The following is a 49,106-nucleotide window of genomic DNA, read 5'->3' as shown; positions in this document are numbered from 1 at the left end:
AGTCACAAATGTCTGCGTTGCGCGGGGTGCCTCTTCACCTCTCCTCGCCTGCGGGGAGAGGTCGGATCGCCCTTGCGATCCGGGTGAGGGGGTACCGCTCTCTCGACAGTCCCTGCTCGGAGAGAGGCCCCTCACCCCAACCCTCTCCCCGTAAGAACGGGGAGAGGGGGAAGAAAGCATCACAGCCCCAGCACCGCCTTGGCGATGATGTTGCGCTGGATCTCATTGGAGCCGCCGTAGATCGAGACCTTGCGGTTGTTGAAGTAGCTCGGCGCGATCTGGGCGGTCCACTCCATGGCTTCGTTGGAGCCGTCGTCGCCGTGCACGTCGTAAGGCGCGGCGAACGGACCGATCACTTCCATCAAGAGCTCGGTGGTGGTCTGCTGGATCTCGGAGCCCTTGATCTTCAGCACCGAGGAGGCCGGATTGGGCTTGCCCTTGCCGTGCTTGCCCTCGTCGGCGACGACGCGGAGCTGCGTCAGCTCGAGCGCCTTCAGCTCGATCTCGCAAGCCGCGAGCTTGTCGCGGAACGCGGCGTCCTGGATGATCGGCTTGCCGCCGGATTCGACCTTGGAGGCGAGGTCGCGGATGCGACGCAGCCGCTCCTTGGAGACGCCGACCCGGGCAATGCCGGTGCGCTCATTGCCGAGCAGGAACTTTGCGTAATCCCAGCCCTTGTTCTCCTCGCCGATCAGGTTTTCGTAGGGAACTTCGACGTCGTCGAAGAACACTTCGTTGACCTCGACGCCGCCGTCGATGGTCTGGATCGGGCGCACCGTGACGCCCTTCGACTTCATGCTGAAGACGATGAAGGAGATGCCCATCTGTTTCTTCGCAGACGGGTCAGTGCGGCAGAGGCAGAAGATCATGTCGGCGTGCTGGGCCAACGTGGTCCAGGTCTTCTGGCCGTTGATGATCCACTTGTCACCCTTGCGCTCGGCCTTGGTCTTGAGCGAGGCGAGATCCGAGCCGGAGCCGGGCTCGGAGAAGCCCTGGCACCACCAGTCGTCGACATTGGCGATGCGCGGCAGGTACTGCTTCTTCTGCTCTTCGTTGCCGAAGGTGTAGATCACCGGGCCGACCATGCTGACGCCGAAGGCGAGCGGCTGCGGCGCCGGATAGGACTGCAGCTCCTCGTTGAAGATGTAGTGCTGCACGGAGGTCCACCCCGTTCCGCCATATTGCTTGGGCCAGTGGCTGACGCCCCAGCCCTTCTTGTTGAGGATGCGCCACCACGTCACCATCTCGTCCTTCGAGAGGTGGCGGCCTTCGACCAGCTTGCGCCGCGTATCCGGCGGCACGTTGTCGCGGAAGAATGCCCGCACTTCCTCGCGAAACGCCTGCTCTTCCTTCGTGAATGCGAGATCCATCGGATCCTCCTGTTTCCTCGTCGTCCCGGCGAAGGCCGGGACCCATAACCACAAATCTTCATTGTCCTGCACAGGCCATTATCGCCTGTGCCCCACACTCCTGCGGAGTATGGGTCCCGGCCTTCGCCGGGACGACGGCTACTGCAACACCTCGAACAACCCCGCCGCGCCCATGCCGCCGCCGACGCACATGGTGACGACCGCGTACTTGGCCTTGCGGCGGCGGCCTTCGATCAGGGCGTGGCCGGTCAGCCGCGCGCCCGACATGCCGTAGGGATGGCCGACCGCGATCGCGCCGCCGTCGACGTTGATCTTGTCGGGGTCGATGCCGAGCTTGTCGCGGCAATACAGCACCTGCACGGCGAAGGCTTCGTTGAGCTCCCAGAGGTCGATGTCGTCGACGGTGAGGCCGTGACGCTTGAGCAGGCGCGGCACCGCGAACGCCGGGCCGATGCCCATCTCGTCCGGCTCGCAGCCGGCGGAGACGAAGCCGCGGAAGATGCCGAGCGGCTTCAGCCCGCGCCTGGAAGCTTCCTTGTCGCTCATGATCACGGAGGCGCTGGCGCCGTCGGAGAGCTGGCTGGCATTGCCGGCGGTGATCGAAAAACCCTCGCCGCGCACCGGCTTGAGGCCGGCGAGGCCTTCGGCGGTGGTCTCGGGGCGCGGGCCTTCGTCCTGCGACAAGGTCACGTCCTTGAAGGAGACTGCGCCGGTGGCCTTGTCGGTCACCGCCATCTGGGTCGTGATCGGCGCCAGCTCGTCCTTGAACTTGCCGCCCTGCTGGGCGGCGGCGGTGCGGCGCTGGCTCTCCAGCGAATATTCGTCCTGCTTCTCGCGCGAGATGCCATAGCGCTTGGCGACGATTTCGGCGGTGTCGATCATGGGCATGTAGACCTCGCCCTTGATCTTGAGCAGCGCCGGGTCCTGGGCGTGGAAACCGTTCATCTTGTCGTTCTGCACGAGGCTGATCGACTCGCCGCCGCCGCCGACTGCGATCTCGACGCCGTCGAAGATCACCGAGCGCGCGGCGAGCGCGATGGCTTGCAAGCCCGAGGCGCATTGCCGGTCGATGGTGGTGCCGGCGACGGTGACGGGAAGGCCGGCGCGAAGCAGCGCCTTGCGCGCGATGTTGCCGCCGGTCGAACCCTGCTGGAGGGCTGCGCCCATCACGACGTCCTCGACCTCCTTCGGATCGACCTTGGCGCGCGCGACGGCCTCGCCGATGGCGTGGCCGAGCAGGGTTGCGCCCTCGGTGTTGTTCAGCATGCCGCGATAGGCCTTGCCGATCGGCGTGCGTGCGGTGGAAACGATGACGGCGTCGGTCACGAGCGACCTCCTGATACGGTTTTGGTGGATTGTGACGATTTCTGCTGCTGGCGCAATTCGTGGCGCGACAGTTTTCCGACCGGCGTGCGCGGCAGGTCGTCGACGAACTCGACCTCCGCCGGCAATTCGTGCTTGCCGAGCTTGCCGGCGAGCCGCGTGCGCAGCTCGTCGAGGGAGAACGGTTTTGCATCCGGCCTGAGCTTGATGAAGGCTTTTGCGGCCTCGCCGCGGTACGGGTCGGGGATGCCGAGCACGATCACTTCGTGCACGCCTGATATGGTGTAGATCGCCTGCTCGATCATCTGCGGATAGACGTTGAAGCCGCCGGAGATGATCATGTCCTTCTTGCGGTCGACCAGGAAGAAATAGCCGTCGGTATCGACATAGCCGATGTCGCCGGTGAGGAAGCGGCCGTCGATGAAAGCCTCCGCGGATCCCCCGGGCTTGTTCCAATAGCCCCTGGTGACGTTCGGACCCTTGATGCGGATCTCGCCGACTTCGCCGGGCGGCAGCACGCGTGTCGGGTCCTCCAGCGCGACGACGTCGAGCTCGATGCCGGGCAGCATCAGGCCGATCGAGCCGGGCTTGTCCGGACCCGTCGGCGGATGGCCGGTGCCGGGCGAGCAGGTCTCGGTCATGCCCCAGCCACTGCGGAGCTTCTTGCCGACCTTGCGTTCGAAGAAGTTTGCGATCTCCACCGGCAGCGGCGCGCCGCCGGAGCCGATGGTGGCCAGCGAGGAGAAGTCGCGCTTGTCGAGATCGGGAAGCGCCGCGATCGCGATCCACATCGTCGGCACGCCCGGGAAATAAGTGGCGCGCTTCACTTCGATGTCGCGCATCACCGCTTCGACATCAAAGCGCTGGTGGAGCGAGATCAGATTGCCGCGGCTGAGCGAGGACAACAGCACCACGGTGAGCGCATAGATGTGGAACAGCGGCAGCACGCAGATCACGCGCTCGACGACGTCGCCGCGCGCGGCACGCGTCGGCTTGCCCCAGACGTCGTAGATCGACACCGCCGATGTGAGATTGCCGTGCGTCAGCATGGCACCCTTGGGCAGGCCGGTGGTGCCGCCGGTATATTGCAGCAGCGCGACGTCGTCCGCCGAGACTTCCGGCCATCGCGCCGGGGCGGCGGCGCCCTCGACGAAGGCCTTGAAGGTGACGATGCGGGGATCGTTCGGAATCGCGGCCTGYGGCGTGCCGACCTTGCCCCAATTGTCGTCCTCGCAGACGACAAGGCGGTCGATCAGGCCCTTGTCCAGGAATTTCAGCGCGGTCGGCAGCAGCGCCGCGAGGTTGGACGTGACCAGCACCCGCGAGCCGGAGTCGGAGACCTTGTGGGTCAGCGCGATCTCGCCGTCGAGCGGCGACAGATGGGCAACGCGGCTGCCTGCCTTCAGCGCGCCGAAGAAATTGACGGGATGATCCGGCGTGTTGCCGAGGAACAGCGCGATCGACGCGCCCTTGCCATAGCCGGCGCGCAGGAAAGCCGCCGCAGCACGCTCGGCCATCGCGGCGAGCTCGGTGTAGCTGATCGGACGGTCGCGGAATTCCAGCGCGGTGCGCGGGCCGTAATCGGCGGCGGCTTTCGACAGCAGGTCAGGCAGCGTGCCCTGGACGATGGTGTCGTCCCAACGCACGCCCTCGGGATAGAACTGTTCGCCGGGATGGGTCATCGCTTCCTTAAACCACACGGACGTCATTCCGGGGCGCCCGGAGGGCGAACCCGGAATCTCGAGATTCTCAGGTGCGCAACTGCGCACCATAGTTCGATGCTACGCATCGCCCCGGAATGACGCGAACCGCCATCACGCCGCCTTCGACGCCGCCGCCAGGGACGCGAAGGTCTTGCCCTCCGCCGCGAGCTTCTTCAGCAGCGGCGCGGGCTCGAGGCTGGGGTCGTTGGTCTCCTTGGCGTAGAACGCCAGGCGGTCGGCGATGTGCTTGAGGCCGACGGTGTCGGCCCAGAACATCGGGCCGCCACGGTAGATCGGCCAGCCATAGCCGTAGAGCCAGACCACGTCGATGTCGGAGGGGCGCGCCGCGATGCCTTCTTCGAGGATCTTCGCGCCCTCGTTGATCATCGGATACATCATGCGCTCGAGGATCTCCTCGTCGCTGACGACGCGCTTCTTGCGGCCGAGACGGGCAAGCGTCTCGTCGATCAGCTTCTCGACTTCGGGATCGGGCAGCGCCGCGCGGGAGCCGGCTTCGTATTTGTAATAGCCCTTGCCGGTCTTCTGGCCAAAGCGGCCGGCTTCGCACAGCGCGTCCGCGATTTCCGACTTGATGCCGCGGTCTTTCCGCGAACGCCAGCCGATATCGAGGCCGGCGAGGTCGCCCATCGCGAACGGTCCCATCGGCATGCCGAATTTTGTTACGACGGCATCGACCTGCTGCGGCAGGGCGCCTTCGAACAACAGCTTTTCGGACTGCTTGCCGCGCTGCGCCAGCATGCGATTGCCGACAAAACCGTCGCAGACGCCGACCACGGCCGGCACCTTCGCGATTTTTCGCGCGATGGTCACGGCAGTCACCAGCGCATCCGGCGCGGTCTTGTCGGCGCGCACGATCTCGCACAGCTTCATGACGTTGGCCGGCGAGAAGAAGTGCATGCCCAGGACGTCCTGCGGACGCTTGGTCGCCTTCGCGATCTCGTCGATGTTGAGATAGGAGGTGTTGGAGGCGAGCACCGCGCCCGGCTTAACGTACTGGTCGAGCTTGCCGAACACTTCCTTCTTCACCGCCATGGTCTCGAACACGGCTTCGATGACGAGGTCGGCATCGCCGACGTTCTCGATGCCGACGACGCCGTTGATCAGCGCCATGCGCTTGGCGGGCGCATCAGCGGGAATGCCGCCCCGCGCGGCAGTTGCTTCCCAGTTCTTCTGCATGATGCCCATGCCGCGCTTGAGCTGCTCCTCGCCGGTCTCGATCAGGGTGACGGGAACGCCGGCATTGGCAAAGGACATCGCGATGCCGCCGCCCATGGTGCCGGCGCCGAGAATGGCAACACGGTTGACGGGGCGCGACTTGGTGCCTTCAGGGACGCCGGCGATCTTGCTGGCCTCGCGCTCGGCGAAGAAGGCATAGCGCTGCGCCTTGGACTGGTCGCTGGCGACGAGCTTGAGGAAGCCCTCGCGCTCCTTCTTCAGGCCTTCGTCGAACGGCAGGTCGATGGCGTAGCCGACGGCATCGGCCGCCGCGAACGGCGCTTCCAGGCCGCGCGACTTCTTGGTCATGGCAGCGACCGCATTGGTGAAGATCGAGCGGTCGGCCTTGGCTGCGGCGATCTTGGAATCGTCGTCGCGCAGGCGACGTAGCGGACGCTTCTCGGCCAGCAATTTGCGGACGAAAGCCTCGCCGCCGGAGGCCGGGCCTTCGACGATCTCCTCGATCAGGCCGTTCTTGAGCGCCTCGGTCGCCCCGATCGGATCGCCGCCGACGATCATCTTGACCGCGAGCTCCGGCCCGACCGCGCGCGGCAGGCGCTGGGTGCCGCCGGCGCCCGGCAGCAGGCCGAGCTTGACCTCGGGCAGGCCGAGCTTGGCCTCCTTGACCGCTACGCGGAAATGACAGGCCAGCGCGACCTCGAGGCCGCCGCCAAGCGCGGTGCCGTGGATCGCGGCAACGACCGGCTTCGGTGAATTCTCGATCTCGGAGAGCACGTCGTTGAGGGCGGGCGGCTTCGGCGGCTTGCCGAATTCGGTGATGTCGGCACCGGCAATGAAGGTGCGGCCGGCGCAGGTCAGCACGATGCCCTTGATCGCGGGATCCGCAACCGCGGCCTTGATGCACTCGAGAATACCGCCGCGGACTGCGGCGCTCAGCGCATTGACCGGAGGGCTGTTGACCGTGACGATCCCGATTTCGTCATGACGCTCAAGCTTGACCACTTCGCTCACGGTGTCCCTCCTTGGTGGGGATTTACTTTTATTCGATTTCGCACTGCGGAATTTAATTCCGCATCTTGACGGCAGGGTTATTTTGAAGCACGGACGTTGTCAACGACTCCGCGCAAGAAGCAGATCAGGGATGAAGCGTACAGGAAAGAAGACTGCGACCGATCGGAATTTCGTCGTCGCGCTTTCCCGCGGACTTGATGTATTGCGCGCATTCCAGCCCAGCGACGGTCTTCTCGGCAATCAGGAGATCGCGGCCCGCACCAACCTGCCCAAGCCGACCGTCTCGCGGTTGACCTATACGTTGACGAAGCTCGGTTATCTTACACCGGTTCCCCGGTTCGAGAAGTATCAGCTCGCGCCGGCCGCGATGGCGCTTGGTTACGCGGCGCTGGCCAATCTCGGTGTTCGGCATTTGTCCGAGCCGTTTCGCGAGGAACTGATGCGCGCGACGGGAGGCGCGGTCGCCGTCGGCGGCCGCGACCGTCACAGCATGATCTATTTCGGCCAGAGCCGCGGTAGCGAGACGGTCGGCGTTCAACTGGACGTCGGCTCGCGCGTGCCGATTGCAACCAGCGCGATGGGGCGCGCCTATTTCTGGGCGCTCGACGAAGACGATCGCGCAGAATTGTCGCGTGTCCTGCGCGAACATTACGGCAGCCGCTGGCCCAAGATGCGCGACGGACTGGAACGTTCCGGCGAGACCGTCGCGAAACACGGTTTTGCGATTTCGGTCGGCGACTGGCACGACGATATCGGCGCCGCCGGAGTAGCACTCAAGCTGAACGACGGAACCGGGCCCTATGCTTTCAACTGCGGTGCGCCCGCATTCCGTTTCACGGAAGAGCGCTTGATCAACGACATTGGACCGCGTCTGCTGGCGATGGTAAGGAACATCGAAGCGGCACTCGGGGGTCTGATGCCGCATTCAAAAAAACAAGACAGCAAAAAGCTGAAATCAGGAGGAAAAGTTGCGCGTGTGGTCGAGGGGATCAGATAGCCTTCGTCATTGCAGGGAGCGGTTCGCATCGCTCCTCCGCTCACTGAACAAGTTGGGCGAGACGAGATGACGCAGGCACAGCTCGCGCAGGGGACATCGCCCCTGCTCGCGGTTCGCGACGTCAGCGTCGTGTTCGGCGGCATCATTGCGCTCAACGGCGTGTCCTTTGACATGCACAAGGGCCAGATCCTGGGATTGATCGGCCCCAACGGCGCCGGCAAGACCACGCTCTTCAATTGCCTGTCCCGGCTCTACCAGCCGTCGTCCGGCGACATCCTGATGGAAGGCGTGAGCATCCTGTCGCGGCCGCCGCACCGGATCGCCGAGATCGGGATCGGCCGCACCTTCCAGAACGTGGCGCTGTTTCCGAACCTCTCGGTGATGGACAACGTCCGCGTTGGCGCCCATTCCAAGACCTCCAGCGACATCATCAGCGACTCGCTTCGGCTTGCGTGGGTCCGGCGCAGCGAGGCCAGCGTCAACAACAAGGTCCACGAGATCCTCGCCTATCTCAAGCTCGAGGACGTCGCCCACACCGTCGTCTCCGGCCTGCCCTTCGGCACGCAGAAGCGCGTCGAGCTGGCGCGGGCGCTCGCGGCGGACCCGAAGATCCTGCTGCTCGACGAGCCGGCCGGCGGCCTCAACCACGAGGAAGTCTACGTGCTCGGCGACCTCATCCGCCGCATCCGCGACGAGCGCCACATGACCGTGCTGCTGGTCGAGCACCACATGGGCCTGGTGATGTCGATCGCCGACCACGTCGTCGCATTGAATTTCGGCAAGAAGCTCGCGGAAGGCACGCCCGCGCAGGTGCAGGTGGACCCCGACGTCATCAAGGCCTATCTCGGGAGCAAGGACCAATGACGACGCTGCTCAACGTCAAGGACCTGCGCGCCTATTACGGCCAGGTCCAGGCGCTCCACGGCCTGTCCTTCTCGCTCAACGAGGGCTCGCTGACGACGCTGCTCGGGGCCAACGGCGCCGGCAAGACCACGACGCTGCGCGCGATCTGCAACATGGTGCGCTCCACCGGCGGAATCGAGTTCGACGGCAAGCCGCTGAACAACCGCTCCACCGAAAGCATCGTGCGGTTCGGCATCGCCCATGTTCCGCAGGGCCGCGGCACCTTCACCACCATGACGGTGGAGGAAAACCTCCAGCTCGGCGCCATCACCCGCAAGGACAATGCCGGCATCATCTCCGACATCGAGCGGATGTATGCGCATTTCCCGGTGTTGAAGCAGCGGCACACCCAGCAGGCCGGCACGCTGTCCGGCGGCGAGCAGCAGATGCTCGCGGTCGCCCGCGCGCTGATGCTGCGGCCGCGGCTGATGCTGCTCGACGAACCCTCGTTCGGGCTGGCGCCGCTGGTGGTGCGCGACCTGTTCGGCATCCTCGGCAAGATCAACCGCGAGGACAAGGTATCGATCCTGGTGGTCGAGCAGAACGCGCAGCTCGCGCTCGAGCTCGCCGACCAGGCCTATGTGATCGAGACCGGACGCATCGTGATGTCGGGCAACGCCAAGGACATCGCGAACAACGAAGAAATCCGCAAATCCTATCTGGGTTACTGAGGAGCCGGCACGATGGAGCTTTTCACCAACCAGGTCCTGGCGGGGATTGCCACCGGCGCGATCTACGCCTGCATGGCGCTCGCCGTGGTCATGATCTACCAGGCGATCGACCATCTCAACTTCGCGCAGGGCGAGATGGCGATGTTCTCGACCTTCATCTCCTGGCAGCTGATGCAGTGGGGCATACCCTATTGGGCCGCCTTCGTGATCACGCTGGCCTTGTCCTTTGTCGGCGGCATCGCCATCGAGCGCATCCTGTTCAAGCCGCTCGCGAAGGCGCCGGTGCTGACCAACGTCGCCGGCTTCATCGCGCTGTTTGCGATCATCAACTCATCGGCCGGCCTGATCTGGGACTTCACCATCAAGCAGTATCCGACCCCGTTCGGCTCCTCGCCGTTCCTCGGCAGCCAGCTGATCTCGACCCACCAGGCCGGGATGATCGGCGTCACCGTGCTGCTGCTGATCGGTCTCTACTTCTTCTTCCAGTACACCAAGATCGGCCTCGCCATGCGGGCCGCCGCCTCGGTGCCTGAATCGGCTCGCCTCGTCGGCATCAACACCTCCTGGATGATTGCGCTGGGCTGGGGCATGGCGTCGGCGATCGGCGCGATCGCCGGCATGCTGATCGCCCCGGTCGTGTTCCTCGAGCCCAACATGATGGGCGGCGTGCTGATCTACGGCTTTGCAGCAGCCGTGCTCGGCGGCCTGACCAGCCCGTTCGGCGCCGTGGTCGGCGGCTTCCTGGTCGGCGTCTTCGAGAATCTCGCCGGCACCTACATCCCCGGCGTCGGCAACGAGCTGAAGCTTCCGATCGCGCTCGCGCTGATCATCTCCGTCCTGGTCGTCAAACCCGCTGGTCTGTTCGGCCGGCACATCGTCAAGCGAGTTTGATCATGAGCGCTGTAGAAGAAGTCGTTGAAGGCCACCAGGCGGTCGAGGCCGTTCCGAAGCGGGCCATGACCCTGGGCACCGGCACCTCGGTTGTGGTGCTGCTGCTGCTCCTGGCCGTGCCGCTGTTCGCCAAGAACTTCATCATCTTCCAGCTGACCCAGTTGCTGTATCTCGGGCTCGCCGTACTGGCGTTGAACATCCTGACCGGTGGCAGCGGCCAGTTCTCGCTCGGCCAGAGCGCGTTCTACGCCGTTGGCGCCTATGTCACCGCGGTCATGATGGAGGCGTTCAACATCAATTACGTGCTCTGCCTGCCGGTCGCGGGCGCGCTCTGCTTCGGCTTCGGTTTCTTGTTCGGCCAGCCGGCGTTGCGGCTATCCGGCGTGTACCTTGCGCTCGCAACTTTCGCGCTCGCCACCGCCATGCCGCAGCTCCTGAAGCTGAACTTCCTCGAGCACTGGACCGGCGGCGTGCAGGGCCTCGTTGTGACCAAGCCCGACGCGCCATTCGGCCTGCCGATGTCGCAAGACATGTGGCTCTACTATTTCACGCTCGCGATCGTGCTTGCGATCTACATCTTCTCGGTGAACCTGCTGCGCTCCCGCTCGGGCCGCGCCTTCATGGCAATCCGCGACAACGAGATCGCGGCCTCTTCGATGGGCGTCAATGTCGCGCTCTACAAGACGCTCGCCTTCGGCGTCTCCGCCGGCATCACCGGCGTCGCCGGCGGCCTCAGTGCAATCGCGGTGCAATTCGTGGCACCGGACAGCTTCACCATTACACTCTCGATCCAGCTGTTCCTCGGCATGGTCGTCGGCGGCGTCGGCTGGCTGCCCGGCTCGATCGTCGGCGCCGCCTTCATCATCTTCGTGCCGAACATCGCCGAGGGCATCTCCAAGGGCCTCTCCGGCGCGGTGTTCGGCGTGCTCCTGTTCCTCGTCATCTACCTCGTGCCGCATGGCGCAAGGCAGGTCGCGATCATGGGCCAGCAGCTCCTCGGCAAGCTCAGAAAGAACTAACTCTCACCAACACTGTCATCGACGAAGGAGACCGAATTGCTTTTTGGAAGAACACTGCGAGCCGCCGCGCTGGTCACGGCAACGGCGGCCATCACTTTCAACTCCGGCGCGGCATTTGCTCAAAAGAAATACGACACCGGCGCGACCGACACCGAGATCAAGATCGGCAACATCATGCCGTACAGCGGTCCGGCGTCGGCCTATGGCATCATCGGCAAGACCGAGGAAGCCTATTTCAAGATGATCAACGACAAGGGCGGCATCAACGGCCGCAAGATCAACTTCGTCACCTATGACGACGGCTATTCGCCGCCCAAGGCGGTCGAGCAGGTCCGCAAGCTGGTCGAGAGCGACGAGGTTCTCGCCGTGTTCAACCCGCTTGGCACGCCCTCCAACAGCGCGATCCAGAAATACCTCAACGCCAAGAAGATCCCGCAGCTGTTCGTCGCGACCGGCGCCACCAAGTGGAACGACCCGAAGAACTTCCCCTGGACCATCGGCTGGCAGCCCTCCTACCAGAGCGAAGCGCAGATCTACGCGAAATGGCTGATGAAGGAGAAGCCCGACGCCAAGGTCGCGATCCTCTATCAGAACGACGATTTCGGCAAAGACTACCTCAAGGGCACCAAGGACGGCCTCGGCGCCAAGGCTTCTTCCATGATCATCATGGAGGAGAGCTATGAGGTGTCCGAGCCGTCGATCGACGGCCACATCGTCAAGATCAAGGCCGCCAATCCCGACGTGCTGCTGATCTATGCGACGCCGAAGTTCGCAGCCCAGACCATCAAGAAGACCGCCGAGCTCAGCTGGAAGCCGCTCCAGATCCTCACCAACGTGTCGATCTCGGTCGGCAGCGTGATGAAGCCGGCCGGCTTCGAGAACGCGCAGGGCGTGCTGTCGGCGGCCTATGCCAAGGACTCCACCGATCCGCAGTGGAACAACGACCCCGGCATGAAGCGGTGGAACGAGTTCGTCGACAAGTACATGCCGGGCGCGGACAAGTCCGACACCAGCATGGTCTACGGCTATGGCGCCGCCTCGACGCTCGCCAAGGTGCTGGAAATGTCCGGTGACGATCTCACCCGCGCCAACCTCATGAAGYAGGCGGCGTCCTTGAAGGATTTTGCACCGGACACCCTGCTGCCCGGCGTCAAGATCAACACCGGCGCCACCGACTTCGCCCCGATCGCGCAGCTCCAGATGCAGCGCTTCAAGGGCGAGAAGTGGGAACTGTTCGGCGAGATCATCAGCGGCGACGTCGCCTCCGAGTGACCCGTTGACGTATTAGTCCAGGCCTAATTCAAGCCGGCAGGCCCCCGCGAGCGATCGCGGGGGCTTTTTGTTGACGTCGGGCGTCAATCTTGTTCAATGCGGCGCCCATCCAATTCGGGGTAGGAGATAAATGGCTGCCGTTCGTTCAGAGGTTGCGGTCCTTTCGGCCGTGCTCGCGTTGTGCACTGCGATGAGCAGCCCGGCTCTTGCGCAGAAGAAATACGACAGCGGCGCTTCCGATACCGAGATCAAGATCGGCAACATCATGCCCTATAGCGGCCCGGCCTCCGCCTATGCCGCGATCGGCAAGACCGAGGAGGCCTACTTCAACAAGATCAATGCCGAGGGCGGCATCAACGGCCGCAAGATCAGGTTCATCTCCTATGACGACGGCTATTCGCCGCCGAAGACGGTGGAGCAGGCGCGCAAGCTGGTCGAGAGCGACGAGGTGCTGCTGATCTTCGGCTCGCTCGGCACCTCCACCAACGGCGCCATCCGCAAATACATGAACGAGAAGAAGGTGCCGCAATTGTTCGTGGCRAGCGGCGCCTCGAAGTGGAACGATCCCAAGCAATATCCTTGGACCATGGGCTGGCAGCCGAGCTACGTCAGCGAGGCGCGGATCTATGCCAAGTACATCATGAAGGAGAAGCCGGACGCCAGGATCGCCGTGCTCTACCAGAACGACGATTTCGGCAAGGACTATCTGAAGGGATTGAAGGACGGCCTCGGCGCCAGGGCGTCGATGATCGTGCTCGCGGACAGCTACGAGACCTCGGAGCCGGCGGTCGACGAGCACGTCGTGAAGCTGAAGGCCGCCGGCGCCGACGTCCTCATCAGCATCACCACCCCGAAATTCGCGGCGCAGGCGATCAAGAAGGCTGCCGAGATCAACTGGCATCCGATGCACATCATCTCCAACGTCTCGGCCTCGGTCAGCGGCGTGATCGAGCCGGCGGGCCTCGAGATCTCGCAGGGCATCCTGTCGGCGAGCTACATCAAGGACGGCTCCGACCCGCAATGGAATGCCGATGCCGGCATGAAGAAGTTCTACAATTTCCTCGCCCAGTATGATCCCAAGGCCAACAAGCTCGATGCCGGCGTGGTGTTCGGCTATGCCGCCGCGCAGACCATGGTGAAGGTGCTGCAGATGTGCGGCGACGACCTCACCCGCGAGAACGTCATGAGGCAGGCGGCAAGTCTCAAGGATTTCGCGCCCGATACGCTCTTGCCCGGCATCAGGATCAACACCGCGCCGGACAATTTTGCTCCGATCGAGCAGCTCCAGATGATGCGGTTCAAGGGCAGAAAATGGGAGCCGTTCGGCGACATCATCTCGAGCGAGATAGGTCATTGAGCTGACTCAACTAAAAATCGACACTCGCTCGTTAAGCAACTCAAGACAGTCGCGCTGTCTCGCAGTCGCACACCAAGGCTGCGGTCTCCAGGCCGGTTAATGGCTACTAAAGGAGCAGCCCCTGCGACGCCGTCGCAGGGGCTTTCTGTTGAAGGCGCAGGACAAATCGTATTCAATTGCGGGCAGCGTCGCCAAAAACAATCAAGACAAGAAAAGGGGCGCACACACCAAGAAAATAGGGAGATAGGAATGCCCGCTGTCACCGGCAAACTTGCGGCCGCGTCACTGGCGCTTGCGCTCATTGCGGCCTCGGCCACCACTGCATCGGCCCAGAAGAAATACGATACCGGCGCGACCGATACCGAGATCAAGATCGGCAACATCATGCCCTACAGCGGACCGGCCTCCGCCTACGGCATCATCGGGCGGACCGAAGCCGCCTATTTCAAGAAGATCAACGACGAAGGCGGCATCAACGGCCGCAAGATCAATTACATCAGCTATGACGATGCCTATTCGCCGCCGAAGACGGTGGAGCAGGCGCGCAAGCTGGTCGAGAGCGACGAGGTGCTGTTCATCTTCAACTCGCTCGGCACGCCGCCGAACTCGGCGATCCACAAATACATGAACTCGAAGAAGGTGCCGCAGCTGTTCGTCGCCACCGGCGCCACCAAGTGGAACGATCCGCAGGCCTTCCCGTGGACCATGGGCTGGCAGCCCAACTACCAGAGCGAGACGCAGATCTACGCGAAGTGGCTCCTGAAGAACAAGCCGGACGCTAAGATCGCGGTGCTGTTCCAGAACGACGATTACGGCAAGGACTATCTCAAGGGCCTGAAGGACGGCCTGGGCGCCAAGGCCGCCTCGATGATCATCATCGAAGAGAGCTATGAGACCTCGGAGCCGACCATCGACAACCATATCGTCAAGCTGAAGTCGACCGGCGCCGACGTCTTCATGAACATCACGACGCCGAAATTCGCAGCGCAGGCGATCAAGAAGAACGCCGAGATCGGCTGGAAGCCGCTGCACTTCCTCAACAACGTCTCGGCCTCCGTCGGCAGCGTGATGAAGCCGGCCGGCTTCGAGAACGGCCAGGACATCATCTCGGCCGATTATCTGAAGGACGTGTCGGATCCCGCGTGGAACAACGATCCCGGCATGAAGGAGTTTTTGGCGTTCATGGCCAAATACTTCCCCGACGGCGACAAGCTCGATAAGGGCACCATCGTCGGCTATGCCGTGGCACAGACGCTGGTCCAGGTGCTGAAGCAGTGCGGCGACAATCTCACGCGCGAGAACGTCATGAAGCAGGCGGCGAACCTGAAGGACTTCCGCACCGAGGCGCTGCTGCCGGGCGTGAAGATCAACACCTCGCCGACCGATTTCGCGCCGATCAGCCAGCTTCAGCTCGAGAAGTTCAAGGGCGAGAAGTGGGAGCTGTTCGGCGACGTGATCAGCGCCGACGTCGGCGGCTAGCCGCCTGACGGACGCGACAACGGAAAACCCCCTGCGCGGGTCTCGCAGGGGGTTTTTGCTTGTGCAGCGATTATGATCACGCGATTGCACAATCGAATGATGGTAAAGCCCGCTTACGCTTTGGCGCATGATGCGGTAGGCAGGAGACTGGCGCGCTTGCCGCCAGTCTCTTCAGTCTGCTCAAGGCCATCGTCATGACCGACCGACGTCCCCTGCTCCGCGCGCTCTACGACGCCGCCGTTGCCGCCGCCCATCCGAGCACGATTCTGGCGCCGCATCTGCGGCCCGCGCCCAAAGGACGCGTGATTTGTCTTGCCGCCGGCAAGGGCGCGGGCGCGATGGCCGCGGCCGCGGAGCGGCATTATCTCGACACGCTCAAGCTCGCGCCGGAGCGGCTGGTCGGCATCGCCACCACCCGTCACGGCTACGGCTTGCCGACGCGCCGCATCCGCGTCGTCGAGGCCGGCCATCCCGTGCCTGATGAAGCCGGCCTGAAGGGCGCGGCCGATACGCTCGCGCTCGCGGGCGAGGCCGGCCCGGACGATCTGCTCCTGGTGCTGCTCACCGGCGGCGGCTCGGCGAACTGGATCGCGCCGGCGGACGGCATCAGCTTCGCGCAGAAGCAGGYGGTCAACAAGGCGCTGCTGCGCTCCGGCGCGCCGATCGGCGAGATGAACACGGTGCGCAAGCATCTGTCGCGGATCAAGGGCGGGCGGCTGGCGCGCGCCGGCAAGAATGCCGCCGAGATCGTCACGCTCGCGATCTCCGACGTGCCGCATGACGACCCGTCCGCGATCGCCTCCGGCCCCACCGTGCCGGACCCGACCACGCTGGCGGATGCGCGGGCGATCGTGGCGAAGTACAGGCTCGACATCGACGATGCCGTGCGCCGCGCGCTCGACGACGAGCGCAACGAAAGCGCCAAGCCGGGCGAAGCCGCCTTTGCGCGCGCGCAGTTCGAGCTGATCGCGCGGCCGAAGCAATCGCTCGACGCCGCGGTGAAGCTCGCGCGCGACGCCGGCTACGAGACCATCGATCTCGGCGCCGATCTCGAGGGCGAGGCGCGCGAGGTCGCCGCCGATCACGCCGGGCTCGCGCTTCAGGCGCGCGCGCAGGGCAAGCGTATCGCTATCCTCTCCGGCGGCGAGCTCACGGTGACCGTGCGCGGCAATGGGCGCGGTGGTCCGAACCAGGAATACGCGCTGGCGCTCGCGGACCTGCTGAAGGACACGGCCGGCATTTCAGCGCTTGCCGGCGATACCGACGGCGCCGACGGCGGCGCCGGCAACCCCACCGACCCCGCCGGCGCGCTGATCGACGCGGCGACGTTCGCGAAGATGACGGCGCAGGGGCTGGTGCCGCAGGCCTATCTCGACAACAACGACGCGACGACGTTCTTCGAGGCGACGGGTGATTTGCTGCAGCCCGGCCCGACGCTGACCAACGTGAACGACATCCGGGTGATTTTGGTGGATTGAGGCGCCTGCCCAGGTCTCACTGTCATTCCCCGCGCCCCGGCTACGCCAAGGCTTCGCCGAGGTTGAGGTCCAGGGGCGGCGAAGCTTTAGCGTAGGCGGCAGGCGGGGAATCCAGTACGCCGCGGCCTATCGATTCAATCACAACCGTCTCGGAGTACTGGATCGCCCGCCCCAGTGCGCAATTGCGCACAAGGCGGGCGATGACAGCGGAGGGTGTGGATTAGGCTTGCCACAAGCCGGCTTGCCGAGCGGCCCGACAGCCGGGCCTCAAAACTCGTTGGCGATCTTCGACAGCATCGCGATCAGGGCTTCGCGGTTGGTTTGCCCGAGCAAATCGTTCAGCCGCGACTCGTGCTTGGTGGCGACGAGCTTCTTGGCCCGGGTCAGCACGGCCTTGCCCTTGTCGGTCAGCACCAGGATGTGCGAGCGGCGGTCGTTGGTGGAGCGGATCCGCGTGCAAAGGTCGCGGCTCTCGAGATTGTCGAGCATGGCCACGAAGTTCGGGCGCAGGATGCCCAGCGTCGAAGCGATCTCGGTCTGATTGCGCCCCGGATTCTTCTCGACCAGCAGCAGCACGGAGAACTGCGCCGGCGTGAGCTGGAGCGAGGCCATGCAGCGCAGGAAATTCTCGAATACCTTGAGCTGCGCCCGCTTCAGCACATAGCCGAGCTGCTCGGAGAGCTCGCCGAGCTGGAGGGCTTCAGGCAGGGCCTCGGCCGCGTCCTTGCGGCCCTTGGCCGCGTCGGCGGGTTTTTCGGAGGTTTTGGAAACGGTCATCGCCTCGTGCTCGCAATCCCGTTAAGTTCGGGAGGGTCGTTCGCCACCCTTGAGATTATATTTGATAATTGTTATGGACCATATCAAATATCGTCAGCGTTTTTCAATGGCTGTAGTCGGACCATCCACCGCAATCGGGGGACGGGTCCGGATCTTGAGGGGGAGCGTCCGGTCTTGAACACCACCATCATGCTGTTCCTGCTGCAGGACGGCATCACCAATGGCGCGATCTATGCGCTGCTCGGCCTGGCGCTGGTGCTGGTGTTCGCCGTCACCCGTGTCATCCTGATCCCGCAGGGCGAATTCGTCACCTATGGCGCGCTGACCTATGCCTCCCTGGCCGCCGGCCAGATGCCGGGCACGGCCAAGCTTGCGCTTGCCATGGGCATCGGCGCCTTCGCCTTCGACCTGTTCGTGGCGCGCAAGGCGCTGCATGCGCGGCTGGTCCTGCGCGCCTTCCTCACCAACATCGTGCTGCCGGCGATCGTGCTGGCGGTGACGCTGTATTTCGCCGGCCAGAAGCCGCCGGTGGCGATCTGCATCGCATTGTCGCTGGTGATCGTGGCGATGATCGGCCTGTTTCTCTACCGGATCGCGTTCCAGCCGCTGGCGCACACCTCCGTGCTGGTGCTGCTGATCGCATCGGTGGGCGTCCATCTGGCGCTTCAGGGGCTCGGCCTCCTGTTCTTCGGCGCCGAAGGCCAGCGCGGCCCTGCCGTGTTGTCCGGCGCCTTCACCGCGGGCTCGCTGCGCTTCACCGGCCAGAGCATCACGGTCTACGGCATCACCATCGCCTTCATCGTCGGCCTGTGGCTGTTCTTCGGCCTGACGCTCTACGGCAAGGCGCTGCGCGCCACCGCCGTCAACCGGCTCGGCGCGCGGCTCGCCGGCATCCGCACCACGCTGTCGGGACAGATCGCCTTCCTGCTCGCCTCCGTCATCGGCGCGCTCTCGGGCATTCTGATCGTGCCGATGACCACGCTCTATTACGACTCGGGCTTCCTGATCGGCCTGAAAGGCTTCGTCGCCGCGATCATCGGCGGCCTCGTCAGCTATCCCCTGACGGCGGTCGCCGCACTCGTCGTCGGCATCGTCGAGGCGTTCTCGTCCTTCTATGCCTCCAACTACAAGGAAGTGATCGTTTTCATGCTCTTGATCCCCGTGCTGCTGCTGCGCTCGCTCGCCGCGCCCGCGGTCGAGGAAGAGAAGGACTGACGCCAAGATGCAGAGCCGACTTCCCATTCTCATCTTCGCGCTCGTGATGGCGGCGATCCCGTTTGTCCCCGGCATGCCGCCGTTCTGGATCGTGCTGCTCGACAATATCGGCCTCACCGCGCTGGTCGCGATGGGCCTCGTGCTGCTCACCGGCGTCGGCGGCCTCACCTCGTTCGGGCAGGCCGCCTTCGTCGGCTTCGGCGCCTACACCACGGCGGTGCTGTCGACGACCTATGGCCTGTCGCCGTGGCTGACGCTGCCGCTGTCGCTCGTGGTCAGCGGATTGCTGGCGGTGCTGCTCGGCCTCGTCACCGTCCGCCTCTCCGGCCATTATCTGCCGCTCGGTACGCTGGCCTGGGGTCTCGGCCTGTTCTACCTGTTCAGCAAGCTCGAGTTTTTGGGCCGCAACGACGGCATCTCGGCGATCCCGCCGCTGTCGATCGGCGCGTACAAGATGCTCTCGCCCGGCTCGATCTATTACGCGATCTGGGTTGCGGTGATCCTCTCGGCGCTGCTCACCATGAACCTGCTGGACTCCCGCACCGGCCGCGCCATCCGCGCGCTGCGGCGCGGCCATGTCGCGGCCGAGGCGTTCGGCGTGCACACGCCGCGGGCAAAGCTCTTGGTGTTCATCCATGCCGCGGTGCTCGCCGGCCTCTCCGGCTGGCTCTACGCCCACCTCCAGCGCGCGGTAAACCCGACGCCGTTCGGCGCCCAGGCCGGCATCGAATATCTCTTCATCGCGGTGGTCGGCGGCGCCGGCTATGTCTGGGGCGGCGTGCTCGGCGCGGCGATCGTCGTGGTCCTGAAAGAGGTGCTGCAAAGCTATCTGCCGCTGATCCTGCCGGGCTCCGGCCAGGTCGAGACCATCGTGTTCGGCATCATGCTGGTGGCGCTGCTCCAGCTCGCACCCGGCGGCGTCTGGCCGTTGCTGATGTCGTTCCTGCCCGAGCGCACCCGTGGCCGGAAGCCGGACACCTCGCTGAAGCTCGAGGCGCGCACCCGCGCGGCCGGCCCGGCGAGCGTCCTGCTCCAGGTCGACAAGGCGCGAAAGCAGTTCGGCGGYGTCATTGCCGTCAACAACGTCTCCTTCGACGTCCAGGCTCGCGAGATCGTCGCGCTGATCGGGCCGAACGGCGCCGGCAAGAGCACGACGTTCAACCTGATCACCGGCGTGCTGTCGGCCACCTCGGGCTCGATCTCGGTGCTCGGCAAGAAGGTCGACAACGCGCCGCCGCAGGAGATCGTCAAGCTCGGCATCTCCCGCACCTTCCAGCATGTGAAGCTGGTGCCCGACATGACTGTGCTGGAGAACGTCGCGATCGGCGCGCATCTGCGCGGTCATTCCGGTCCGCTCTCCTCGATGCTGCGGCTCGACCGCGCCGATGAGGCAAAACTGCTCGCCGAAGCCGCCCGCCAGATCGAGCGGGTGGGCCTGGCCGACCAGATGCACCAGCTCGCGGGCTCGCTGTCGCTGGGCCAGCAGCGCATCGTCGAGATCGCGCGCGCGCTGTGCGTCGATCCGATGCTGCTGCTGCTCGACGAGCCGGCCGCGGGCCTGCGCCACATGGAAAAGCAGCGGCTCGCGACGCTGTTGCGCGAGCTGCGCGACGGCGGCATGAGCGTGCTGCTGGTCGAGCACGACATGGGCTTTGTGATGAACCTCGCCGACCGCATCGTGGTGCTCGATTTCGGCACCAAGATCGCGGAGGGCACGCCGGCCACGATCAAGACCAATCCCGAAGTGATCAAGGCCTATCTCGGAGTGGCGGCATGAGCGCGCTGTTGTCCGTCACCGACGCGCATGTCGCCTATGGCAAGGTCGAAGCCGTGCGCTCGGTCTCGCTCGAAGTCGGCCAGAACCAGATCGTCACCATCGTCGGCGCCAACGGCGCCGGCAAGACCACGCTGCTGTCCGCCATCATGGGCATTTTGCCGCTGAAGGGCCGTGTCGCCTTTGCAGGCCACGACCTCGCCCGGCTCGACATCGAGGACCGCGTCGCGATGGGGCTCGGCCTCGTGCCGGAGCACCGCGAATTGTTCGTGACCATGAATGTCGAGGACAATCTCGAGCTCGGGGCCTTCCGCATCGAGAAGAGCAAGGCGAAGGCCTCGATGGAGCGGGTCTACACCCTGTTCCCGCGGCTGAAGGAGCGGCGCAAGCAGCTCGCCGGCACGCTCTCCGGCGGCGAGCAGCAGATGCTGGCGATGGGCCGCGCGCTGATGGGCGCGCCGAAGCTCTTGATGCTGGACGAMCCGAGCCTGGGACTGGCGCCGATCATCGTCGCCGACATTTTTCGCATCGTCACCGAGCTGCGCGCCAGCGGCGTCTCGGTGCTGCTCGTGGAACAAAACGCGCAGGCCGCGCTGAAGATCGCGGACCGGGCTTACGTGATGGAGCTCGGCGAGTTCGTGCTGAGCGGCAAGGCCAGCGACGTCGCGGCGAACGAGCGGGTGGCAGCGAGCTATCTCGGCTTCCAGCACGAGGGCGCGAGCGTGTTGTAGGTCTCTCCTCTCCCTCTCCCCGTTCTTACGGGGCCGCGACGAGCTGCGCTCGCAATGACGGTGTGGACGGAGCAAGTGCCATATCGACCAGATCGATTCGCGGAGAGTCCCCCTCACCCGGAATCCGCGCTACGCGCGAATTCCGGCCTCTCCCCGCAAGCGGGGAGAGGCGAAGACCGTCGCCTAGCTTGCCACCTTCTCACCCTTCAACGCCGCCACCTCCGCCTCCAGCTCCGCGATCCTTGCATCCCTCGCCGCCAGCGCCGCCGCGACATCCGCGGCGTCGAATTTCTGCGGAATGTGCTGCGGGCAATTGGTGTCCCAGGCTGCGATCTTGAAGACGATCACCTGCTCCGGCCGCGCCCGATAGCCTTTCGGCATCAGCGACTGCGTCAGCGCGTCGTCGTCCTCGACCACGCGCGCCTCGCCCCAGAGCTTCACCCGGCGGCGATGGGCGTAATCCATGACGAAGATGTAGGCCTTGGGATTCTCCGACAGGTTGCCCTGCGTGATGTATTGCCGGTTGCCGGCGTAGTCCGTGAAAGCCAGCGTCTGCTTATCAAGCACCTTCAAAAACCCCTTCGGGCCGCCGCGGTGCTGGATGTAGGGCTGGCCATCGGCCGAGGCGGTGGCGAAATAAAAGCTGTCGGCATCGGCCAGGAACGCCGCGAGGTTCTCATCGACCTCGGTGCGCCAGCCGCGCTGCTCGGCATGGGCATAGCCTTCGCGCGATCCCTTTCGGGTCTGGATTTCCTTCACCGCCGGCGTGAAGGCCACGTCGCTGGCGTAGGTGTGAGTTGCGGTCATCGGAGCATCTCCTGAATTCCGGCGCATCTCTGCGTCTTTCGGGGTCTAAAATGGACCTTCCGGCGGCTAAAACAATCAGCCCGCTTGACACTTCATCATTGCAATATATGCAATAATGCCATGGACCGCCTCGACGCCATGCACGTCTTCGTCACCGTGGCCGATCTGCGCGGCTTTGCGCCGGCGGCACGCAGGCTGCGGCTGTCGCCTTCGGCGGTGACGCGGATGATCGCCGCGCTGGAGGAGCATCTCGGCGCGCGGCTGTTGCAGCGGACCACCCGGCAGGTCACCCTGACCGATGTCGGCACGCGCTATCTCGAACGCGCCAGGCGGATCCTCGCCGATGTCGAGGAGGCCGACGGCGCCGCGCGGGAGGAGCGCAACCGGCCGAGCGGGCGATTGGTGGTGTCGGCGCCGGTCGGCTTCGGCCGGCTCCATGTCGGGCCGATCATGACCGCCTATCTCAAGCGCTATCCCGAGGTCGCCTGCGAATTGCGGCTGTCGGACCACATCGTCAATTTGGTGGAAGACGCTGTCGATGCCGCGGTGCGGATCGGCCATCTCGCCGATTCCTCGCTGGTGGCGCGCCAGGTCGGCGAGATGCGGCGGATCGTGGTGGCTGCGCCCGGCTATCTGAAGCGCCATGGCGAGCCGAAGACGCCGGAGGCATTGCCCGAGCATCAGACCATCCAGTTCGGCCCCTGGTCCGCATGGCGCTTCCTGCGCGAGGGCCGCGACATCGAGGTGACGCCCACGCCCCGCTTCATCAGCAACAGCGCCGACGCGGCGCTGCAATATGCCGAGGCCGGCGGTGGCGTGACGCGGGTGCTGGCTTATCAGGCCGCCGAGGGCTTGCGGCGCGGGCGGCTGAAGATCGTGCTGGCGAACTACGAGCAGCCGGCGCTGCCGATCCACATCGTCTACCCGACCTCGCGCCTGCTCTCGGCCAAGGTGCGGGCATTCATCGATCTCGTGGTGGAGACGACGGAGTGGCGGTTTGGGTGAGACCCCTGTCGCGGACGCGCCGCGGAGCGGCGCAGAGCCGGGACCCAGAAGGCGGCTGGTCTCCGTTTGCGTGGGAGGGCCCCGGCTCTGCAGCGCACCACGCCGCAAACGCGGCGCGCTGCGCTGCGTCCGGGGCACGAGAGGCTACCCCTTCTTCGGCACCACGCGGAACGTCCCGCTCGCCCGCGCGATCACAACGCCATCGGCCTTGATCAGGCACTGCGCGAAACAGATCGTCTTGCCGGTCTTGATCACGTCGCTCTCGATCGAACACCACTGGCCGATCTCGGCGGAGCCGACGAAATCGACCGAGAGCGAGACCGTCACGAAGGACGTGGTCCAGTTCGTGACAAGCGCGCAGCTGTAGCCCATGGCATTGTCGGCGAGCGCTGTGATGAGGCCGCCATGGATCAGCCCGCGGCCGTTGGTGTGCGGCCTTGCCAACCGCAGGCCGATGATGACGGCCTTGTCGGTGTTCCTTGAGTAAAGCGGCTCCCAGGGTTCGGTGAGAGGGCTCTTGCGGAAGAGCGGTTCGAAGCCGGCGGGGATGTCGGTAGAGGTCATGGGTTTCTCGCGTCGCTGGTGGGGTTGCCGCCATTGAACGCGATGTGGATGACGGTTTCACCGCCTACAAAGTTTTAAACGGAATTTGCGCGGGTGTTTGAAATGAGCACTCCCGTCATTGCGAGGAGCGAAGCGACGAAGCAATCCAGAATCTTTCYGCGGAGAGWYTCTGGATTGCTTCGCTTCGCTCGCAATGACGACGTGGAGGCAGCGTACGCCCCCGTAGGGTGGGCAAAGGCGCATCGCGCCGTGCCCACCATCTCTCCACCATTGAGAAAGTGGTGGGCACGCTACGCTTTGCCCACCCTACGGCACCAATGGCACCGTCCTAAAACGGCAGCCCCACATAATTCTCCGACAGCGACGTCATCGCGGCCTGCGAGTGCGTGACGTAGTCGAGCTCGGCGAGCTGGATGCGCGCGCCGATGGTGCCGGTGTCGGGGAATTTGTGCAGCATCGAGGTCATCCACCAGGAGAAGCGCACGGCCTTCCAGACCCGTGCGAGCGCCTTGGCGGAATAGGCCTCGATCCCGGCGTTCGACTTCTCGTCGTAGAATTCGCGCAAGGCGCTCGCGAGATAATGCGCGTCGCTGGCCGCCAGGTTCAATCCCTTGGCGCCGGTCGGCGGCACGATATGGGCGGCGTCGCCGCACAGGAACATCTTGCCGAAGCGCATCGGTTCGGCGACGAAGCTGCGCAGCGGCGCGATGCTTTTCTCGATCGAGGGGCCCGTGATCAGGCTGTCGGCCGCCTCCTGGTCGAGCCGGCGCTTCAATTCGTCCCAGAAGCGATCGTCAGGCCACTGGTCGACGTGATCGTCGAGCGAGCACTGCACGTAATGCCGGCTGCGCTTCGTCGAGCGCATGGTGCAGAGTGCAAAGCCGCGGGCGTGGTTGGAATAGATCAGCTCATGGCTGACCGGCGGCGTCTCCGACAAGATGCCGAGCCAGCCGAACGGATAGACGCGCTCGAACTCCTCGATGGCCTGCGCCGGGACGCTCGCGCGGCTGATGCCATGGAAGCCGTCGCAGCCGGCGATGAAGTCGCAATCGATCTCGTGGGTGACGCCGTCCTTGACCCAGGTTACGCGCGGGTGACCGCCGTCGAAATCGTGCGGTTGAACATCCTTGGCCTCGTAGACCGTGGTCAGGCCGGCCGCTTTGCGCGCATTCATCAGGTCGAGCGTGACCTCGGTCTGGCCGTAGATCATGACCGTCTTGCCGGTCGCGGCCTTCATGTCGATGCGATGACGGCGGCCGGAAAAGGCGAGCTCGATGCCCTCATGCAGCAGGCCTTCCGCATACGCGCGTGCGCCGGCTCCGACCTGATCGAGCAACGCGACGGTTCCTTCCTCCAGGAGGCCGGCGCGGATGCGCCCGAGCACATAGTCGGGGCTCTGCCGCTCCAGAATGAAATTGTCGATGCCGTAATTGTGCAGCAGTTGCCCAAGCAACAATCCCGCCGGCCCGGCCCCGATGATTGCGACTTTTGTCCGCAATACTTGCTCCTCCCGATCCTGTAGGGTGCACCGCGGCTCGCTTGTCGCGGCCGTCCGCGCACGATAATTATAACATATAACGGTTGGGCAAAAGGGGAGTGCGCCCGAGCAGCGACAAATCCATGCAACATGGCTGACGTAGATGACGTGGCGGCACGCCGCGCCAGTTCCGGCTTGAACGCGCCAGCCAATTAGATAACATGTTAATTAACGAGACCGGGCCATCGAAGCCCGCCGTTGACAACAGGGAGAGACGACTGATGAGGACAATTTGTCTGGCGTTGCTGCTGGCAGCAGGCGTGACGCCTGCGTTCGCGCAGGACAAGACCTTCGACCTGAAGATCTCGCACTGGGTGCCGGCCTCGCATCCGCTGCAGAAGTCGCTGGAGGACTGGGCGGCCGCGGTCGAGAAGGATTCCGGCGGCACCATCAAGGGCAAGGTGTTTCCAGCCCAGCAGCTCGGCAAGGCCTTCGACCATTACGACATGGCCCGCGACGGCATCGCCGACGTCACCTATGTCAATCCCGGCTATCAGCCCGGCCGTTTCCCGATCGTCGGCGCCGGCGAGCTGCCGTTCCTGATCTCGGACGCCAAGGGCGGCTCGATGGGGCTGGACGCCTGGTATCGGAAGTACGCCGAGAAGGAGATGAAGGACGTCAAATACTGCCTCGCCTTCGTCCACTCGCCCTCCTCGTTCCACTCCCGCACCAAGAAGGTCGTGGCGCCGGAAGACGTGAAGGGGATGAAGATCCGCCCGGCCCACGCCACCATGGCGAATTTCGTCACCTCGCTCGGCGGCACCAATGTGCAGTCCTCCGCGCCCGAAGTGCGCGACATCATCGAGCGCGGCGTCGCCGATGCGGTCACCTTCCCCTGGGGCTCGCTGGTGCTGTTCGGCATCGACAAGGTGACCAAGTACGACATGGAGGCGCCGCTCTACACCACCACGTTCGTGTTCGTGATCAACAAGGACAAGTACAATGCGATGTCCGACAAGCAAAAGGCCGCGATCGACAAGAACTGCTCGATCGAGATGGCGGGCGTGGTCGGCGAGCACTGGGGCAAGTTCGAGGACGCCGGCATCGACAAGGTGAAGGCGGAATCGGGTCACGAGGTCTACAAGCTGACGCCGGAGCAGACCGCCGCCTGGAAGAAGGCCGCCGAGCCGCTGGTCAAGACCTGGGCTGACGGCGCCAAGAAGACCGGCGCCGATCCCGATGCCGCGCTGGCGGATTTGAAGGCGTCGCTGAAGAAGTACAACGCGCTGGCGGAGTGACGCGATGGCAGGCTCTTCTTCCCCCTCTCCCCGTTCTTACGGGGAGAGGGTTGGGGTGAGGGGCCGCCTCCGCAAAAATAGTGGCAGATGGGCTCGCGGAGAGTCCCCCTCACCCGCCACGCTTCGCGTGTCGGCCTCTCCCCGCACGCGGGGAGAGGCGAAGTGCGGCGACATCTGGATCAAGAGAATGACATCACACAGGAAACACCCATGAAGCGCGCCTGGATGGATCGCGTCATCGACTCGATCGAATGGATCGCGGCCGGCTTCGTCGGCATCGTCGCGCTCGACATCTTCCTGTCGGTGCTGCTGCGCAACACGCTGAACTATTCGATTCCCGACAGCTTCGACATCGGCCGCATGCTGCTCGGCATCCTCATTTTCTGGGGCATCGCCGCGACCTCCTATCGCGGCACCCACATCACGGTCGATCTGGTGTGGGCCAATGTCGGGCCGCGCTACCAGCGCTGGATCGACGTGTTCGCGACACTGGTGCTGCTGTTCGTCGTCAGCGTGCAGACCTGGACCCTGTTCGACAAGGTGCGCGGCACCTACAACGACAACGTCCAGACCTTCGACATGCACATGCCGACCTGGCCGTTCTTCGCGGTCGCCTGGATYGGCGATATCTCCGCGGTGCTGCTGATCGCGATCCGCACCTACCGGCTGATCTTCCATCCCGAAGAAATGCACGACCCCAAGCTGAAGGCGACGGAGTAATCATGAGCACCGATGCTGTCGCCGTTCTCGGCTTCGTTTCCCTGTTCGCCCTGATGCTGCTGCGCGTGCCCGTCGGCATGGCCATGGGCCTGGTCGGCGTCTGCGGCTTCTCTTACCTTGTCAGCGGAACGGCGGCGCTGAAACTGGTCGGCCAGACCTCGATGCGGACGGTCACCGACTACACCTTCGGCGTCATCCCGATGTTCCTGCTGATGGGCTCCTTCGTCAGCCATTCCGGCATGAGCCGCGAGCTGTTCCGCGCCGCCAACGGCTTTGTCGGGCATTTGCGTGGCGGGCTCGGCATCGCCACCGTCGGCGCCTGCGGCGGCTTTGCCGCGATCTGCGGCTCCTCGGTCGCGACCGCCGCGACCTTCTCCGCGGTCGCCTACCCGGAGATGCGCCGGTTCGGCTATCCGCAGTCCTTTGCCACCGGCGTGATCGCGGCCGGCGGCACGCTGGGTGCGATGCTGCCGCCCTCCACCGTGCTCGCGGTCTACGGCATCATCACCGAGCAGGACATCGGAAAGCTGTTCATCGCCGGCATCATCCCGGGCCTGCTGGCGATGACCATGTACATGATCACCATCTTCCTGATCGGGTATTTCCGGCCCGACTTCCTGCCCAAGGGCAAGGTGACGCCGTGGCGCGAGCGCTTTGCCGGGTTGAAGGAGATCTGGGCGCCGGTGCTGCTGTTCGTGTTCGTCATCGGCGGCCTCTACGGCCTGCCGTTCCTGCCGCGCTTCACGCCGACGGAAGCCGGCGGCGTCGGCGCCGCCGGCGCCTTCATCATCGGCGTGGCCACCGGACGGCTCGACCGCGAAAAGATCCTGGCCTCGCTGCTCCAGGCGACGCGCACCGCGGCCGCGGTGTTCACCGTGCTGATCGGCGCCTTGATCTTCGGCTACTTCCTCACGGTGACGCAGACGCCGCAGAAGGTGACCGAATTCCTGACCGGCCTCGGCCTCGGCGCCTACGGCGTGCTGGCGCTGATCATGGTGATGTATCTCGTGCTCGGCTGCCTGATGGACGCCATGGCGATGATCATCCTCACCGTGCCGATCATCTTCCCCGTCATCATGCATCTCGGTTTCGACCCGATCTGGTTCGGCGTCATCATCGTCATGACCGTGGAGCTCGGCCTGATCCACCCGCCGGTCGGCATGAACGTCTTCGTCATCAAGAGCGTGGTGAAGGACGTCTCCTTCTCCACCATCTTCAAGGGCGTGATCCCGTTCGTGGCGACCGACCTGGTGCGGCTGGTGATCCTGATCGCATTTCCGCTGCTGGCGACGTGGCTGCCGACGCGGATGATGGCGCATTGAGAGGCGAAGCGATGGACACGCCGACGCTCGAAACCAAATACGTCTTCACCCTCACCGTGCGCATCGGCGACGTCATCACCGCCGGCGAGACCGGCATCGGGGTCCGCCGCATCATTCCGATCATCGGCGGCGAGGTCACCGGCACGATCAGCGGCAAGGTGCTGCCGTTCGGGGCCGATTTCCAGACCATCCGCCCCAACGAGCTGATCGATCTCGAAGCCAGATACGCCTTCGAGACCGACGACGGCGCCACCGTCTATATCGAGAACAAGGGCATGCGCTTCGGCCCGGTGGAGCTGTTGCAGAAGCTCAAGCGCGGCGAGCCGGTCGATCCCAAGCTGATCTATTTCCGCACCGTGCCGCGGTTCGAGACCGGACACGAGAAGTATCGATGGCTGATGCAGCACATTTTTGTCGCTTCAGCCGCGCGACACGCGGACCGCGTGGTGATCGACGTGCATCAGGTGATGTGAGGAATCGGTCTTTGACCTGGGGCGGACCTGGTTCAGAATGTAATCTGCGCCAAGTTGTGCAGACCACGGGAGTCCCACCATGTCTCTTATGGCTTCCAGCGAACCAGTCCCCCGACACAGCTTCGACTCCGCCGAAATGGGCGCCATCGCTCATCTCTACCGCGGCGAGGTCTATCGATCGACGATCTGGCGAACGCGGCTCGACAACACGACCAATTGGGCGATCGTCACCATGGGCATCGCGCTGTCGACGACATTCTCGAGCCCGGAGGCTTCGCCTCTGCCACTCGTACTCGTCGGACTGCTCCTTGCCGTGTTCCTTGGTATGGAGGCGCGGCGTTATCGCTATTTCAATGTCTGGCGTGCCCGGGCTCGTTGGCTAGAGAGGAATTTCTATGCGCCAATCTTCACCGGTGAAACGCACGATGATAGCTGGAAGGCTGTTCTCGCGCGCGACTACACTGCGCCCCGCCATCACATTTCATTTGTCCGCGCTGCCGGACGGCGGTTGCGTCGCAACTACGTCTGGATCCTCGCCATCCAGGCGACCGCCTATTACGGCAAGATTGCCATCCATCCGACGCCTGCAGTGACCTTGACGGAACTTATCGATCGCGCCGCCGTCGGACCGATTCCCGGCTGGGCCGTTCTGATCGTGGGCTTTGCCTACAATTTCGGGTGGCTGGCGTTTGCGCTCGGCACGATGTGGCTCGACCAACGCGAGCACGGGACCAAGGGCGACCAGGTGGCGATGGGCTGATGACACCGGCGGTTACCCGTTCCTGGGGGAGCCGAGGCGAGCGTAGCTGCCCCGCCGCCTGGGAGGGCTCCCCACCTTGACTCCTCGCAAATTCGTTATACAACATAACTATTCTGACAAGGACGCAAATGACACAGGGAAACGCCGAGACCGCTGACGCGGGTGCCTCCGGGCTGTTGAGGATCGAGCGGGCGGACCGGGTCCTGACCGTGGGTCTGAACCGGCCGGCCAAGCGCAACGCGCTGAACGACGGCATCATCCTGGAAATCGGCGAGTGCTTTGCGTCCCTGCCCGAGGATATCGGCGCGGTCGTCATCCACGGCATCGGCGATCATTTCTCCTCCGGCCTCGACCTGTCCGAACTCCAGGATCATGACGCCACCGGCGGGCTGCTGCATTCGCAGATGTGGCACCGGGTGTTCGACCGCATCCAGTACAGCCGCGTGCCGGTCATTGCGGCGCTGAAGGGCGCCGTGATCGGCGGCGGGCTGGAGCTGGCCTGCGCGGCGCATATCCGCGTCGCCGAGCCCTCGACCTACTTTGCGCTGCCGGAAGGCCAGCGCGGCATCTTCGTCGGCGGCGGCGGCTCGGTGCGGCTGCCGCGGCTGATCGGCGTGGCGCGGATGATGGACATGATGCTGACGGGACGCGTCTATACCGCGACCGAGGGCGCGTCCTACGGCTTTACCCAATATGTGACGGAGGCCGGCAACGGGCTCGGCAAGGCGCTGGAGCTTGCGACCAAGGTCGCCTCCAACGCGCCGCTGACCAATTTCGCCGTGCTCCAGGCGCTGCCGATGATCGCGGAGGCCAATCCGCAGACCGGCCTGTTGATGGAATCGCTGATGGCGACGGTGGCGCAGAGCGACAAGGAAGCAAAGCGCCGGATCCGCGAGTTCCTCGAGCACAAGACCGCCAAGGTAAAGCCGAAGTCATGAGCGCGCAGCCGTCCTCTTCCAGCATGGAGCGCGGCGCGAGCACTTCTCCGCTGCGGCCGATCTCGTTCGGCGATCCCGCAATCGACATCGAGCGCCGCGATGACGGCACGATTTACCTCAGGCCGAAGCAGCCGCTCGGCGACTATCCCGCCCGCATCACCGACCGCCTGCATCACTGGGCGAACACCACGCCGGACCGCGTCTTCATGGCGGAACGCGAAGGCGGCCGCTTCTGGCGCAAGATCAGCTACGCCGAGCTGCTCACCGCGAGCCGGCACATCGCCTCCGCGCTGATTGCGCGCGGCCTGTCGGCGGAGCGGCCGGTCGTGATCCTGTCCGGCAATTCGATCGACCACGCGCTGCTTGCCTTCGGCGCGTTCTATGCCGGCATTCCGTTCTGCCCGGTGTCGCCGGCCTATTCGCTGGTGTCGAAGGATTACGGAAAGCTCTCCTACCTGATGAAGCTGCTGACACCGGGCCTCGTCTTCGCCGAGGACGCCGACAGATTCGCGGATGCGCTCGCCGCCAACGTCTCGCTCGGCACCGAGATCGCCGCATCCTACGGCGCCGTGCCGGGGCGTGACGTCACCACGCTGGCCGACCTCATGGCGACGCCGATCCGCGGCGATCTCGACGCGGTGCACGGCAGGATCGGCCCCGACACCATCGCAAAATTCCTGCTGACGTCGGGCTCGACCGGCAATCCCAAGGCCGTCATCAACACCCAGCGCATGATCTGCGCCAACCAGGTGATGCTGCGCGAGACGCTCGCCTTCCTCAAGGACGAGCCGCCCGTCATCATCGACTGGCTGCCCTGGAATCACACCTTTGGCGGCAACCACAATATCGGGCTGACGCTCTACAATGGCGGCTCGATGTATCTCGACGCCGGCAAGCCGATGCCCGGCGGCATCGAGGAGACCGTGCGCAATCTCCAGGAGATTTCACCGACGGTCTATTTCAACGTGCCCAAGGGCTACGAGTCGCTGCTGCCTTACTTGCGCGACGACCAGGGCCTGCGCGCAAAGTTCTTCGACCGGCTGCACGCGATGTTCTTCTCGGGCGCGGCACTCTCGCCGTTCGTCTGGAACAGCCTCGACGAGCTCGCGGTCAAGGAGAAGGGCTACCGCGTGCCGATGCTCACCGGCTTAGGGGCGACCGAGACCGCGCCGTTCTTCATGTCGGTCAATCCGCGCACCAGCCGCTCCGGCCATGTCGGGCTTCCGGTGTCGGGCAATGACGCCAAGCTGGTGCCGAACAACGGCAAGCTCGAGGTGCGCTGCAAGGGACCGAACGTGATGCCCGGCTACTGGCGTCAACCCGAGATCACCGCAAAATCCTTCGACGAAGAGGGGTTCTACAAGCTCGGCGATGCCCTGAAGCCGTCCRACCCCGATGATTTCAATGCCGGCTTCGATTTCGACGGCCGCATCGGTGAGGATTTCAAGCTCGCGAGCGGGACCTGGGTCAGCGTCGGCCCGCTGCGCGCGCGCTTCGTCGGGGCCTGCGCACCGCTGGTGCGCGACGTCGTCATCGCCGGCATCAACCGCGACGAGATCTCCGCGCTCGTGGTGCTCGATCTCGACGGCTGCCGCCTGGTCAACCCGACGCTGCCGGCCGACGATCTCGTCGTGACCGCACGCGACCGGCTGGTGCGCGAGGCCTTCCGCGAGCGCCTGACCGCCTTCCTCGGCTCCGCCACCGGCTCCTCGACGCGGATCACGCGCGCGATCCTCATGGAAACGCCGCTGTCGATCGACAAGGGCGAGGTCACCGACAAGGGCTCGATCAACCAGCGCGCGGTGCTGGAACATCGCAACGCGTTGATCGAGGAGCTCTACGCTGCCAATCCGTCGGACCGTGTGATATCGGTCGGATAAACAAACACCGCCACAGGAGAACGCCATGTTGTTAAGGGATCAGGCAGCCATCGTGACCGGTGGCGCATCGGGACTGGGCGCGGCGACCGCGCGAAAGCTGGCGGCGCAGGGCGCCAGGGTCGCGGTCTGCGATCTCAACGCCAAGCTCGCCGAAACCGTCGCCGCCGAGATCAAGGGCGTGGCCGTGACCTGCGACGTCTCCGATGCCGCCTCGGCCGAAGCCGCCATTGCCGCGGCCACCAAGGCCCACGGCCCGGCGCGCGTGCTGGTCAACTGCGCCGGCATCGGCGTCGCCAAGCGCGTGGTCGGCCGCGACGGGCCGATGGCGCTCGCCGATTTCGACAAGGTGATCAAGGTCAATCTGATCGGCACCTTCAACATGCTTCGCCTCGCCGCTACGGAAATGTCCAAGCTCGAGCCGCAGGCGACCGGTGAGCGCGGCGTCATCATCAACACGGCCTCCGTTGCCGCCTATGACGGCCAGATCGGGCAGTCGGCCTATTCGGCCTCCAAGGGCGGCATCGTCGGCATGACGCTGCCGATCGCGCGCGAGCTCGCGCAGTTCGGCGTCCGCGTGCTGACGATTGCACCCGGCCTGTTCCTGACGCCGCTGCTCGCCAACCTGCCGCAGGAAGCCCAGGATTCGCTCGCCGCCGCGATCCCCTTCCCGCGCCGGCTCGGCCATGCCGACGAATTCGCCGCGCTCGCGCTGCACATGGTCGAGAATTCGTACCTCAACGGCGAAGTGGTCCGGCTCGACGGCTCGCTGCGCATGGCGCCGAAGTAAGGCGCAACGAAAGCAAGGCCACCACATGTTCGTGAACAGGCGCGAGGTACAGATCCAGTGGGGCGATTGCGACCCCGCCAACATCGTCTATTACCCGCGCTATTTCGCGATGTTCGACGATTCGACGTCGACCCTGTTCGAGGTTGCCGGGTTCTCCAAGCAGGACCTGGTCCGCAAGTACGGCCTGGTGGGGATCCCCATGGTCGACACGCGGGCCAAGTTCTACATCCCCTCGACCTATGGCGACTGGATCACCATCGAAACGAAGATCGAGAGCATCAAGCGCTCGAGCTTCGAGGTGAAGCACAATGTCTACAAGGGCGAGGCGCTGGCGATCGAGGGTTTTGAAACCCGCGTCCTGGTCGCCCGCGATCCGGTTAACCCCGACAAGCTGAAATCCGCACCGTTCCCGGCGGAAATGGTAGCGAAATTCGTAGGGAATTAGATCCTGGCCGGTTCCTGGAGCTAAATCGCCGCATCACCAAAAGACGGGGCTGAATTCACGTTCGATTTCTGCTTTCAAAGAAAACACGTAAAGGGAGGAATAGATGAAACGCTTTTACCTGACCGCCGCGATCGCCGCGGCCACGCTCGCGTTGCCGGCGCTGCCCGCGCTGGCCCAGACCAGTGAAGTCACCATCGGCATCACCACCACCACCACCGGCCCGGGTGCCGCGCTCGGCATCCCCGAGCGCAACGCGCTCGAATTCGTGCCGAAGGAAATCGGCGGCGTGCCGCTGAAGGTGATCGTGCTCGACGACGGCGGCGATCCCACCACCGCGACCACCAACGCCCGCCGCTTCGTCACGGAATCCAAGGCCGACATCATCATGGGTTCGGCGCTGACGCCGCCGACGATCGCGGTCTCCAATGTCGCCAACGAAGCCGGCATTCCGCATTTCGGGCTGGCGCCGTTCCCGATCACGCCGGAGCGCATGAAGTGGTCGGTGGCGATGCCGCAGCCGATTCCGATCGTGGGCAAGGTGCTGTACGACCACATGAAGAGCAAGGGCGTGAAGACCATCGGCTATATCGGCTATTCCGACTCCTATGGCGACCTCTGGTTCAATGACCTGAAGGCCCAGGCCGTGCCGATGGGCATGACCATCGTCGACGAGGAACGCTTCGCCCGTCCCGACACGTCGGTGACCGGGCAGGTGCTGAAGCTCGTCGCCGCCAATCCCGACGCGATCCTGGTCGGCGCCTCCGGCACCGCGGCAGCACTGCCGCAGACCGAGCTGCGCGAGCGCGGCTATCAGGGCCTGATCTACCAGACCCATGGCGCGGCCAGCATGGACTTCATCCGCATCGCAGGTAAGGCGGCCGAAGGCGTGCTGATGGCCTCGGGCCCGGTGATGGACCCCGAGGATCAGCCGGACGAGGCCGCGACCAAGAAGCCGGGCCTCGCGCTCAACGCGGCCTATGAAGGCAAGTACGGCCCGAACAGCCGCAGCCAGTTCGCCGGCCATTCCTACGACGCGTTCGAGATCCTGAAGCGCGTGATCCCGACGGCGCTGAAGACGGCGAAGCCCGGCACGCCGGAATTCCGCGAAGCCATCCGCCAGGCGCTGCTGTCCGAGAAGGAGCTGGCGGCGAGCCAGGGCGTCTACAACTTCACCGAAAAGGACCGCTACGGCCTCGACGAGCGCTCCCGCATCCTGCTCACGGTGAAGAACGGCAAGTACACGCTGGTGAGGTGAGCGCGGCGAGAGTTTTGCGACGACGGGGGCCGGCCCGATGGGCCGGCTCTTTTGTTTTTGGCTTTGAGGGTGAGCTGCGGCTCCAACGCTGGTGCGCTCCCCCTCCCGCTTGCGGGAGACGGGTGGGGTGAGGGCATCTCCGCGTAGGGAGTCGAGATATGCGGAAGAAATCCCCCAGAGGAGAGAGCCCTCACCCGCCACGCTCTGCGAGCGTGTCGACCTCCCCCGCACGCGGGGGAGGTGCACCGAGCCTGTGGAAGCGGTACGCGCCTCAAGCCGCCTGCCGCAGCGGGGTCCAGGCGAACTCGGGATAATACGCGTCCATCATCCGGTCGACATAGGCGGTGAGGTTCGGAAATCCTTCGGCGCGCTCGCGCAGCTTGGACTCGAAGAACGGCGTCAGCATTCCGGCAAGCATACCAAAGGCGGTGGCATCGACCCCGCAGGGCTTGTTGCCCATCAGATAGGCCTTGTCGCCGAGCTGCACCGAGAGCGCAAACAGCGAGCGCAGGGCGAGATCGACGTCGTCATCGGGCGCGTGACGGCCAAGGCCGGAGAGCAGATAGTTCTCGGCGACGCGGAATTGCGCATCCTCGCGCAGCTTCTCGCGATTGTGCTCCGGCGCGCCGTCGAAGAAATGCGCGGGCCCCTTGGCGAAGTTGACGGAATCGACCCAGCGCGCGCCCACCACCGCCCAATAGACGTGATGCTCGATCATGCGCTCGAACGCCCAGGCCTGCGCGCGCTCCTGCAACGAGAGGCCGGCGTCGAAATCGAAGCCGTAGCGGCGCTCGATATGGGCCCGGATGAAGGTGGAATCGGCCACCGCCTCGCCGCCATCGTCGATGAAGGGCAATTGCCCCTTGGGCGAGGCCGGCGGCATCGCCCGCTCCTTCCGGTAGGGCAGTCCCGCCATCTTGAGCTGAACCTCCGTCTTGGTGACGAAGGGGCTGATTTCCGGCAGGCCGAAACCCGTGCCAAAGCCATAAAGCGTGATCATCTGAGTGCTCCTGGACCGCGAAAGAGTTGAGGGAACCTATCGGCCGGCTGCTGCCACCATGGTGGCAGCAGCCGTGATATCTTCTGCGAAACGGGCTCCCTGCCAGGCGCGGCCCATGACATGGCGGACCAGCGCGTCCGCGGCCTGGACCAGCGAGCGCGTCACGACGCTCACCAGCGCAAAGCGGAGGTCGACGGCCATGAGATCAGGGGATACGAGGCGGCCGAACGCCAAGAGCTGCGACGCTTTGGCCTGCCAAGCCCAGATTTGGAAAGCCTGGCCGTGCCACAGCGGACCGGCCGGGCCGAAATGGGTCGGAATGATCATGGACAAATCCTCTTCAGTCGATGTGTTGTCCCGGTATAGAACCCCCCTGCTGCCAACATCCTGTCAGCATCCACGCGCCGGATTTTGAGCGGGCTGCGGTCAGGAATTTGGAAAGAGAATTGTCATGAGACGCGCCGACCGGCTGTTTCAGATCATCCAGGTGCTGAGGCGCACGCGCAAACCGCTGACGGCGGACGCGATCGCGGCCGAGCTCGAGACCTCGAAGCGCACCATTTATCGCGACATCGCAACGCTGATGGGCCAGCGCGTGCCGATCCGCGGCGAAGCCGGCATGGGCTACATCCTGGAGAAGGGATTCGACCTGCCGCCGCTCATGCTGACACCCGACGAGATCGAGGCGGCGGTGCTCGGCGCGCAATGGGTCGCGGGCCATGCCGACACCGCGCTGGCGCGCGCGGCCGAAGATCTGATGGCCAAGATCGCCGACACCGTGCCTGAGCGCCTGCGCCCCTTCGTGCTGGAGCCCGCGAGCCGCGCGCGGCCGAGCTGGAACAGGGAGCCGGACCGCCTCGACATGGCGCGCACGCGCACCCAGATCCACGAAGGCAAGAAGATCATGCTGCGCTATCGCGACGAGCAGGGCCGCCCCAGCGAGCGCATGATCTGGCCGATTTCGGTCGGCTATCTCGAAGCGGTCCGCCTGCTCGCGGCCTGGTGCGAGCTGCGCAGTGATTTTCGCAGCTTCCGCACCGACCGCGTGGTGGAGGCGTCCTATCTCGACGAACGATATCCGGAGCGGCGCGACGTGCTGCGCGCGCGATGGCGGCAGAGCCTAGTCTGGGGTCCGCCCAAAGATACGTGAAGGATATTTGACGACGATGGACGACACATCCACCATCGACCCATCGAGCTGCTGCCAGAGTTGCGGCGCCTGCTGCGGCTATTCGGCGAACTGGCCGCGTTTCTCGATCGAGAGCGACGAGGAACTTGCGGCGATCCCGGAACAGCTCGTCAACGCGCGGCAATCCGGCATGCGCTGTGAGGGCGATCGCTGTTCGGCGTTGCAGGGAGAGATCGGCAAGGCGACCGCGTGCGGCGTCTATGCGGTGCGGCCGGAGGTGTGCCGCACCTGCATGCCGGGCGATGCCGAATGCGCGATGGCGCGGCGGAAATTCGGGCTGCCGGTGATCGTCAGCGCATGATCCGGAAAAGTATGCAGCGGTCTTCCGCTCGCGACAAACGCGCAGCGTTTGCGCGGAGATCAGGCGCCGATAAAGAGCTAAAGCGCGATCTTGCGCTTTAAGCCGGAACGGCTTCCGCGACCTCGTCGTCGAACTCGTCGTCGAGCGGCGCAAGCACCGAGAGCGGCTTGGTCGACAGCGTGATCGGCTTGCGGCCACCCGACAGCGACGGCGACGATTTGACCTTGCCTTCGCGCGACAGCGCGTAGAGCGTCGAGCCGACGCGGCCGCCGTTCTCGATCAGGTCACGCTCGTTGCAGCTGGCTGCGATCGCGACCGCCAGCGAGTGCAGGTGGCTGCGGCGATAGCAGAACAGCGCCAGCCTGGCGCGCGCGTCAGGGGAAACACTCTCAACCAGCCTCGGCAGGCCACTCTCGCTGGCACGATACATTTCGCCAAGGAGCTCGTCGCGAACCGGGCAGAAATCGCTTTCATATGCGTCGCGGCTTGAAAACATTGCAGTTCTCCTCGATGCCGAAGATGCAGCGCAATTCTCTAATGAAAGGTTAACCACCCGGGGCGGTAGTCACCCGGGGGTCCTTGCTCCTATGGCGCGAATCAGTCGGCCCCGGCGGGGGCTTTCCCTGGGGCCATCCTTCGAGACGCCCGCCTTCGGCGGGCCCTCAGGATGAGGTCTGTTTCTGCTGAAAGATTCCAACCCCTCACGGTGAGGAGGCGCGAAGCGCCGTCTCGAACCATGCAGGCCCGGCGGCTTTACGTAGCCCGGATGGAGCGAAGCGTAATCCGGGAGGATCGCAGTGCGTGGCACGACCCCGGATTGCGCTTCGCTCCATCCGGGCTACGAAATCAGCCAAGCCTTACGCCCCGACCGCGCCGTCAGTTCGCCGCCATGAGGATGGAGAGACCGAAGCCGGTCAGGTGGTGCAGCGCCTGGTCGACGCCGATCAGGGTCCAGAACCAGGGATGCTCCTGGTTGACGCCGAAATTGGCCGAGACGAGGCCCTTGGCCCGGTCGACCGTGATGTGGATCGCGAAATCGATCAGGGCCACGAACCAGAATCTCGGCGCGACGATCAGGATCAGCGGCAGCGCAACCGCAAGGTGAATCAGGCAGTGCACGAGAAGCGGCAGAGCCCAGCCGTGCTTCTGGTCCTTGCCGTGCGCCATCCAGGCGGTCTGAAGCACGAAATCGGCGATGATGTGCTTGAAGGTGAGCAGCAGCATCCAGCCAATGAGCGCTTCAACCGGAACCGCCGATGACATGGGTGGAAACGACACGCTGACGCCCTCATTGAGGTGACAAGAAAAATTGGAGCGTTCGGCGCAACTTCTTCTTGGACCGGTCAAATCGCCGGGACCTCTGATTTATGACATCTCCCGCGGCGGAATGCAGCCGGGGGAAACGGGAAAATCGCCAACTGTGGCTAAACGGTGATAGGATGACCAATCGCCGCGGGCGGCCGGGTAACGTTACCTTCGGCTCGAAATTTGCTTTCCGGTGCCGGCGCGCTATCATCCCGACCAGAGGATTATCGTTCTTATTTCAGACGGTTACGAGTTTTCCAGCGCGCCGGCCGGGCTACCCGGCGCCGCCGCCATAACAGGATTGATTGAGGCCAGAGTGCTGCCATGAGTACTGAAGGCCCGACTTCATTGACCGAGCCGCCGCCGCGGCGCCCCAAGGTGATCAAGACCAATCAGCAGCAGGTCCTGCTGTACGTCGTGCTGACCTTGCTGCTGTCGCTTGCCACCGTCTGGGCCGGCCGCACGCTGGTGCACAGTTCGGAGACGCTGACCTTTGCCGCCGGCGCCCCCAACAGCGACGAAGCCTTGTTCGCGGCCAAGCTCGCCGCTGTGCTGAAGAACAACGCCTCGCGTTTCCGGATCAAGGTCGTCAACAATCCCGACAGCGCCAAGGCGCTCGCACAGTTCGACCGCCGCCAGGCCGATCTCGCCATTCTGCGCACCGATGCCAAGGTGCCGCCGCGGGCCCGCACGCTGGCGATCCTGGAGCACGATCTCGTGCTGCTGCTCGGTCCCGGCAACAAGAAGATCAAGTCGCTTGCCGAGTTGAAGAAGAAGAAGGTCGCCGTCGTTGCCGAGAACGAGTCCTCGCTTGCCTTCGTCCGCAATATCCTCGACATCCCCGACGGTCCCGACGCCGCGAAGATCCAGATGGCACCGCAGGGCGCGACCCTCGACAAGCTGTTTGCGCCGGCGAGCGGCTTTGGTGCGGTGATCGCCATCGTCCACGCGTCCAGGGCGGTGCGCGACAAGGCCTATGAGCAGGTCGCCAAACGCGGCGGCTTCACGCTGAACGCGATCGACGAGGCCAAGGCGCTGGCGCGCAAATTCCCCGGGATTTCCGCCGAGACACTGACGGCAGGCACGCTGTCCGCATCGCCCGAAATCCCCGACGATGATCTCGACACGATCGGGCTCGAATGGCTGCTGGTCACGCAATCCAAGATGTCGGTGACCACGGCCGGAGAGCTTGCGCGCATCGTCTACGAGAACAAGTCCGCGCTCGGGCTCGACAACGGCTTCGCGACCCACATCGAGCCGGCCTCCGTCGAGAAGGATGCCTTCGTGATGGCGCATCAGGGGGCGGCCGACTACATCAACGACGACACCAAGTCGTTCATGGATAAGTACAGCGACCTGATGTACCTGGGCGCCGCCGCGCTGAGCGTCATCGGCTCGATCTTCGCGGCGATCTACGCCAAGATCACCCGGATCGCGCCGGAGAAGGCCAGCGAGCTCTCCACCGCCATCCTCGATATCGGCGAGCGCATCGAGCACGCCCATTCGCTGGATCAGCTCGAATGCCTCCAGGACGAGCTGGAGGGCATTCTGCGCGGCGCCGTCATCGGGCTGAGAGACGGCACGATCAGTACCGACGGGCTCGACACGTTCAAGCTCGGCTACGAGTTCGTCCGCGACGAGATCGGGATGCGCCGCGACTACCTGAAGCGCCGTGCCGGCGACGCCGACAAGGCGGCTCACGATGCCGCCCCTCCCCAGCATGACGACAGCAATGTCGTGGTGGTGAAGACGGCTCAGAGTGCCTGACCTATCAAGCCGTCTTCAGACTTGGCCTGTAGACTTGGACCTGCAGACTTGGGCCTGCCGGCATTTCCAGCCGGAACCCGGGAACCCTCCCCATCCGCAACCGTTTGCTCCCGGATGCAACCGGAGAACGCAGCATGCGTACACTCCTCATCATCATCCTCGTGGGAATGCTGACGGCGGTCGGCTACTTCGCTTATTCCGCAATGACGATCGAGGGTGAGCCGATCCCGACGGAAGGCTATGTGGCACTGGTGCTGGGAGCGGGGTTTTCCATCGTTGTCGGCGTCGGCCTGATGGTGTTGCTGTTTTTCAGCAGCCGCCACGGTTACGACGAGCCGCCACATTTCAGGTAGGCGCCTGTTTCGGGAAGACTTGTCGGGAAGATTTGGGTCGAAGATTAGGGTCAAGGGCAGCTCAGCCCRCCTTCACGTCGGCCGTCCCCAGCGCTTGCGCCCTGATCCGGGCAATGGCGCGCTTCAGCGCCACCTGCCGGCGGTCGGGCTCGGCCGCGGCGCGCGCCTCGGYCATCGCGCCGGAAAGGTCGCTCAACGGCAGCGCGCCGTCGAAGGTCGGCTTCGCCAGGCCGTCGATGATGGCGTGCCAGTCGGCCAGACCGTGGCGATAGGGATCGCCGTGGCCCGCGATCATGTTGGCGCTGTCGATGATCGCCGGCACCGCCGCCGGCTGCTTGGCCAGCGCGCGCGAGATCATGTGCAGCCAGCGCTCGACCCAGGCCCGCTCCTCGGCGTAACGGATCGAGAACAGCCGCCAGCGCTTCAGCGCCGCCTCCAGCTTGAGACGCCGGATCCCGATCCAGCTCGCGCTCGAGAACCGGATCGAGACCCGCCGGTGACGCCATCCGATCATGTCGAGCGCATCGAGCACCGGCTCGCCGGCAATCGCCGGCAGCGCGTCGATCAACTCGTCGAAGCGGAACTTCATGACCTCGACCGATGGCGGCCCGCCGCCGGCAAGCTCCATCAGCTTCAACTGCGCGATCCGGATCGGATCCTCATAGGCCATCCGCATCGCCATCAATCGTGCGACCTCGCTGAGCGTGCGGCCATCGTCACCGAAACGGCTGACGAAGCGGCAGACCCRGTCGACATAGAGCTGGGCATAGCTCGTGCCCTGATATTCGGTGAGGYGATGAATGCCGTCGCTGACAACGGGCGCCGCAGCTTCCGGCAGCCCCTCGGGCAGGAACGGCGGCGTGTCGTCCTCCTCTCCGATGAGATCTTCGAAGAGGTAGCGAAGCGAAGCCAGGATGCCGTCGTCATTCGCCACGCGATCAATTCCCTCAAGCAATGCGGGGCCTCAAGCAGGCTTCGCTGCCATCGCCGCGATCGCCGCGGTCTGTTGAGCCAGCCGCTGCTCAAGCGTGCTGAGGTTCTGGAACAGGCGCGCGCTCGATAGCCGCAGAAAATAGAAGCCGAAGGCCGGGTTCTGCACGTAGAGCTCCTCGACCTTGTTGTAGCCGACGCGAAGGATGACTCCGGGCTCGACGCATTCGAGGGTCTGCGTGCGGGTGTTCGACGGTGACAGCATGCCGAGCTCGCCGACGATGGCGCCGACCGGCAGCTCGATGCCGGATTCGACCAGGCGGAAGCGGCCGCTGACGATATAGGCCATGTCCTCGGCTTTCTCGTCCTTGTAGAACAGCACCTCACCGGCCTTGCATTTGTGCTCGGTCATGAACGGCTTCAGCCAGTCCATCGAGAGGTCGGAGTTGACCGACTTGCGGACGTCGCGCACGAGCTGGAGCATCTGGTGCAGGCGATAGGCATTGAGGCAGAGCACCAGGACCTGCACGCCGATCACCAGATAATTGTGCGCTGGGATGGCGGTCGCGATCAGGACGAGATTGGTGAGAATGCCGAAGACGCGGAGCGGGATCATCGTCCGCATGGTGGTGGTGGCGACCACGAACACCGAGGCGAACAGGGCGCCGGCGGTTCCTGCGTGCTGTGCAATATGTGACGTATCCATGGGGCCAACCAACCTTGACATGAACGTAACGGGCTCGCCGGGGCGAGAACGCCCAACATCACGGCCGCGCATCCCCCTATATGGGGAAGAACGGACGGCTTGTCTGTGATTTAGCCCATTGGATGTGCGGATTCCGGGGGGCCGATAAAGCGGCCTGCCGTCGTTGACGGCCTCCGCCCGGGCGGGCACTTTGGCGCCGAAGTCCCAGCCGGGGCCTCAGCAATCCATCCCGAGACCGGGCCGCCTTCCCGCATGTCGAAGCCACTGATTCCAGCGCTGGCACAGTTCGTGGCCGCCACGGCCGGCCGCAACATGACCAAGGCGGCCTATGTGGCCGTGACCGTCGGCGTCGTGACCATGGTGCTCTTGACGGTCAACCCGGCCTATGAGGCGGCGCACCGCTGGGTCGACGCCCTGCTCTGGGTCTGCCTGGTCTATTTCGTGTTCGAATGGCTGGTCCGGCTGCGCCACATGAGGCGAACCGAGCGCCTTGCGCTCTACATGTCCTCCTCCGCCGGCATCGTCGATGCGATCGGAGCGCTGGCCGTGCCGGTCGCGCTGATTCTCGGCGTCGAGCTCCGGACGGCCTGGCTGCTCAGCGTGCTCTGGGTCCTGAAAGTGGTGCCGGGCATTCCCGGCCTGCGGCAGCTGCGCCGCGTGCTGGTGCTGGAATCCGGCCCGCTGCTCAGCGTGCTCGTGATCTTCCTGATGGTGGTCTTCCTCGCCTCGGTCGCCGAATATTTCCTGGAGCGGGACGTACAGCCGCAGACCTTCGGCAGCGTGCCGGCCGCGCTGTGGTGGGCGGTGGTGACCTTGACGACGACCGGCTATGGCGACGTGGTGCCGGTCACGCCGCTCGGACGCATGGTGGCGGCGCTGGTGATGATCTCCGGCCTCGGCGTGTTCGGCCTGTGGACCGGTATTCTTGCGACCGGCTTTGCCGCCGAGACCCGGCGCGACAATTTTCTCAAGACCTGGGAATCCGTCAGCAAGGTGCCGTTCTTCGCGGCGCTCGGACCGGCGGCGATCGCCGACGTCACCCACATGCTGCGGACCATGGAGCTGCCGGCGCGCACCATGATCATCCGCAAGGGCGCGCAGGGCGACTGCATGTATTTCATCGCCGCCGGCGAGGTCGAGGTCGACCTGCCCGGCAAGAAGGTGCGGCTCGGCGACGGCGCCTTCTTCGGCGAGATGGCGCTGCTCGGCAACAACATGCGCGGCGCCAACGTCTCGACCACAAAGGTGTCGCGGCTGCTGGTGCTCGACCTCGTCGACTTCCGCGTGCTGATGGCGCGGCATCCCGATCTCGCCGAGACCATCGACGCCGAGGCCAAGCGCCGCACGCTCGAAAACAAGTAAATGGAGACAAGAATGTCGGATACAGCCGACGCGGCTAGCAGCCCCGTGCTCGAAATCAGCGGCGCGCGCGCCACCATCCGCCTCAACCGGCCCAAGCACCTCAACCGGCTCCAGGCCGAGGATCTCGGCGAGCTCGTCAAACTGTTCGACCGGGTCGAGGCCGATCCGGCGCTCCGCGTGCTGGTGCTGACCGGCACGGGGCGGGCGTTCTCGGCCGGCTACGACCTCAATTCGGTCGCCGAGCGCGCGGTCARCGCCAGCGAGCAGCAAAGCGCGGGCTCGGCCTTCGAGGTGGTGGTGAACCGGCTGGAGGATCTCGGCGTGCCGACGATCTGCCGGCTCAACGGCGGCGTCTATGGCGGCTCGACCGACCTCGCGCTCGCCTGCGATTTCCGCATCGGCGTCGACACCGCCGAGATGTTCATGCCGGCGGCGCGGCTCGGGCTGCACTACTACAGGAGCGGCATCAAGCGCTACGTGACGCGGCTCGGCGTCGACAACGCCAAGAAGCTGTTTCTCACGGCACAGAAGATCAGCGCGCCGGAAATGCTGCGGATCGGCTACCTCACCGCCATGGTGCCGGAGGAAACGCTCGACGAGGAAGTCGACAGGCTTGCCAACATTCTCGCCGGCAACGCGCCGAAGGCGATGCGCGGCATGAAGCGCGCGATCAACGAATTCGCCCGCGGCGAATTGGACGAACAAGCCGCCGACCAGCGCCACCGCGACAGCATGCGCGGCGACGAGATCAAGGAAGGCATCAAGGCGTTCGCGGAGAAGCGAGCGCCAAAATTCTGATCACGCCCGCTTCGACCGCATCGCGCGCACCTGCGTGAGCTCGGGATCGCGGACGAGCGCCTGGTAGCGTTTGCTGTCGACGGCGTAGATCGCGATCCGGCCCTCACTGTCGGCATGAACGCCCCAGCCGAAGCGCTTGCCGAGGCTCGACGCCCTTATGCACGCCTGCCCCCGGGAGAAGAACGCTTCGCGGGCCGCACGCTTCTCCGTCTTCGTCGCCTTCACATCGAGCTCGCGTCCCGGCGCAGACGTCGCGAAGATCACGTCGTCGGACGTGTATTTGTAGGGCGCCTTGGCGATCATCCCGTATTGCAGGCACGCCACCGTCGGCTTTCCCCCGCGGAGCGGCGGCTCCTCGCCGGTACGCGCGGGACAGTCTTCAGCAACCCGGATGAAGGTGTTGAAGCAGTTGGTCGTGTGCATCGTCATCTGCAACCCCGGATCGTTCAACCACCAACGGCCGCCGCATGCCGGGCTGCCATCTCGTCATCCGCCGCATTGATGCGCTGGAACGCAGGCCGCGACGTCATCCGCTCGGCATAACGGACGAACACGTCCTTCTTCGGCACGATCCCGAACATCATGGTCCAGCTGAACGCGACACCCCACAAGATATCCGCGGCCGTCATCCGCTCGCCAAGCAGATAGGGTCCCTTGGACAATTGCGCCTCGAGCGCACCCAGCATGGTATCATAGTCGGCATAAGGCGACTGCGTGATCGGCGCGGGCTCGCGCTGCATGAACTTGTCGATCAGGGCCGGCTCGAACGACGCGCCGTAATAGGCGATCCAGCGCAGGTAAGGGCCACGCCGCGGATCGTTGAGTGCCGGCGTGAGGCCGGCCTGCGGAAACAGATCGGCGAGAAAGATGGTGATCGCGACCTGCTCGGTGACGAGCGCCTCGCCGTGGCGGACCGCCGGCACCTTGCCGAGCGGATTGATGGCGAGGTAGGCGGGCCGGCGCTGCTCGCCCGCCTTCATGTTGAGGACATGGAGATCGTAGGGCGCCCCCAGCTCCTCCAGCAGCACCCGCGTGCCGGTGGCGCGGCTTTGCGGCGAATAATACAGCGTGATGCGGTTCGGATCGGTCATGGCAGGTCTCCATCTGGCCGGCTGGCGATGGCGCTTGTAGCGGACCATACCTGACATCCTGTGTCAGGTATGGTTTAAAGGATCATGCGCGCGAGCCGGATGCTGTCGATCCTCACCACCCTCCAGGCGAAGGGGCAGGTCACTGCGCCTGAATTGGCCGAGGCCTGCGAGGTGTCGGTGCGCACGATCTATCGCGACATCGACGCGCTCGCGGCGTCCGGCGTCCCTGTTTATGCCGACCGCGGCGCGGAGGGCGGCTACCGCCTGCTCGACGGCTACCGCGTGCGGCTGAACGGATTGTCGCAGAACGAGGCGGAAGCGCTGTTTCTGACCGGACTGCCCGGCCCGGCTGCGGCGCTTGGGTTTGATGCGGCGATGATCGCCGCACAGAACAAGCTGATGGCGGCGCTGCCCGCTCATTTGCGCCGGGATGCCGGCCGGATGCAGGAGCGCTTCCATCTGGACGCGCCGGGCTGGTTCGGCGAGACGGAAGAACCAAAACATCTGCGCGCCATTGGCGGCGCGACATTACGCGGAACGCTGATCAAAATCCGCTACCAGAGCTGGCGATCGGAGAAGCAGCGCCGCGTCGCGCCGCTCGGCCTCGTGCTGAAGGGCGGCAGCTGGTATCTCGCGGGCCAGGTCGACGGCAGCGTGCGGACCTATCGCGCCGCGCGCGTGCTCGACTGCACGGTGCTCGACGACCCTTTCGATCGTCCCGCCGATTTCGATCTCGCCGCCTATTGGCAGGCCGCAACGCTGCGCCTCGAGGCCGAGATGCATCCCAATGTCGCGATCGTGCGGCTGTCGCCATTCGGCGTCAAACTGCTGGACGCGCTGAGCCAGCCTTACGTCAAGGCGCGCACGCAGCTTGAAGAGACCGCCGACGCGGACGGCTGGCGGATCGCCAGGGTGCCGACCGGCAAGACGTCGTGGCACGCCGCGGCCGAATTGCTGCGGCTCGGGCCCGAGGCCGAAGTGCTGGAGCCGGCCGATCTGCGCGAGAAGATGGCGGAGCTGACACAGGCGATGGCCACGCGCTATCGCGCATCGTCGCAGGCCATGGCGCCGGCGGCGCGGAAGGCCTGACCATGGCGCACCTTGCCGCAGCCCACGAAACAATCCTGAAACACGATTCTCAGCCCCCGCCATGAACGCATTCCCGCTTCGGCCCGACCGAGATGCAGGGACACAACAACGGCCTCGCGCCACACTGGAGAATGAAGATGTTTCGTAAGCTTGCACTTGGTCTGATCGCCGCCGGTTCGCTCGGCGCGGCCGCCCTCGCCCCCACCGCCGCGTCGGCCCACGGCTTCCATCACCATTGGGGTCCCGGCTGGGGCTTTGGCGGCATCTACGTCAACACCGGCGTCAACAATTGCTACCAGGAGCGCGTCGTCCGCACCCGCCACGGCCTGCGCGTCCGCGTCGTGAACGTCTGCGCCTACGGGATCTACTGATATCGCGCGTCCACAACAAAACCCCGATCGCTCCGCGATCGGGGTTTTTGCGCGCCGCACCGCATTTGATCAACGCGGCTGGCGCTGCCGGCGAAACCAGGCCCAGGTCTCACGCGTCGTCGCGATGTAGCCGCGGCCGCGATGGACGATCTCGCCGTCGACGATCTCGTTCAGCTTCGGCAGCGCGTGGAAGGGTATCGAGGGATAGGCGTGATGCTCGACATGGTAGGGCATATTCCACGCGAACCATTTGACGATCGCGGCGGTGTAGGTGGTGCGCGTGTTCTGGAAGGCGCTGCGGGTGCGGTCGCAGCCGGTGTGCTCGGCATAGAGATAGGGCCGCAGGAAGAACTGCCCGATGACAAGCGGCACGATCCAGACCCAGAGCAACAGCGCCGAGGAGAACCACAGCGAGAGCGCGAGCAGCAGCGCATAGAGCGCAGCATAGGCGCGCGCCTCGCGCACGATGGTGGCGCGCTTGTTTTCGGGAATCCAGGGCACGGTGACCTTGCCGGTCACGGCGTGGCCGAGCATCAGCCAGAGGCGGCCGGCGACCTGAAGCAGGCCGCTATAGGCGAGCGCCAGTTGCGTATCGGATTTCGGCTTCACGCCGACGATCAGCTCCGGGTCCTTGTCCGGATCCTGGGTGTAGCGGTGATGGTCCCAGTGAAACAGGCAGTAATATTCGTAAGGTTGTCCGATGATGAAGCCCGAGGGATAGCCGACCGCAAGGTTGAGGCCACGGCTCCTGAACGCGGTCTTGTGCGCGGTCTCGTGCAGCGCCATGAACAGGAAGGCGACGAAATAGCCCTGCACCGCCATCAGCGGCAGCGCCCATAACACCCCCCAGGCCGAAGAGACCTTCCAGACCAGCGCGCCGACCAGCACGACCAGGCCGTAATGGCTGAGGCTTTTCGCGGCCCCCCTGAGATTGGAGCGCACCGACAATTCACGCAGCATCGCCGGCGTCAGCGGCTTCAGGCGATGGCCGGGCTCTGAAATCGTTGCGTCGCTCATGATCGGATGCCTGCCCTACTTGCTGAGGAGTTCTGCGATCTCGGCCTTGAGGAAGGCCTGATCGCGCGGATTGTTGACGGGATTTCCGGCGCGATGGCCGTGCAGCGACGGGATCGGATGCAGCACCGCGGACTTCGCGTTGAGCAGCCGGCCGAGCTCGTCCTCGTTGTCGCGGACATCGAAATAACGATCAGTCGCGCCGGGCATCAGCAGCATATGCGCCTTGATCGCGGCGAGCGCGCGGTCGACATCGCCGGAGAACTCGGCGCACCGGCTGATGTCGCCGTTCTGCCAGATGTCGATCTGCACCAGCAGGTCGTTGGCGTCGCGCCGGGCAAAGGTCGCGTCCCAGCCGCGGACGAGATAGTCTTCCAGCGAGCTGAAGCCGGCTTCGCGCCAGACCTCGTCGCGGTAGAAGCCGTGCGACATCGCCCAGCCGGCATAGACGCGACCCATCGCCCGGAAGCCAGCCACGGGCTTGTCGACGAAACGGCCGTCGCGGAAGGCGGGGTCGGCGGTCAGCGCGGCCTTCACGCCTTCGAGGAAGACGTAGTTATAGGGCGCGCAGCGGGCGCTGCCGCACACCACCGCGGCACGTTCCACCATATCGGGATAGCGGGCCGCCCAGTGATAGGCCTGCATGCCGCCCATCGACCAGCCATAGACCAGCGCGAGCTTCGCGATGCCGAAACGTTCGGCGAGCAGGCGGTGCTGGACCGCGATCGCGTCGTGATAGGTCACCTGCGGGAACGACGCGCCGGCGAAGTTCGACGGTGACGACGACAGGCCGTTGCCGAACAGATTCGGGATGATGATGAAATAGCGTTCGGGATCGAGCACACCGTCGGGCCGGATCAGCCACTCGGTGTCATAATGCTGCGCGCTGAACGAGGTCGGGTAGAGGATGACGTTGTCCTTGGCCGCGCTC

The 49,106-nt window shown here is 64.8% G+C and carries 49 protein-coding genes; 31 read left to right on the top strand and 18 right to left on the bottom strand.

The window, feature by feature from the left end:
• Nucleotides 1–179 precede the first annotated feature (179 nt).
• The 4 genes from pimC to ACXJL8_RS01710 form a co-directional block, all read right to left on the bottom strand.
• The gene (gene pimC, locus ACXJL8_RS01725) at nucleotides 180–1,370 is read right to left on the bottom strand and encodes a pimeloyl-CoA dehydrogenase large subunit (protein ID WP_456621786.1); all 1,191 of its coding nucleotides are present in this window, start codon (nucleotides 1,368–1,370) and stop codon (nucleotides 180–182) included.
• A gap of 138 nt (nucleotides 1,371–1,508) precedes the next feature.
• Complete coding sequence (locus ACXJL8_RS01720; protein ID WP_456621787.1) at nucleotides 1,509–2,696, bottom strand: acetyl-CoA C-acyltransferase; 1,188 nt, start codon at nucleotides 2,694–2,696, stop codon at nucleotides 1,509–1,511.
• Nucleotides 2,693–4,375, bottom strand: a complete 1,683-nt coding sequence (gene pimA / locus ACXJL8_RS01715) for a dicarboxylate--CoA ligase PimA (RefSeq protein WP_456621802.1) — start codon at nucleotides 4,373–4,375, stop codon at nucleotides 2,693–2,695. Before pimA ends, ACXJL8_RS01720 begins: the two co-directional genes overlap by 4 nt.
• 132 nt (nucleotides 4,376–4,507) lie before the next feature.
• Nucleotides 4,508–6,604, bottom strand: a complete 2,097-nt coding sequence (locus tag ACXJL8_RS01710; protein ID WP_456621788.1) for a 3-hydroxyacyl-CoA dehydrogenase NAD-binding domain-containing protein — start codon at nucleotides 6,602–6,604, stop codon at nucleotides 4,508–4,510.
• 130 nt (nucleotides 6,605–6,734) lie between these two features.
• Between ACXJL8_RS01710 and ACXJL8_RS01705 the strand changes: the two genes are divergently transcribed.
• From ACXJL8_RS01705 to ACXJL8_RS01665, 9 genes are all read left to right on the top strand, one after another.
• Nucleotides 6,735–7,601, top strand: a complete 867-nt coding sequence (locus ACXJL8_RS01705) for an IclR family transcriptional regulator (protein WP_456621803.1) — start codon at nucleotides 6,735–6,737, stop codon at nucleotides 7,599–7,601.
• Between the two features lie 66 nt (nucleotides 7,602–7,667).
• On the top strand, nucleotides 7,668–8,465 hold the full coding sequence (locus ACXJL8_RS01700; protein ID WP_456621789.1) for an ABC transporter ATP-binding protein: 798 nt from the start codon (nucleotides 7,668–7,670) through the stop codon (nucleotides 8,463–8,465).
• Nucleotides 8,462–9,175, top strand: coding sequence for an ABC transporter ATP-binding protein (locus ACXJL8_RS01695; RefSeq protein ID WP_415025699.1), 714 nt, complete (start codon nucleotides 8,462–8,464; stop codon nucleotides 9,173–9,175). The genes ACXJL8_RS01700 and ACXJL8_RS01695 overlap by 4 nt, the downstream gene beginning before the upstream one ends.
• A 12-nt stretch (nucleotides 9,176–9,187) precedes the next feature.
• Nucleotides 9,188–10,066, top strand: coding sequence for a branched-chain amino acid ABC transporter permease (locus tag ACXJL8_RS01690; protein ID WP_456621790.1), 879 nt, complete (start codon nucleotides 9,188–9,190; stop codon nucleotides 10,064–10,066).
• A gap of 2 nt (nucleotides 10,067–10,068) precedes the next feature.
• The gene (locus ACXJL8_RS01685) at nucleotides 10,069–11,085 is read left to right on the top strand and encodes a branched-chain amino acid ABC transporter permease (RefSeq protein WP_456621791.1); all 1,017 of its coding nucleotides are present in this window, start codon (nucleotides 10,069–10,071) and stop codon (nucleotides 11,083–11,085) included.
• Nucleotides 11,086–11,121: 36 nt separating this feature from the next.
• Complete coding sequence (locus ACXJL8_RS01680) at nucleotides 11,122–12,357, top strand: ABC transporter substrate-binding protein (protein ID WP_456684517.1); 1,236 nt, start codon at nucleotides 11,122–11,124, stop codon at nucleotides 12,355–12,357.
• Nucleotides 12,358–12,487: 130 nt separating this feature from the next.
• A complete protein-coding gene (locus ACXJL8_RS01675) occupies nucleotides 12,488–13,714 on the top strand; it encodes an ABC transporter substrate-binding protein (protein WP_456621793.1) in 1,227 nt (408 codons plus the stop codon).
• A 249-nt stretch (nucleotides 13,715–13,963) separates the two neighbouring features.
• Nucleotides 13,964–15,193 (top strand): ABC transporter substrate-binding protein, encoded by a 1,230-nt coding sequence (locus ACXJL8_RS01670; RefSeq protein ID WP_456621794.1) that lies wholly within the window; start codon nucleotides 13,964–13,966, stop codon nucleotides 15,191–15,193.
• 194 nt (nucleotides 15,194–15,387) lie between these two features.
• A complete protein-coding gene (locus ACXJL8_RS01665) occupies nucleotides 15,388–16,671 on the top strand; it encodes a glycerate kinase type-2 family protein (protein WP_456684516.1) in 1,284 nt (427 codons plus the stop codon).
• Between the two features lie 267 nt (nucleotides 16,672–16,938).
• Here the strand turns inward: ACXJL8_RS01665 and ACXJL8_RS01660 are convergent, their stop codons facing one another.
• Complete coding sequence (locus ACXJL8_RS01660; RefSeq protein WP_456621796.1) at nucleotides 16,939–17,448, bottom strand: MarR family winged helix-turn-helix transcriptional regulator; 510 nt, start codon at nucleotides 17,446–17,448, stop codon at nucleotides 16,939–16,941.
• A gap of 174 nt (nucleotides 17,449–17,622) precedes the next feature.
• Here ACXJL8_RS01660 and ACXJL8_RS01655 point away from each other — a divergent pair, with 174 nt between their 5' ends.
• From ACXJL8_RS01655 to ACXJL8_RS01645, 3 genes are read left to right on the top strand one after another with little or no spacing between them, the layout of a single operon-like run.
• Entirely contained in the window at nucleotides 17,623–18,663 is a 1,041-nt protein-coding gene (locus ACXJL8_RS01655; protein WP_456621797.1) for a branched-chain amino acid ABC transporter permease, read from the top strand.
• A gap of 7 nt (nucleotides 18,664–18,670) precedes the next feature.
• Complete coding sequence (locus ACXJL8_RS01650; RefSeq protein ID WP_456684515.1) at nucleotides 18,671–20,440, top strand: branched-chain amino acid ABC transporter ATP-binding protein/permease; 1,770 nt, start codon at nucleotides 18,671–18,673, stop codon at nucleotides 20,438–20,440.
• Nucleotides 20,437–21,168 (top strand): ABC transporter ATP-binding protein, encoded by a 732-nt coding sequence (locus ACXJL8_RS01645; RefSeq protein ID WP_456684514.1) that lies wholly within the window; start codon nucleotides 20,437–20,439, stop codon nucleotides 21,166–21,168. The genes ACXJL8_RS01650 and ACXJL8_RS01645 overlap by 4 nt, the downstream gene beginning before the upstream one ends.
• A gap of 183 nt (nucleotides 21,169–21,351) precedes the next feature.
• On the opposite strand, the gene ACXJL8_RS01640 is transcribed toward ACXJL8_RS01645, so the two are convergent.
• The gene (locus ACXJL8_RS01640; protein ID WP_456623697.1) at nucleotides 21,352–21,975 is read right to left on the bottom strand and encodes a pyridoxamine 5'-phosphate oxidase family protein; all 624 of its coding nucleotides are present in this window, start codon (nucleotides 21,973–21,975) and stop codon (nucleotides 21,352–21,354) included.
• 120 nt (nucleotides 21,976–22,095) lie between these two features.
• Here ACXJL8_RS01640 and ACXJL8_RS01635 point away from each other — a divergent pair, with 120 nt between their 5' ends.
• The gene (locus ACXJL8_RS01635) at nucleotides 22,096–22,980 is read left to right on the top strand and encodes a LysR family transcriptional regulator (RefSeq protein WP_456623698.1); all 885 of its coding nucleotides are present in this window, start codon (nucleotides 22,096–22,098) and stop codon (nucleotides 22,978–22,980) included.
• A 144-nt stretch (nucleotides 22,981–23,124) separates the two neighbouring features.
• On the opposite strand, the gene ACXJL8_RS01630 is transcribed toward ACXJL8_RS01635, so the two are convergent.
• Nucleotides 23,125–23,544 carry a PaaI family thioesterase gene (locus ACXJL8_RS01630; protein ID WP_456623699.1) on the bottom strand — a complete coding sequence of 140 codons (420 nt, stop codon included), beginning with the start codon at nucleotides 23,542–23,544 and terminating at the stop codon, nucleotides 23,125–23,127.
• 328 nt (nucleotides 23,545–23,872) lie between these two features.
• On the bottom strand, nucleotides 23,873–25,042 hold the full coding sequence (pobA, locus tag ACXJL8_RS01625; RefSeq protein ID WP_456623700.1) for a 4-hydroxybenzoate 3-monooxygenase: 1,170 nt from the start codon (nucleotides 25,040–25,042) through the stop codon (nucleotides 23,873–23,875).
• 260 nt (nucleotides 25,043–25,302) lie between these two features.
• Here pobA and ACXJL8_RS01620 point away from each other — a divergent pair, with 260 nt between their 5' ends.
• The 10 genes from ACXJL8_RS01620 (at nucleotide 25,303) to ACXJL8_RS01575 (ending at nucleotide 34,899) form a co-directional block, all read left to right on the top strand.
• Nucleotides 25,303–26,319, top strand: coding sequence for a TRAP transporter substrate-binding protein (locus ACXJL8_RS01620; RefSeq protein ID WP_456623701.1), 1,017 nt, complete (start codon nucleotides 25,303–25,305; stop codon nucleotides 26,317–26,319).
• Nucleotides 26,320–26,529: 210 nt separating this feature from the next.
• Nucleotides 26,530–27,039 carry a TRAP transporter small permease gene (locus ACXJL8_RS01615; protein ID WP_456623702.1) on the top strand — a complete coding sequence of 170 codons (510 nt, stop codon included), beginning with the start codon at nucleotides 26,530–26,532 and terminating at the stop codon, nucleotides 27,037–27,039.
• 2 nt (nucleotides 27,040–27,041) lie between these two features.
• Nucleotides 27,042–28,361 carry a TRAP transporter large permease gene (locus tag ACXJL8_RS01610; RefSeq protein WP_456623703.1) on the top strand — a complete coding sequence of 440 codons (1,320 nt, stop codon included), beginning with the start codon at nucleotides 27,042–27,044 and terminating at the stop codon, nucleotides 28,359–28,361.
• An 11-nt stretch (nucleotides 28,362–28,372) separates the two neighbouring features.
• Entirely contained in the window at nucleotides 28,373–28,834 is a 462-nt protein-coding gene (locus ACXJL8_RS01605; protein ID WP_456623704.1) for a DUF3237 domain-containing protein, read from the top strand.
• A 79-nt stretch (nucleotides 28,835–28,913) separates the two neighbouring features.
• Complete coding sequence (locus ACXJL8_RS01600) at nucleotides 28,914–29,594, top strand: DUF2270 domain-containing protein (protein WP_456684513.1); 681 nt, start codon at nucleotides 28,914–28,916, stop codon at nucleotides 29,592–29,594.
• Between the two features lie 128 nt (nucleotides 29,595–29,722).
• Nucleotides 29,723–30,532: a crotonase/enoyl-CoA hydratase family protein gene (locus ACXJL8_RS01595; RefSeq protein WP_456623706.1), complete on the top strand. Its 810-nt coding sequence runs from the start codon at nucleotides 29,723–29,725 to the stop codon at nucleotides 30,530–30,532.
• Nucleotides 30,529–32,412 carry a feruloyl-CoA synthase gene (locus ACXJL8_RS01590; protein WP_456684512.1) on the top strand — a complete coding sequence of 628 codons (1,884 nt, stop codon included), beginning with the start codon at nucleotides 30,529–30,531 and terminating at the stop codon, nucleotides 32,410–32,412. The genes ACXJL8_RS01595 and ACXJL8_RS01590 overlap by 4 nt, the downstream gene beginning before the upstream one ends.
• 25 nt (nucleotides 32,413–32,437) lie before the next feature.
• Nucleotides 32,438–33,199, top strand: coding sequence for an SDR family NAD(P)-dependent oxidoreductase (locus ACXJL8_RS01585; protein ID WP_456623708.1), 762 nt, complete (start codon nucleotides 32,438–32,440; stop codon nucleotides 33,197–33,199).
• Nucleotides 33,200–33,224: 25 nt separating this feature from the next.
• Nucleotides 33,225–33,644 (top strand): acyl-CoA thioesterase, encoded by a 420-nt coding sequence (locus tag ACXJL8_RS01580; RefSeq protein ID WP_456623709.1) that lies wholly within the window; start codon nucleotides 33,225–33,227, stop codon nucleotides 33,642–33,644.
• A gap of 103 nt (nucleotides 33,645–33,747) precedes the next feature.
• Nucleotides 33,748–34,899, top strand: coding sequence for an ABC transporter substrate-binding protein (locus tag ACXJL8_RS01575; RefSeq protein ID WP_456623710.1), 1,152 nt, complete (start codon nucleotides 33,748–33,750; stop codon nucleotides 34,897–34,899).
• A 271-nt stretch (nucleotides 34,900–35,170) separates the two neighbouring features.
• On the opposite strand, the gene ACXJL8_RS01570 is transcribed toward ACXJL8_RS01575, so the two are convergent.
• Together ACXJL8_RS01570 and ACXJL8_RS01565 are read right to left on the bottom strand one after the other, a co-directional pair.
• A complete protein-coding gene (locus ACXJL8_RS01570) occupies nucleotides 35,171–35,899 on the bottom strand; it encodes a glutathione S-transferase family protein (protein WP_456623711.1) in 729 nt (242 codons plus the stop codon).
• A 36-nt stretch (nucleotides 35,900–35,935) separates the two neighbouring features.
• Nucleotides 35,936–36,226 carry a hypothetical protein gene (locus ACXJL8_RS01565; protein ID WP_456623712.1) on the bottom strand — a complete coding sequence of 97 codons (291 nt, stop codon included), beginning with the start codon at nucleotides 36,224–36,226 and terminating at the stop codon, nucleotides 35,936–35,938.
• Nucleotides 36,227–36,350: 124 nt separating this feature from the next.
• Here ACXJL8_RS01565 and ACXJL8_RS01560 point away from each other — a divergent pair, with 124 nt between their 5' ends.
• Both ACXJL8_RS01560 and ACXJL8_RS01555 read left to right on the top strand, forming a co-directional pair.
• Nucleotides 36,351–37,049, top strand: coding sequence for a helix-turn-helix transcriptional regulator (locus tag ACXJL8_RS01560; protein WP_456623713.1), 699 nt, complete (start codon nucleotides 36,351–36,353; stop codon nucleotides 37,047–37,049).
• Nucleotides 37,050–37,065: 16 nt separating this feature from the next.
• The gene (locus ACXJL8_RS01555; RefSeq protein ID WP_456623714.1) at nucleotides 37,066–37,389 is read left to right on the top strand and encodes a YkgJ family cysteine cluster protein; all 324 of its coding nucleotides are present in this window, start codon (nucleotides 37,066–37,068) and stop codon (nucleotides 37,387–37,389) included.
• A 97-nt stretch (nucleotides 37,390–37,486) separates the two neighbouring features.
• Here the strand turns inward: ACXJL8_RS01555 and ACXJL8_RS01550 are convergent, their stop codons facing one another.
• Nucleotides 37,487–37,885, bottom strand: coding sequence for a hypothetical protein (locus tag ACXJL8_RS01550; protein ID WP_456623715.1), 399 nt, complete (start codon nucleotides 37,883–37,885; stop codon nucleotides 37,487–37,489).
• 380 nt (nucleotides 37,886–38,265) lie between these two features.
• Nucleotides 38,266–38,613 (bottom strand): DUF3307 domain-containing protein, encoded by a 348-nt coding sequence (locus ACXJL8_RS01545; protein WP_456623735.1) that lies wholly within the window; start codon nucleotides 38,611–38,613, stop codon nucleotides 38,266–38,268.
• Between the two features lie 405 nt (nucleotides 38,614–39,018).
• Between ACXJL8_RS01545 and ACXJL8_RS01540 the strand changes: the two genes are divergently transcribed.
• Complete coding sequence (locus tag ACXJL8_RS01540) at nucleotides 39,019–40,461, top strand: TAXI family TRAP transporter solute-binding subunit (protein WP_456623716.1); 1,443 nt, start codon at nucleotides 39,019–39,021, stop codon at nucleotides 40,459–40,461.
• Nucleotides 40,462–40,595: 134 nt separating this feature from the next.
• Entirely contained in the window at nucleotides 40,596–40,814 is a 219-nt protein-coding gene (locus ACXJL8_RS01535; RefSeq protein WP_456623717.1) for a hypothetical protein, read from the top strand.
• A gap of 61 nt (nucleotides 40,815–40,875) precedes the next feature.
• Here ACXJL8_RS01535 and ACXJL8_RS01530 read toward each other — a convergent pair whose 3' ends face one another.
• Together ACXJL8_RS01530 and ACXJL8_RS01525 are read right to left on the bottom strand one after the other, a co-directional pair.
• On the bottom strand, nucleotides 40,876–41,748 hold the full coding sequence (locus tag ACXJL8_RS01530) for a DUF6537 domain-containing protein (RefSeq protein WP_456684511.1): 873 nt from the start codon (nucleotides 41,746–41,748) through the stop codon (nucleotides 40,876–40,878).
• A 30-nt stretch (nucleotides 41,749–41,778) separates the two neighbouring features.
• Complete coding sequence (locus ACXJL8_RS01525) at nucleotides 41,779–42,450, bottom strand: Crp/Fnr family transcriptional regulator (protein WP_456623719.1); 672 nt, start codon at nucleotides 42,448–42,450, stop codon at nucleotides 41,779–41,781.
• Between the two features lie 252 nt (nucleotides 42,451–42,702).
• Between ACXJL8_RS01525 and ACXJL8_RS01520 the strand changes: the two genes are divergently transcribed.
• Complete coding sequence (locus tag ACXJL8_RS01520) at nucleotides 42,703–43,812, top strand: cyclic nucleotide-gated ion channel (RefSeq protein WP_456623720.1); 1,110 nt, start codon at nucleotides 42,703–42,705, stop codon at nucleotides 43,810–43,812.
• A 12-nt stretch (nucleotides 43,813–43,824) separates the two neighbouring features.
• Nucleotides 43,825–44,610 (top strand): enoyl-CoA hydratase/isomerase family protein, encoded by a 786-nt coding sequence (locus tag ACXJL8_RS01515; protein WP_456684510.1) that lies wholly within the window; start codon nucleotides 43,825–43,827, stop codon nucleotides 44,608–44,610.
• On the opposite strand, the gene ACXJL8_RS01510 is transcribed toward ACXJL8_RS01515, so the two are convergent.
• The gene (locus ACXJL8_RS01510) at nucleotides 44,611–45,039 is read right to left on the bottom strand and encodes a DUF6157 family protein (RefSeq protein ID WP_456623722.1); all 429 of its coding nucleotides are present in this window, start codon (nucleotides 45,037–45,039) and stop codon (nucleotides 44,611–44,613) included.
• A 17-nt stretch (nucleotides 45,040–45,056) separates the two neighbouring features.
• Complete coding sequence (locus tag ACXJL8_RS01505; protein ID WP_456623723.1) at nucleotides 45,057–45,701, bottom strand: glutathione S-transferase family protein; 645 nt, start codon at nucleotides 45,699–45,701, stop codon at nucleotides 45,057–45,059.
• 84 nt (nucleotides 45,702–45,785) lie between these two features.
• Between ACXJL8_RS01505 and ACXJL8_RS01500 the strand changes: the two genes are divergently transcribed.
• Both ACXJL8_RS01500 and ACXJL8_RS01495 read left to right on the top strand, forming a co-directional pair.
• A complete protein-coding gene (locus tag ACXJL8_RS01500) occupies nucleotides 45,786–46,790 on the top strand; it encodes a helix-turn-helix transcriptional regulator (RefSeq protein ID WP_456623724.1) in 1,005 nt (334 codons plus the stop codon).
• Between the two features lie 137 nt (nucleotides 46,791–46,927).
• Entirely contained in the window at nucleotides 46,928–47,161 is a 234-nt protein-coding gene (locus tag ACXJL8_RS01495; protein WP_456623725.1) for a hypothetical protein, read from the top strand.
• Nucleotides 47,162–47,230: 69 nt separating this feature from the next.
• Here the strand turns inward: ACXJL8_RS01495 and ACXJL8_RS01490 are convergent, their stop codons facing one another.
• Complete coding sequence (locus ACXJL8_RS01490; RefSeq protein WP_456623726.1) at nucleotides 47,231–48,178, bottom strand: fatty acid desaturase; 948 nt, start codon at nucleotides 48,176–48,178, stop codon at nucleotides 47,231–47,233.
• A 15-nt stretch (nucleotides 48,179–48,193) separates the two neighbouring features.
• Nucleotides 48,194–49,106 (bottom strand): alpha/beta fold hydrolase (locus tag ACXJL8_RS01485; protein WP_456684509.1); only part of this gene is annotated, 913 nt, incomplete at its 5' end.

This window comes from Bradyrhizobium sp. P5_C11_2, assembly GCF_054049755.1.
The sequence above is the reverse complement of the archived record's forward strand: the minus strand, read 5'-3'. Positions and strand labels throughout refer to the sequence as shown.

Bases quoted from the DNA above. Each gene is read 5' to 3' on its own strand.
- pimC (WP_456621786.1), bottom strand. From the start codon at position 1,370: ATGGATCTCGCATTCACGAAGGAAGAGCAGGCGTTTCGCGAGGAAGTG.
- ACXJL8_RS01705 (WP_456621803.1), top strand. From the start codon at position 6,735: ATGAAGCGTACAGGAAAGAAGACTGCGACCGATCGGAATTTCGTCGTC.
- ACXJL8_RS01700 (WP_456621789.1), top strand. From the start codon at position 7,668: ATGACGCAGGCACAGCTCGCGCAGGGGACATCGCCCCTGCTCGCGGTT.
- ACXJL8_RS01695 (WP_415025699.1), top strand. From the start codon at position 8,462: ATGACGACGCTGCTCAACGTCAAGGACCTGCGCGCCTATTACGGCCAG.
- ACXJL8_RS01690 (WP_456621790.1), top strand. From the start codon at position 9,188: ATGGAGCTTTTCACCAACCAGGTCCTGGCGGGGATTGCCACCGGCGCG.
- ACXJL8_RS01685 (WP_456621791.1), top strand. From the start codon at position 10,069: ATGAGCGCTGTAGAAGAAGTCGTTGAAGGCCACCAGGCGGTCGAGGCC.
- ACXJL8_RS01670 (WP_456621794.1), top strand. From the start codon at position 13,964: ATGCCCGCTGTCACCGGCAAACTTGCGGCCGCGTCACTGGCGCTTGCG.
- ACXJL8_RS01660 (WP_456621796.1), bottom strand. From the start codon at position 17,448: ATGACCGTTTCCAAAACCTCCGAAAAACCCGCCGACGCGGCCAAGGGC.
- ACXJL8_RS01640 (WP_456623697.1), bottom strand. From the start codon at position 21,975: ATGACCGCAACTCACACCTACGCCAGCGACGTGGCCTTCACGCCGGCG.
- ACXJL8_RS01635 (WP_456623698.1), top strand. From the start codon at position 22,096: ATGGACCGCCTCGACGCCATGCACGTCTTCGTCACCGTGGCCGATCTG.
- ACXJL8_RS01630 (WP_456623699.1), bottom strand. From the start codon at position 23,544: ATGACCTCTACCGACATCCCCGCCGGCTTCGAACCGCTCTTCCGCAAG.
- ACXJL8_RS01620 (WP_456623701.1), top strand. From the start codon at position 25,303: ATGAGGACAATTTGTCTGGCGTTGCTGCTGGCAGCAGGCGTGACGCCT.
- ACXJL8_RS01610 (WP_456623703.1), top strand. From the start codon at position 27,042: ATGAGCACCGATGCTGTCGCCGTTCTCGGCTTCGTTTCCCTGTTCGCC.
- ACXJL8_RS01605 (WP_456623704.1), top strand. From the start codon at position 28,373: ATGGACACGCCGACGCTCGAAACCAAATACGTCTTCACCCTCACCGTG.
- ACXJL8_RS01600 (WP_456684513.1), top strand. From the start codon at position 28,914: ATGTCTCTTATGGCTTCCAGCGAACCAGTCCCCCGACACAGCTTCGAC.
- ACXJL8_RS01595 (WP_456623706.1), top strand. From the start codon at position 29,723: ATGACACAGGGAAACGCCGAGACCGCTGACGCGGGTGCCTCCGGGCTG.
- ACXJL8_RS01585 (WP_456623708.1), top strand. From the start codon at position 32,438: ATGTTGTTAAGGGATCAGGCAGCCATCGTGACCGGTGGCGCATCGGGA.
- ACXJL8_RS01580 (WP_456623709.1), top strand. From the start codon at position 33,225: ATGTTCGTGAACAGGCGCGAGGTACAGATCCAGTGGGGCGATTGCGAC.
- ACXJL8_RS01575 (WP_456623710.1), top strand. From the start codon at position 33,748: ATGAAACGCTTTTACCTGACCGCCGCGATCGCCGCGGCCACGCTCGCG.
- ACXJL8_RS01570 (WP_456623711.1), bottom strand. From the start codon at position 35,899: ATGATCACGCTTTATGGCTTTGGCACGGGTTTCGGCCTGCCGGAAATC.
- ACXJL8_RS01565 (WP_456623712.1), bottom strand. From the start codon at position 36,226: ATGATCATTCCGACCCATTTCGGCCCGGCCGGTCCGCTGTGGCACGGC.
- ACXJL8_RS01560 (WP_456623713.1), top strand. From the start codon at position 36,351: ATGAGACGCGCCGACCGGCTGTTTCAGATCATCCAGGTGCTGAGGCGC.
- ACXJL8_RS01555 (WP_456623714.1), top strand. From the start codon at position 37,066: ATGGACGACACATCCACCATCGACCCATCGAGCTGCTGCCAGAGTTGC.
- ACXJL8_RS01550 (WP_456623715.1), bottom strand. From the start codon at position 37,885: ATGTTTTCAAGCCGCGACGCATATGAAAGCGATTTCTGCCCGGTTCGC.
- ACXJL8_RS01545 (WP_456623735.1), bottom strand. From the start codon at position 38,613: ATGCTGCTGCTCACCTTCAAGCACATCATCGCCGATTTCGTGCTTCAG.
- ACXJL8_RS01540 (WP_456623716.1), top strand. From the start codon at position 39,019: ATGAGTACTGAAGGCCCGACTTCATTGACCGAGCCGCCGCCGCGGCGC.
- ACXJL8_RS01535 (WP_456623717.1), top strand. From the start codon at position 40,596: ATGCGTACACTCCTCATCATCATCCTCGTGGGAATGCTGACGGCGGTC.
- ACXJL8_RS01525 (WP_456623719.1), bottom strand. From the start codon at position 42,450: ATGGATACGTCACATATTGCACAGCACGCAGGAACCGCCGGCGCCCTG.
- ACXJL8_RS01520 (WP_456623720.1), top strand. From the start codon at position 42,703: ATGTCGAAGCCACTGATTCCAGCGCTGGCACAGTTCGTGGCCGCCACG.
- ACXJL8_RS01510 (WP_456623722.1), bottom strand. From the start codon at position 45,039: ATGACGATGCACACGACCAACTGCTTCAACACCTTCATCCGGGTTGCT.
- ACXJL8_RS01505 (WP_456623723.1), bottom strand. From the start codon at position 45,701: ATGACCGATCCGAACCGCATCACGCTGTATTATTCGCCGCAAAGCCGC.
- ACXJL8_RS01500 (WP_456623724.1), top strand. From the start codon at position 45,786: ATGCGCGCGAGCCGGATGCTGTCGATCCTCACCACCCTCCAGGCGAAG.
- ACXJL8_RS01495 (WP_456623725.1), top strand. From the start codon at position 46,928: ATGTTTCGTAAGCTTGCACTTGGTCTGATCGCCGCCGGTTCGCTCGGC.
- ACXJL8_RS01490 (WP_456623726.1), bottom strand. From the start codon at position 48,178: ATGAGCGACGCAACGATTTCAGAGCCCGGCCATCGCCTGAAGCCGCTG.